49 protein-coding genes and 7 pseudogenes (1 of these 56 only partly in view) are annotated in these 57,671 nt (G+C 62.1%); 21 read left to right on the top strand and 35 right to left on the bottom strand.

Going from position 1 to position 57,671, the window contains the following annotated elements; all coding sequences use genetic code 11:
• The first annotated feature begins 1,231 nt into the window (after positions 1-1,231).
• The 7 genes from G7067_RS05230 to G7067_RS05200 all read left to right on the top strand — a co-directional run bounded on the left by G7067_RS05230 (position 1,232) and on the right by G7067_RS05200 (position 6,393).
• Positions 1,232-2,383, top strand: coding sequence for a hypothetical protein (locus tag G7067_RS05230; RefSeq protein ID WP_166322511.1), 1,152 nt, complete (start codon positions 1,232-1,234; stop codon positions 2,381-2,383).
• Positions 2,383-2,802 (top strand): hypothetical protein, encoded by a 420-nt coding sequence (locus tag G7067_RS05225; RefSeq protein WP_166322510.1) that lies wholly within the window; start codon positions 2,383-2,385, stop codon positions 2,800-2,802. The genes G7067_RS05230 and G7067_RS05225 overlap by 1 nt, the downstream gene beginning before the upstream one ends.
• Positions 2,803-2,852: 50 nt before the next feature.
• Complete coding sequence (locus tag G7067_RS05220; RefSeq protein ID WP_166322509.1) at positions 2,853-4,109, top strand: FtsK/SpoIIIE domain-containing protein; 1,257 nt, start codon at positions 2,853-2,855, stop codon at positions 4,107-4,109.
• Positions 4,110-4,492: 383 nt separating this feature from the next.
• Positions 4,493-4,735 (top strand): hypothetical protein, encoded by a 243-nt coding sequence (locus G7067_RS05215; protein WP_166322508.1) that lies wholly within the window; start codon positions 4,493-4,495, stop codon positions 4,733-4,735.
• A gap of 1 nt (position 4,736) precedes the next feature.
• On the top strand, positions 4,737-4,904 hold the full coding sequence (locus G7067_RS05210) for a hypothetical protein (RefSeq protein ID WP_166322506.1): 168 nt from the start codon (positions 4,737-4,739) through the stop codon (positions 4,902-4,904).
• A 28-nt stretch (positions 4,905-4,932) separates the two neighbouring features.
• On the top strand, positions 4,933-5,295 hold the full coding sequence (locus G7067_RS05205; protein WP_166322504.1) for a hypothetical protein: 363 nt from the start codon (positions 4,933-4,935) through the stop codon (positions 5,293-5,295).
• Positions 5,296-5,394: 99 nt separating this feature from the next.
• Positions 5,395-6,393, top strand: a complete 999-nt coding sequence (locus tag G7067_RS05200) for a GREB1-related protein (protein ID WP_166322502.1) — start codon at positions 5,395-5,397, stop codon at positions 6,391-6,393.
• Here G7067_RS05200 and G7067_RS05195 read toward each other — a convergent pair.
• The 4 genes from G7067_RS05195 to G7067_RS05180 all read right to left on the bottom strand — a co-directional run bounded on the left by G7067_RS05195 (position 6,361) and on the right by G7067_RS05180 (position 11,008).
• Positions 6,361-7,707: a hypothetical protein gene (locus tag G7067_RS05195; RefSeq protein WP_166322500.1), complete on the bottom strand. Its 1,347-nt coding sequence runs from the start codon at positions 7,705-7,707 to the stop codon at positions 6,361-6,363. The two genes, G7067_RS05200 and G7067_RS05195, sit on opposite strands and share 33 nt — an antisense overlap.
• Before the next feature lie 9 nt (positions 7,708-7,716).
• Positions 7,717-8,271 (bottom strand): hypothetical protein, encoded by a 555-nt coding sequence (locus G7067_RS05190; RefSeq protein WP_166322498.1) that lies wholly within the window; start codon positions 8,269-8,271, stop codon positions 7,717-7,719.
• A 452-nt stretch (positions 8,272-8,723) separates the two neighbouring features.
• On the bottom strand, positions 8,724-9,998 hold the full coding sequence (locus tag G7067_RS05185; protein ID WP_166322496.1) for a hemolysin family protein: 1,275 nt from the start codon (positions 9,996-9,998) through the stop codon (positions 8,724-8,726).
• Positions 9,995-11,008: a TerC family protein gene (locus G7067_RS05180; RefSeq protein ID WP_166322494.1), complete on the bottom strand. Its 1,014-nt coding sequence runs from the start codon at positions 11,006-11,008 to the stop codon at positions 9,995-9,997. The genes G7067_RS05185 and G7067_RS05180 overlap by 4 nt, the downstream gene beginning before the upstream one ends.
• 259 nt (positions 11,009-11,267) lie before the next feature.
• Here G7067_RS05180 and G7067_RS05175 point away from each other — a divergent pair.
• Positions 11,268-12,660: pseudogene (locus G7067_RS05175) on the top strand (MFS transporter).
• On the opposite strand, the gene G7067_RS05170 reads toward G7067_RS05175, so the two are convergent.
• Positions 12,657-13,526 (bottom strand): NmrA family NAD(P)-binding protein, encoded by an 870-nt coding sequence (locus tag G7067_RS05170; protein WP_166322492.1) that lies wholly within the window; start codon positions 13,524-13,526, stop codon positions 12,657-12,659. The pseudogene G7067_RS05175 and the gene G7067_RS05170 overlap by 4 nt on opposite strands.
• Before the next feature lie 52 nt (positions 13,527-13,578).
• On the opposite strand from G7067_RS05170, the gene G7067_RS05165 reads away from it, so the two are divergent.
• The 3 genes from G7067_RS05165 (at position 13,579) to G7067_RS14850 (ending at position 15,411) form a co-directional block, all read left to right on the top strand.
• Complete coding sequence (locus tag G7067_RS05165) at positions 13,579-14,031, top strand: MarR family winged helix-turn-helix transcriptional regulator (RefSeq protein ID WP_166322490.1); 453 nt, start codon at positions 13,579-13,581, stop codon at positions 14,029-14,031.
• A 166-nt stretch (positions 14,032-14,197) separates the two neighbouring features.
• Complete coding sequence (locus G7067_RS05160; protein WP_341872870.1) at positions 14,198-15,172, top strand: AI-2E family transporter; 975 nt, start codon at positions 14,198-14,200, stop codon at positions 15,170-15,172.
• Positions 15,151-15,411 (top strand): AI-2E family transporter, encoded by a 261-nt coding sequence (locus G7067_RS14850; RefSeq protein WP_341872869.1) that lies wholly within the window; start codon positions 15,151-15,153, stop codon positions 15,409-15,411. Before G7067_RS05160 ends, G7067_RS14850 begins: the two co-directional genes overlap by 22 nt.
• On the opposite strand, the gene G7067_RS05155 is transcribed toward G7067_RS14850, so the two are convergent.
• The 4 genes from G7067_RS05155 to G7067_RS05140 all read right to left on the bottom strand — a co-directional run bounded on the left by G7067_RS05155 (position 15,408) and on the right by G7067_RS05140 (position 19,527).
• A complete protein-coding gene (locus G7067_RS05155) occupies positions 15,408-17,006 on the bottom strand; it encodes a bifunctional 3'-5' exonuclease/DNA polymerase (RefSeq protein WP_166322488.1) in 1,599 nt (532 codons plus the stop codon). The genes G7067_RS14850 and G7067_RS05155 overlap by 4 nt on opposite strands.
• 156 nt (positions 17,007-17,162) lie before the next feature.
• A complete protein-coding gene (locus G7067_RS05150; RefSeq protein WP_244301276.1) occupies positions 17,163-17,906 on the bottom strand; it encodes an MOSC domain-containing protein in 744 nt (247 codons plus the stop codon).
• Positions 17,907-18,193: 287 nt separating this feature from the next.
• The gene (locus tag G7067_RS05145) at positions 18,194-18,769 is read right to left on the bottom strand and encodes a phosphorylase family protein (protein ID WP_166322486.1); all 576 of its coding nucleotides are present in this window, start codon (positions 18,767-18,769) and stop codon (positions 18,194-18,196) included.
• The gene (locus G7067_RS05140) at positions 18,766-19,527 is read right to left on the bottom strand and encodes a glucosamine-6-phosphate deaminase (RefSeq protein WP_166322484.1); all 762 of its coding nucleotides are present in this window, start codon (positions 19,525-19,527) and stop codon (positions 18,766-18,768) included. Before G7067_RS05140 ends, G7067_RS05145 begins: the two co-directional genes overlap by 4 nt.
• Before the next feature lie 384 nt (positions 19,528-19,911).
• Between G7067_RS05140 and G7067_RS05135 the strand changes: the two genes are divergently transcribed.
• The gene (locus G7067_RS05135; RefSeq protein ID WP_205881208.1) at positions 19,912-20,265 is read left to right on the top strand and encodes a hypothetical protein; all 354 of its coding nucleotides are present in this window, start codon (positions 19,912-19,914) and stop codon (positions 20,263-20,265) included.
• A 74-nt stretch (positions 20,266-20,339) separates the two neighbouring features.
• Complete coding sequence (locus tag G7067_RS05130) at positions 20,340-20,831, top strand: S-ribosylhomocysteine lyase (RefSeq protein WP_166322482.1); 492 nt, start codon at positions 20,340-20,342, stop codon at positions 20,829-20,831.
• 147 nt (positions 20,832-20,978) lie between these two features.
• Here the strand turns inward: G7067_RS05130 and G7067_RS05125 are convergent, their stop codons facing one another.
• Complete coding sequence (locus tag G7067_RS05125; RefSeq protein ID WP_244301275.1) at positions 20,979-22,310, bottom strand: amidohydrolase; 1,332 nt, start codon at positions 22,308-22,310, stop codon at positions 20,979-20,981.
• A gap of 36 nt (positions 22,311-22,346) precedes the next feature.
• Positions 22,347-23,132, bottom strand: coding sequence for an isoprenyl transferase (locus G7067_RS05120; protein ID WP_166322478.1), 786 nt, complete (start codon positions 23,130-23,132; stop codon positions 22,347-22,349).
• 111 nt (positions 23,133-23,243) lie between these two features.
• Between G7067_RS05120 and trhA the strand changes: the two genes are divergently transcribed.
• From trhA to G7067_RS05105, 3 genes are read left to right on the top strand one after another with little or no spacing between them, the layout of a single operon-like run.
• Positions 23,244-24,002: a PAQR family membrane homeostasis protein TrhA gene (gene trhA / locus G7067_RS05115; RefSeq protein WP_166322476.1), complete on the top strand. Its 759-nt coding sequence runs from the start codon at positions 23,244-23,246 to the stop codon at positions 24,000-24,002.
• 47 nt (positions 24,003-24,049) lie between these two features.
• A complete protein-coding gene (locus G7067_RS05110; RefSeq protein ID WP_166322474.1) occupies positions 24,050-24,280 on the top strand; it encodes a ribbon-helix-helix domain-containing protein in 231 nt (76 codons plus the stop codon).
• Positions 24,267-24,614, top strand: coding sequence for a type II toxin-antitoxin system PemK/MazF family toxin (locus tag G7067_RS05105; protein ID WP_166322472.1), 348 nt, complete (start codon positions 24,267-24,269; stop codon positions 24,612-24,614). The genes G7067_RS05110 and G7067_RS05105 overlap by 14 nt, the downstream gene beginning before the upstream one ends.
• On the opposite strand, the pseudogene recQ reads toward G7067_RS05105, so the two are convergent.
• The 3 genes and pseudogenes from recQ to mca form a co-directional block, all read right to left on the bottom strand.
• Positions 24,603-26,461: pseudogene (gene recQ, locus G7067_RS05100) on the bottom strand (DNA helicase RecQ). The gene G7067_RS05105 and the pseudogene recQ sit on opposite strands and share 12 nt — an antisense overlap.
• 5 nt (positions 26,462-26,466) lie before the next feature.
• Positions 26,467-26,739: a hypothetical protein gene (locus G7067_RS05095; RefSeq protein WP_166322470.1), complete on the bottom strand. Its 273-nt coding sequence runs from the start codon at positions 26,737-26,739 to the stop codon at positions 26,467-26,469.
• Entirely contained in the window at positions 26,736-27,608 is an 873-nt protein-coding gene (gene mca, locus G7067_RS05090) for a mycothiol conjugate amidase Mca (protein WP_205881207.1), read from the bottom strand. Before mca ends, G7067_RS05095 begins: the two co-directional genes overlap by 4 nt.
• Positions 27,609-27,693: 85 nt before the next feature.
• On the opposite strand from mca, the gene G7067_RS05085 reads away from it, so the two are divergent.
• Together G7067_RS05085 and greA are read left to right on the top strand one after the other, a co-directional pair.
• Positions 27,694-28,149, top strand: a complete 456-nt coding sequence (locus tag G7067_RS05085) for a DUF4307 domain-containing protein (protein WP_166322468.1) — start codon at positions 27,694-27,696, stop codon at positions 28,147-28,149.
• Between the two features lie 167 nt (positions 28,150-28,316).
• Positions 28,317-28,802 carry a transcription elongation factor GreA gene (gene greA / locus G7067_RS05080; RefSeq protein ID WP_166322466.1) on the top strand — a complete coding sequence of 162 codons (486 nt, stop codon included), beginning with the start codon at positions 28,317-28,319 and terminating at the stop codon, positions 28,800-28,802.
• 133 nt (positions 28,803-28,935) lie between these two features.
• Here the strand turns inward: greA and G7067_RS05075 are convergent, their stop codons facing one another.
• Positions 28,936-30,663, bottom strand: a complete 1,728-nt coding sequence (locus G7067_RS05075; protein WP_166322464.1) for an amidohydrolase — start codon at positions 30,661-30,663, stop codon at positions 28,936-28,938.
• Between the two features lie 148 nt (positions 30,664-30,811).
• Here G7067_RS05075 and G7067_RS05070 point away from each other — a divergent pair, with 148 nt between their 5' ends.
• Entirely contained in the window at positions 30,812-31,405 is a 594-nt protein-coding gene (locus tag G7067_RS05070) for a TetR/AcrR family transcriptional regulator (RefSeq protein WP_166322462.1), read from the top strand.
• A 185-nt stretch (positions 31,406-31,590) separates the two neighbouring features.
• Here the strand turns inward: G7067_RS05070 and ilvA are convergent.
• The 12 genes and pseudogenes from ilvA to truB all read right to left on the bottom strand — a co-directional run bounded on the left by ilvA (position 31,591) and on the right by truB (position 43,697).
• A pseudogene (gene ilvA / locus G7067_RS05065) lies at positions 31,591-32,834 on the bottom strand (threonine ammonia-lyase).
• Complete coding sequence (locus G7067_RS05060) at positions 32,831-34,042, bottom strand: AI-2E family transporter (protein ID WP_166322460.1); 1,212 nt, start codon at positions 34,040-34,042, stop codon at positions 32,831-32,833. Before G7067_RS05060 ends, ilvA begins: the two are co-directional and overlap by 4 nt.
• Before the next feature lie 58 nt (positions 34,043-34,100).
• Positions 34,101-35,504, bottom strand: coding sequence for an aldehyde dehydrogenase family protein (locus G7067_RS05055; protein WP_166322458.1), 1,404 nt, complete (start codon positions 35,502-35,504; stop codon positions 34,101-34,103).
• 4 nt (positions 35,505-35,508) lie between these two features.
• Positions 35,509-35,805, bottom strand: a complete 297-nt coding sequence (locus G7067_RS05050) for a hypothetical protein (RefSeq protein ID WP_166322456.1) — start codon at positions 35,803-35,805, stop codon at positions 35,509-35,511.
• A pseudogene (locus G7067_RS05045) lies at positions 35,802-37,123 on the bottom strand (inorganic phosphate transporter). Before G7067_RS05045 ends, G7067_RS05050 begins: the two are co-directional and overlap by 4 nt.
• A 444-nt stretch (positions 37,124-37,567) precedes the next feature.
• Positions 37,568-38,599, bottom strand: a complete 1,032-nt coding sequence (locus G7067_RS05040; RefSeq protein WP_166322454.1) for a 6-phosphofructokinase — start codon at positions 38,597-38,599, stop codon at positions 37,568-37,570.
• A gap of 34 nt (positions 38,600-38,633) precedes the next feature.
• On the bottom strand, positions 38,634-40,787 hold the full coding sequence (locus G7067_RS05035) for a DEAD/DEAH box helicase (RefSeq protein WP_166322452.1): 2,154 nt from the start codon (positions 40,785-40,787) through the stop codon (positions 38,634-38,636).
• Between the two features lie 162 nt (positions 40,788-40,949).
• Complete coding sequence (locus G7067_RS05030; protein WP_166322450.1) at positions 40,950-41,879, bottom strand: bifunctional riboflavin kinase/FAD synthetase; 930 nt, start codon at positions 41,877-41,879, stop codon at positions 40,950-40,952.
• Complete coding sequence (locus G7067_RS05025; RefSeq protein WP_425280695.1) at positions 41,879-42,352, bottom strand: hypothetical protein; 474 nt, start codon at positions 42,350-42,352, stop codon at positions 41,879-41,881. The genes G7067_RS05030 and G7067_RS05025 overlap by 1 nt, the downstream gene beginning before the upstream one ends.
• Before the next feature lie 36 nt (positions 42,353-42,388).
• Positions 42,389-42,535 (bottom strand): hypothetical protein, encoded by a 147-nt coding sequence (locus G7067_RS14160; protein ID WP_244301274.1) that lies wholly within the window; start codon positions 42,533-42,535, stop codon positions 42,389-42,391.
• Positions 42,526-42,744 (bottom strand): hypothetical protein, encoded by a 219-nt coding sequence (locus tag G7067_RS14155; RefSeq protein ID WP_244301273.1) that lies wholly within the window; start codon positions 42,742-42,744, stop codon positions 42,526-42,528. The genes G7067_RS14160 and G7067_RS14155 overlap by 10 nt, the downstream gene beginning before the upstream one ends.
• Entirely contained in the window at positions 42,741-43,697 is a 957-nt protein-coding gene (truB, locus tag G7067_RS05015) for a tRNA pseudouridine(55) synthase TruB (protein WP_166322448.1), read from the bottom strand. Before truB ends, G7067_RS14155 begins: the two co-directional genes overlap by 4 nt.
• 132 nt (positions 43,698-43,829) lie before the next feature.
• Between truB and G7067_RS05010 the strand changes: the two genes are divergently transcribed.
• Positions 43,830-44,768 (top strand): A/G-specific adenine glycosylase, encoded by a 939-nt coding sequence (locus G7067_RS05010; RefSeq protein WP_166322446.1) that lies wholly within the window; start codon positions 43,830-43,832, stop codon positions 44,766-44,768.
• 33 nt (positions 44,769-44,801) lie between these two features.
• Here G7067_RS05010 and rbfA read toward each other — a convergent pair whose 3' ends face one another.
• Positions 44,802-45,278: a 30S ribosome-binding factor RbfA gene (rbfA, locus tag G7067_RS05005; RefSeq protein WP_166322444.1), complete on the bottom strand. Its 477-nt coding sequence runs from the start codon at positions 45,276-45,278 to the stop codon at positions 44,802-44,804.
• A gap of 133 nt (positions 45,279-45,411) precedes the next feature.
• Between rbfA and G7067_RS15170 the strand changes: the two are divergent.
• Positions 45,412-46,014, top strand: a pseudogene (locus G7067_RS15170) (DUF805 domain-containing protein); the annotation flags it as partial.
• Positions 46,015-46,168: 154 nt separating this feature from the next.
• Here the strand turns inward: G7067_RS15170 and infB are convergent.
• From infB to G7067_RS04970, 7 genes and pseudogenes are all read right to left on the bottom strand, one after another.
• Positions 46,169-48,885, bottom strand: a pseudogene (gene infB / locus G7067_RS05000) (translation initiation factor IF-2).
• A gap of 76 nt (positions 48,886-48,961) precedes the next feature.
• Positions 48,962-49,219: a YlxR family protein gene (locus G7067_RS04995; protein WP_166322442.1), complete on the bottom strand. Its 258-nt coding sequence runs from the start codon at positions 49,217-49,219 to the stop codon at positions 48,962-48,964.
• Between the two features lie 516 nt (positions 49,220-49,735).
• Positions 49,736-50,730 (bottom strand): annotated as a pseudogene (gene nusA, locus G7067_RS04990) (transcription termination factor NusA).
• 122 nt (positions 50,731-50,852) lie between these two features.
• The gene (gene yiaA / locus G7067_RS04985) at positions 50,853-51,344 is read right to left on the bottom strand and encodes an inner membrane protein YiaA (RefSeq protein ID WP_166322440.1); all 492 of its coding nucleotides are present in this window, start codon (positions 51,342-51,344) and stop codon (positions 50,853-50,855) included.
• 103 nt (positions 51,345-51,447) lie between these two features.
• On the bottom strand, positions 51,448-56,145 hold the full coding sequence (locus G7067_RS04980) for an FtsK/SpoIIIE domain-containing protein (protein WP_244301272.1): 4,698 nt from the start codon (positions 56,143-56,145) through the stop codon (positions 51,448-51,450).
• Positions 56,146-56,159: 14 nt separating this feature from the next.
• Positions 56,160-56,690, bottom strand: a complete 531-nt coding sequence (locus G7067_RS04975; RefSeq protein ID WP_166322436.1) for a hypothetical protein — start codon at positions 56,688-56,690, stop codon at positions 56,160-56,162.
• A gap of 71 nt (positions 56,691-56,761) precedes the next feature.
• Positions 56,762-57,671: the 3' portion of an alpha/beta hydrolase gene (locus G7067_RS04970; RefSeq protein WP_166322434.1), read on the bottom strand. It continues 119 nt past the right edge of the window; 910 of the gene's 1,029 nt are visible here — the last part of the coding sequence; its start codon lies off the right edge, out of view; it ends in the stop codon at positions 56,762-56,764.

The raw sequence follows: 57,671 nt of genomic DNA, 5'->3' as shown, positions 1-57,671 counted from the left end.
TCGAGCTACTGACTTTGCCTCGCAGGCTTAGCCGTTGGAACAGGTATGCGCACACTCGTTCAGAACTCAAAAAGAAGAAACCACAAGGAGGAGGCGGGTTGGGAATGGACATGATGACATGGGTCTCCCATGAATAGCAGTTCACGAGCGTCTGATCTGTGAGCATGAACCGCCGCCCCTAGGTTCCAAATCCCGCATAGCAGGGCGACTATCCCGTCAAATTTGATGAACTGAGAAGGAATTCACTGCAAGTAGATGTTCTGTCGGGTATCAGCCCCATATATTCTCAGAGCGCCGGTTGCTTCGGCGAGCGACTTACTGCCCCGCTCTTCCCTCTGATCCTCACATAGACACAATCAGTAGACGGGGGCCACTCGACTCCGGGTCTTTCATACATCGGCTGGGCGCGTGGTCATCTCGAAGAGTTCACCAAAGACAGAGTCACTACAGACGCTACTAAAGCCCGCCGGCACGATTATTTCAGCATAAGATACTCCTTGTCCTGGTTGCCTGCTACAGCAACATTGGGAGCCATATCATAGGCAAAAAGCTAGCCCCGGAGAAAAGGAGTCCATCTCCGGGGCTATTCGCTTAGGTGGGCGATGTAGCAGTCAACCACCATGACCTGTTATATCAACGAACCCGTGAAACAGCACTGACCCCAGAAACAGCTCAAGCCCCGACCAATGGGAAGATCGGAGCCTGAACCTGAAAGGTAGGGTGCGGACGAAAACACCTATCGTCCATATCGTCACACTAATGCTGAGCTTCCGAGTCGGAACAGTGGTGTCACACTACCCGATGATCTCCAAGCCGAACTGTGGTGTCACATCGTCGCCGCGGAACTGGGGCCGCGGCGGGAGCGGAACTGAACCGCGATAGAGGTAGAACTGCTGAAGCCTAGAGGATGTCTAGAGATGCTAGAACTGTTGACCTTACTTGAAGCCAGGAACTCGCGCCGCGCGTGAATCCAATTAGGGAGGAGCAGGAGTGTTTATCTCTAGTTAAGAGAATAAACATCAATCGCGTGGTTGAGAGTTTTCAGCGGGCAAGAACTCAACACTAAATGTGGTGCAGCGAGAAACCCCCACTCACGTACCACCACTGGCACCAGGGTGAGCATCACCTTCTGCACCACGTCTCTGATATTAGCTACTGATCGAATCTGAATTTGGCACCACTTTGCCAAAGACAGCCGATCTCCACACAGCTAAGCAAGGAGAAATGAACCATGACATCCACACTCGAAGCCAGTTTCGTTCCAGACTTCATGGAAGAAGAGGAGTACGAAGCAGCCGAAGTACAACAGCCCACCATCAAACAGGAGCCACAACAAGAGGCGAGCGCCGACCTCGAAGCTATCGAATCTCAGCCCGCGAAGGATCACCGGAGCACCGTAAGCGGCAGGCGAATCACCGAAGGAAACGCTCGGCTGCTGGCTTTCGTAGCCAAGTTCCCCGGTGCTGACTCGGAGGCTTTCAGTGTAGTTTCGGCCCGCAACGACAAAGCTGTAGCCGGTCGAATCGTACTCCCTACAGTGAAGGGAACTAAGAAACGTCTACTCAAAATGGAACAACTCGGCGCAGTAGCACGGTACAGGGACACCAGCACAAGGACAGTTCACTACTCAGCTACACAGCAGGGAATCGATGCTCTTTGGTCCTTCGGCTACAGCGCAGAACACGCTGCAACTCTGAACAAGATCAGCAAGAGCAGAGCAGCCCACTACCGATACATCGCCCATGTTGCAGCACAGTTTGCCTCACCCCAGGGCTATTTCCGTGACTCACTGGGTATCGAGCCGGTTGCTCTCGAATGCCTTATCAGCGAGAACGAGATGCGTGCTCACTATGAACCAGTAAAGCAAAAGCTCAAGGAAGCAGCCAAAAGAGGTGAAAGCAAAGACTTTGGACGATGGAGGAAGAACGAGCTTGAAGCGTCTCTGACTGAAGCAAGTCAGGGCAAAATCCTCTGGTCGGACATCACCGAATCACGACCTGCCCTACTCACTCTCGGACAGCCACAACGGGCAGGAACTGAGACAAAGGCAGTCCATCAAGGCGACCTCGCAGTGATCCGAGACGCAGACCGGGATGGTGTGAAGGCACGAAATATCCTCGTGGAAGTCGAGCTTTCAAAGAAGAGCTGGGACGCCTACAACAGCATTCTCAAGACGCTGAAGATGGAGCTTGACCACGGCTTCATCTATGAGCGAGCCGTCTACTTCACCGTCGGTCCACAGGTCGAGAACTTGCTGAAGAAGGTTGACGCGAGGGGTGGCTACGGACTCTTCGAGTCAGGAAAGCTCATTGTGCTTCCGATCCTAGACAGAGACGGAACACCCATTCGATTCAACAACCGCATCAGCCTAGGAGGCATCTAATGTCTGAATTTATTGACCCGCTACTGTCCTGGTTTAAAGAAAACCTATATCTCATCTGCTTGGTGCTCGTCGCTACCGGAGCGTTGGGCTACTTAGCTATCAGGGTGATCGTCGTAGGCTTTGCCCGATGGCGCTACAACCGCTACAAAATCCACGGAGGCACAAGGAGACTACTCCGGCCTCGGAGCTGGTTCCAGCTTCAACCCCGCACTCTCTTCGAGGCGAGGAACGATCTACTGGCAAGCCCCGCGATCCGAGAGTTCTACGCCCCCGTAGAGCTTTACAAAGAGGAACGGGAGCCAGGCCGGATCTATGCCCGTGCCGCTTGGCTGAGTCCCTTCGCTTCCGCAGCCAGAGCATCCATTGCCCAGAACAAGGCCGCTATCAAGGGAAACACTTCAGAGTACGCAAGCAGGTAGCGGAAGCATCAAAGCGCATATTAGTACGCCCACTGCCGGAAAATGTACCGGTGGCAGGTGATCGGGATCTACACTTCGAGGTGGTGTTCGACCTCGCGAGGAAGAAGCGCACCCAGGTCAGTGAACTGAATGAGTACATTCTCTCTGCTGTGGAAGCCGAGATCATCGAAGCTTACGAGGGAGGAAGAACCAACAGCTCTGAGAGCTTCATCGTTCACATGGAGAAGCCGGAGAACATACTCACTTCTCAGATAGTGGACGGACGGGTGTTCTTCGAAGAGAACCCCGCCCATAAGTGGAGTGCATTCCCGATGGCGATGGATGAGATGGGTAACGTATGGAGTCTCCCAATCGCCCACACCCTCATATGGGGAATGACAGGATCGGGGAAGAGTAGCCCGCTTCAGTCCGCCATCATTCAGGCAATCCCCTACGTCGAAGCTGGGGAAGCTTTGCTCTTTGGAAGCGATCTCAAAGAAACTGAACTCCTACCTTGGGACTACAGCACGCTCTTCGAAGACATCGCTTTCACCGCGGATGACTCCATGGAACTCATCTCCATGCTCTACGAAAAGCTACTAGAACGAAACAAGATGAAACGGGCCTGGCTGAACTTCGGTGGAGACGGCCAGAAGGCGGATCTACAGCGGAGGCTCCCGGCAACCAAGCAAACACCGATGATGATCTTTGTCATTGACGAGCTTCTATCCCTGCTCCTTGAACTCTTCCAACGAGGAGCCGAAGGTAAAGCCGCTATGGCGACTCTCGCAAAGATTATGGCCCTGGGACGCGCGGTCGGTTTCTATGTGATCGCTGCAACCCAGAACGTGAAGCAAGAATTCCTCGGTGCCATGCGAGACAACTTCGTCAATGTGGTCGTGCTCAGGAATGCAGCTACCCCCAATATGAATGACATGATGCTCGGAGAAGGCTCCATAGAGCGAGGTTTCGATCCTCGCAAGATCGAAGAGAGCACCGAAGCCAACAACTACAAAACATCAGGCATCGGCTACGTGAAGGGTGAAACAGGTGATCCTAATCTAGTTCGCTTCGCATACTCTGATGATGACTATGTCTCATCATTCGTCCTTGCACATCCTGACGAGCAAAAGATGGCAACTCTACAATCGGGCCAGCTTGAACAGATGCTGGCTGCGGAAGTGAATGAGGGAGATGACATCAATGAAAAACTCGACCAGCTTTCACCTATCGAGCGAAACGACTTCCTTGAAGCATTGGAAGTATTCAACCTCAGCGACAGAGAGGACGATGGGAACTTCACCCTTGAAGAACTAAACAACCAGTAAACGGCGATGTGACACACAACTCTTGGGCGGTGGTTCGGCTTCGGCTGGATCACCGCCCTTTTGCATGTCGCTCAAGTGTGAACTTTCTTTCAGAACTGACACCTCGTGCATCATCACCCGAAAGCACACCCACTCAACAAAGGTTGCTCCCTAAGGAACTTTTGACGCGCTACACATGCGATCACATCGCGGCTGTAGGCTGCGCGCTCAGAACGCGATCTAAGCAAAAGGGCAGTGCACCAAAAAAGCATCTCCCAAGGGGCAGGAGCCAAGGAGCGGAGAAGTTGGACACGCCAAAGGGGTTCGAAGGAGTTGACAGACCTAGAGGTTGGTTCATTATTGATCCAACCAAACCAATACCACCACTCGAAAGGCTCACCAAAATGGCTTCCAACACTCAGACCCAGACTCCCGCTCCCAAGGCCGATGACTTCGACAACAAGGCAGTCACTCGCATGTTCGCACGGCTCCGCCACGAGGTCGGCGGACTCGTCCACGACGCAGGCCGAGCCAACCCCTTCTACGCCAAGAGCAAGACGGAGGCAATCGCCAAGCGAGATGCAGCAATCAAGGTACTCGAAGAACTCGCTGACCGCATCGACGTGCTCAAGAAGCAGGAAAACTAGCATGAAAACGTATCTACTCGAAGACGCGCGGCTCCTGATCGGAGAGCAATTCAAGGAAAGCTTCGAAGCCGCACTCAGAGACACCGAGGCAGAAGGCAACGAAGTCTACGCCGTGATGCTCACCGAGACAGGCGCACCGATCCAATACTCAGTACGAGCAAAGCTCTAGCTTCTCTCAAAGTGAGGATAAGATCAAAATGGTTCAGACCAGCACTGTAGGAACAAAACCCGCGATTGACCTGACCGAACAGGAAGCGGCCAATTTAGCAACTCTGGCCGAGTCCCTGCTAGGAGCACAACCTAACAATGACCTTCTTACCCTTCTCCTCGATAAGGGAAAGTTCATCCTCGAACAGGCCAGAAAGCCTGAAACTGAAGATAAGCCTTCTGTCTTCGGCAAAGGCTGGCAGTCAGGCTATATCCGTTTCCTCATGGAAAATCTACTCATGGACACTCTTCTCGAACCAGGCTACGAAGACAACGATGTAGATATGAACTCTCGTCTACTCGCTGAGGCTGCAAGAGAATATACCTCAAAGCCCAATAGCAATCCGGCGTAAGCCGAGTCGGCCCTGGCCGCCTCGCCAGGTGTACAACGAAGAATTCCCCCGGAATCTTTGGTCCGGGGGCTTCATCATTTCACCAGATAGGCTGTGGGTATGGATACCGTCTATATCCCGTCTTACAACCGCTCAAAAACTATTTCTACCCACAAGCATTTCCAACGCTGCGGAATGAAGAACTGGTTTTACGTTGTCGAGCCACATGACTACGCCGACTACGTGAAGGCACTTGCTGAAGACGGCATCGAAGATCCAGAGCGGCATCTACTTATGTTCGATGTAGACATCTATAAGACGCCGTACCACGAGTACAACAACCCCAAGGGGTTCAAATATGAGGATGAGCACGGCTGGAAAGATGGACTAACCACTGGCCCCGGCCCAGCAAGGAATGCTCTCATCGACTTTGCTCGCGAACGAGGTGAAGACGCTGCTTGGATGCTCGATGACGATCTTGTTGGGTTTGGCGTAGATGCCTTCTACTTCCAAAGGGGCGTCTACGCTCACCAAGAAGAACGAATTAACATCGTAGAGGTCTTCGAACTCTACGAGCGCTTGTTGGACAAGTACGAGAACATCGGCCTCGCAGAGTTTGAAAAGTTTGGCATGTCCCTCAATCACAAGAAAAACAGGCACTTTTCGCTCAGCAAGACATACACCTGCATCAGGATCAACACCACGATAGACATACCCTGGCGAGCACGTTGGAATGATGACGTGGTTTATTCGCTGGACTATCTCTGGCGAGGATACGTGAACCTGAGCAGTAAGATCATTGCTTACCAGACGCCTGACACCCAGAGCCAAGATGGTGGAATGACCCAAGAGTTCCAAGCAGAAGAAGACGAAATCTTCGAGGTTATGGCGCTTAGAAACGCCCCCTCCTTCGAAGAGATCAAGAGAAGCAAATACCAGGGTACGCTAGCAAAGGCGAGAGTGCCAGAAGCCCTATTCCCTGCTGTTGCAGAGGCAGTCTGGAAGTATAATCGCCCGCACCACGAGATTTACTACGAAAGGATCCCCAGGGAGTTGATCCTCAAGGATGGCGCGAACCTCGATGATCTAATGCTGTTCGCTGCAATTCCAAAGAGCTAACCGTTCCATTTGGTTCCTGCGGGCATCGTCACCTGGATCACCTGGCCCACGCCGGGGAACTACCGGGTTTTGATCGACGTAATGACGTAGCTTCTGATTAAAGGACGCCGCCGACTCGGAGCCGTAGAGCGATGAGGAATCCTCTGAAGCGAGTCCGAAATGGTCCCTAGCAAAGACCTGAAACTGGCTCAAAGACATGAGAAAAGGATCTTCGGCCTGTTCCGGACTCTGTTTCGCCTGAACCTGGATTATTGGCTCAACGATCTCAAAGCGATAGCGCGGCAGGCTTGCATGTATCCAGTACCCTTCGGCGTCCGTATGCCATTCGGCCACTTTTCCCCGCTTCGCCGCAGCCGCTTCCTTCTCAGCACCTGCCCGCTGCGCTTCTGCTTCATCCTTGAGATGCTTCTCCAGCTTCTTTACAATGTCACCGGTTTCTCCCCGCGCAATCATCTCCTGCCGCACTTCGAGAATTCTTTCCCTTAGAGCCTCTATGAAGAGTAGCTGAGCAGGATCGAACTTCGTATTACCGCCGTACTGCTTCTGAGCCAAAGGCCCGAGACGATCCAGCGTAGCTTGGGAGCAAGTGAGTAACACAGTCTTAGGTGCTTCGTGGAATCCGAACTGCCGAAAGAACTCGCGTTCTCTCGGAGTGGAGGATTCCAAGAGGCTCTGAACTTCGCCTTTCTTCCACAGCTTGGCCCCCCACGCCTCAGCATGTCGATGCGTGACTTGCCAGCCTGCATCTACGGGAGCATCTCTCAGGATCACTGCGGGGATTGTCTCATGGCCATCCATCTCAGAAAGTGCCCAGCAAAAGGCCAAGCCGTCGATCACTCTGTAGTCCTCGTCGAGCACCACAAGAACCTCACTCAAGCCACGATTGAGGATCCACTGGCGGGCGGTCTCTTTGTTGTGCTGGATGTTCTGCCGAAGTACGGCGCCTGAATCGACAAAGAGTCTCAGCTCATACCATGCACGAAGCAGACCTTCGAGCGAGAGACCATCTGGTAGGTCAAGCTCTGACTGTGCGCCCCGCTCCAAGCCCGCCTTGAGTTGCTGAAGCGTTGGATCGAGCTGCTCCCATGACCAGCCATGCGGCAAGGCATCATCAAGGTTTTGAAGAGGCACTCTTATCTGAGAAAGCGGGAACAGCTGGTTGAAATCAAAGCTCCCATGATTAGAGCTCTCATCGCGCAACGAGGCGAGACCGCCGATCATGGCAAGCGCACCTACAGCATCACAGCCGCCGCTGCGATGTACCCTTTCGATGCCGTCGAGGATTTCTTCGAGTTGGTCCGAGTTCATGGCCAAGATGCGAGCCTATTTCTTCTTGAACTTGGCTGCTGTCTCTAGCCTATTACGATCCTGAATCAAACGAAGCTCATCAAGCACATGAGCGGGCAGATCATCAGAATGCTTTTCTATGAGGTCCTTGACAGGAGTGGGCGTCAACTTGGAGGTGTAGAACTCGACCACGCCCAGTTTCTTGTTCTTTTGATCGTAAACCGCACCTGCGGCTATGTCTTCGGGAGTAACATCTGACAGCACCGAGAGAAGCGCGTTTTTCAGGGCAGAACGAGTCTTTTTCAACTTTTCTTTTGCAGCTTCAAAGGTCTCGCACTCATCCTCGAATACCTGCTTGGAGTCCAACTTCTCAAGCCTGACGGACTCTACCAACTGGAGAGCTTCGATGCTGGTAAAGGCTTCGATCCATTCCCTCAGGGTCTTGTTATTACTGGGTTTAGAGCGATCAACCTTCTTACCGACGAATCGATCGAAGAGTTCGATTTCAGTAAGCAACTCGGATCCTGTCGCTTCCTCACCTTCCTGGACTTCCTGAGACAGGTCGATCACTCGATAGATAGCTCCAGCCATGGTTACACTCCTCCTACTATTGCATATTTCCAGTAAAGCTAAGCCTATCCCCAACCATTGAGGGAACCGCTAAGGGTGCATCTGGCTACACGCAGGTGACGATCTCAGGCGACTACAGCGTCGGGACGATAAACGACATGACCCCTGAAACAAAGTCGCTCAGATCGCGAGCTACGAACGCTCATTCGCGCTGAGTTGACATTGTAAGTTGACTCTAAAAATTCATTTCACTGAAAAATCGCATAAAGTCAACGCTAAATTACGATCACATTCATGACCCACCGTCACCGCCACAGAAACCCCCGCGAGATCCCTGTCAAACACTGGGACCGCGGGGGTTTTCGCGTGTCGCGGGAACGACGTTTGCCCCTATTGTGCCCACGAGCTCTATCGGTCAGTTCTGGATATCCGCGCGGAAGCAGAAGCGCCCAGCGTGTGCGAAGAAGTCTGGCTCAGCCCGCCTCGGTCCTTGCAACCTGCAACCCGGAGATGCGCCGTCGATCCATCGCAGTGACGGTAATGGTCGCGCCCGGCACCTCAATCCGGTCACCCACCTGAGCCAAACGTCCAAGCTGCTCGGTCACGAATCCTGCGATCGTGTCTGAAGTACCCCGTTTGAGTCGTAAGCCGGTGACTTCCATGAATTCCTGGAGATTAAGCCTGCCATCGATGATGCCCGCCGAGTCTTCGCGCACCTCAGCGGCATCGTATTCGTCAAAAATCTCCCCGACGACCTCCTCGATCAGGTCCTCAAGCGTGACGATGCCGTCAGTACCGCCGTACTCGTCAACGACCACGGCGATGTGAGTTCCTTCTGCCCGCATACGGGTGAGCGTCGGCAGGACGCGCGCAGTCGAAGGGAAGTAAGAGATCGGTCGCCTCACCGCCGACAGCGCCTGTTCAGGATCGTGAGTGAACGCGTCAAGGACGTCGCGCACGTGCACAAACCCGATAATGTCGTCAATGCTTTTCTGAACAACAGGGTAGCGTGAGTAGGGGCGCTCGCGCATCTGAGCAACAACTTCGCTCACCATCACAGATTCGTCGAGGGCCACAACCTCTGGCCGTGGACGCATGACCTCACTGATCTGTCGCTCTCGCAACGAAAGAACATCGTCGAGAATGCGTCGCTCGTCTTCGGGAAGCCCCTCGTGCGTGGCAACGATATCGCGTACCTCGTCGTCACTCAGGGCTTCTGCGACCTTGTTTGGGTCGCCACCGAGCAAGCGTACGGTCGCGTTGGTAGAGACCGACAAGAGCCAGATCACAGGCCGCATGGTGGTCGCGAAGCCACTGAGTACCGGAGCCACGGCATAGGCAAACTGTGCGTTGCGTTGGATCGCGAGACGCTTGGGTGCCAGCTCGCCAAACACCAACGACAGATACGCGATGATCAGCGTAAGCAGGATCGTCGCGATGGTCAGCGCGAGGGCCTGCGTCATCCCCCACGACACGAACAACGGGGTCAGCACCGGCGCAAGAGAGGTGGCGCCAAACGCGGCGGATGCGAACCCGGCGACAGTGACACCAATCTGCACCGCGGAGAGAAAGGTGTTGGGGTTGCGCGCCAAACTCGCGACTTTCTGCCCCCGAGTCCCACGCGAGGCCAGCGCATTGATTTGGCTCTCACGCAGCGTCACCAGCGCCATCTCGGTAGCCGCGAAGACACCTCCCACCAGAATAAAAACAATAACGAGAGCGACACTCCACGCCAGATCCTCGTTCATCGGTCGTCGCCCGTATCCGTCGCAGCGTCAACGGGCCGAACATCGCGCGCATCGCGACGCGTCTTCGCAAGGCTCGCCACCGTGGCAACCGCGATCGTGACGACGATAAACACCAGCGACAGCCAGATCGGGATCTCGGGGATCAGCTTGAACGGATCGCCACCGTTGATAAACGGCAGCTCGTTCTTGTGCAGCGCGTGGATCAGCAGTTTGACGCCGATGAAGGCCAGAATGACCGCGAGCCCCTGGGCGAGATAGACCAGTCGCTCCAGAAGCCCACCGATGAGGAAGAACAGCTGGCGCAGCCCCATCAGGGCAAAGGCGTTCGCGGTGAAGACGATGTAGGCCTCCTGGGTGAGGCCGTAGATTGCCGGGATCGAGTCGACAGCGAAGATCAGATCCACGAAGCCGATCGCAACGATCACAAGGAACATCGGGGTGACGAACCGGCGGCCGTCGATACGGGCGAAAAGCTTGTCACCGTTGTATTCTTCGCTGACCGGCACTACGCGGCGCACGAGCCGCATGAAGCGCCCGTCAGCCGGATTGGAATCACCGTGGGTGAACGCTTGCCGGTATGCGAGAAACAGGAGCAGTGCCCCAAAGAGGTAGAACACCCAGGAGAAGTTCGAGATCAGCGTAGCGCCCACGGCAATGAAGATACCGCGCATGATGAGCGCGATAACGATCCCGATCATCAGCACCTTCTGCTGATAGATCTTGGGCACGGCGAACGCCGACATCACGATCAAGAACACAAAGAGGTTGTCAACCGAGAGCGCCTTCTCGGTGAGGTAGCCGGCGAAGTACTCGCCGCCGTAGGTCCATCCGCTGACGATCCCGACACCGACACCGAAGATTAGCGCGAGCCCGATATAGAAAACTGACCAGCGCGCAGATTCACCGATGGTCGGTGCGTGAGGCGTGCGCACGTGTGCAAAGAATTCGTACACGAAGAACACGATCGTCACCGCGATGGTGATGATCCAGATGAGGGGTGTGACGTCCATGAGTACTCCATTGGGGTTGGCGAGACAGGGTCTGCGTCAAGGTCTCCCCCATCCTCGCATGCGAGGACCGGCGGCCCGGAACAAAAGCGTTCGTAATGACGAGCCGTCCGTGTCGGAGTACTCCCCTTGGACTTCGCCAGCTTACCGAGGAAAGGCAGTGGCTTGCTGTGAAGAACCTGCGGGGCCGAGCGCTCCAAGCGGGTAAGCAGAGAGGCGGATCCGCGCGGCAGGACCGCCGCGGTCCCCGTACACTTCTTGCATGTCCGATGCCGTCGAAGATCCCCACTTCACCGCGCAGCAGCGCCTCGTTGTGACGATCGCGATCCTCGCATCTTTCGTCACCTCGCTCGATGCGTCAGTCACCAATGTCGCGCTTCCCCACATCGCGGCAGAGCTCGGCGGGGGCCTCACAACTCAGCAATGGGTGGTGGACGGCTACCTGGTCACGCTCAGCGCGCTGATGCTGTTGGCAGGATCAATCGCCGACGCGTACGGACGGATATTCATCATGCGCATCGGGCTTGTGGGGTTCGGGATCGCCTCCATCGCGGTCGGGATCGCCCTCACCCCGGAGATGATGATCGCGGCGCGGGCACTGCAGGGCGCGGCGGGGGCATTCCTGCTGCCGAGTTCGCTGGCGCTCATCACCTCGCGGATTTCCGGCGCGGCTCAGGGTCGGGCGATCGGCGTCTGGACGGCAGCAACCACCGGCGCAATGATCCTCGGGCCGCTGCTCGGCGGGTTGTTCACGGACTACCTGTCGTGGCGGCTCGTGTTTCTCATCAACATCTTCCCGGTGGCGTTCACGCTGTGGATGCTCGTGCGTCTGCGCAGCACGAAGGAGCGACAGCCCGGCGTGCGCATCGATTGGGGTGGCGGCGCCGCGGCAGCGCTCGGCCTGGGGCTGTTCGTGTGGGCCCTCATCGAGGAGCCCACACGCGGCTGGTCGAATCCGGCGATCTGGATCCCGCTCACCGCGGGCGTCGCCCTCTTCGCCGGCTTCCTGTGGTGGCAAACCCGCGCGGCCGCGCCGATCCTGCCCCTCGGACTCTTCAGGGTGCGCAACTTCTGGACCGGCAATCTTGCGACCCTGTTCATCTACGCTGCGCTCGCACTGAACGGGTTCGTCGTGGGGTGTATCTGCAAAACCCCGACGGCCCCGCGCTGACGGCGACGTTTGCCGGTCTCGCGAGCCTGCCCATCACGATCCTGATGGTGCTGCTGAGTTCGAAGGCGGGCGAGCTCGCCGGACGCTTCGGGCCGCGTGTGTTCATGACCGTGGGACCGCTGCTGCTTGGCACGGGGCGCTGCTGCTCCTTACGGTCGGCCAGCCGTTCTCGTACTGGTGGCAGGTATTGCCGTCCATGATCGTCATGGGACTCGGCCTATCGATCATGGTCGCCCCGCTCACCGCGGCCATCCTGGGGGCAATTGGACCCGAGCGGAGCGGAATCGCCTCGGCCGTCAACAACGCCGTGTCGCGCGTCGCTGGCCTGATCGTGATCGCCCTACTCGCGAGTATTGTCGGCGGCAGCCTCGATCTCGGAGGCTTTCATTCGGCAGCGATCGTCACCGGCACGCTGTTTTTCGCCGGCGCGGTGGCCTCGTTCCTCGGCATCAGAAACCCACCCCGCATTGAGGCTGGTCTTTAGGCCACCCACGCGGCGCGCTCGCGATGCGCGAACTCGGCGAAGCTGACCGGATCCCGCCCCAGCACCTCGTGCACCGTGTCGGTGAGCCCGTCAGCCATGCCGAGGCGGGCGGTGGTGTAGATCGCGGCCGTCACAAACACCATTCCCCAGGGCATGTCGAGGTGGCGGCGCGCGTGACCCAGATAGCGCAGCAGGCCAGGCTTTTCGTAGCGGATCGGGCGGCCGAGTTCGCGGCTCAGGATCTCGGCAATGCGCGCGTAGCTCAGCGCTTCGTCGCCCGTCACGGTGAGGGCCCGATTCCGAAACCCGGGTGGATCCAGCAGCGCCGCCGCGGCTACGGCCCCGACGTCTTCCGTATCTACGAATGCCGTCGCCCCGCGCCCCGCGGGCACCGTGATCGCGTCGCGATCCCGAACGTCGCTGACGTGCGTGGTGGAGAGATTCTGGTGGAAGAACGAGGCACGAACGAAGGTCCAGTCAATGCCTGCGCCCCGCAGCCAGGCCTCGATGGCGGCGTGGGGCACCACCCGGTTTTTCTCGGCCCCCTGCAGTGACAGGAAAACAATCTGCCGCGTTCCCGCAGATGTCGCATACTCAAGCGCCGGGATCATCTCTTTCTTTGGTTTGCCAAGATGGGGTGGCCGCATCAGGAACATACGGTCCACGCCCGCAAACGCGGCGGGCCAGCTTGCGGGATCGGTGAAGTCGAGCGCCACCGCCTCAACTCGCTGGCCGAACACCCGCCTCACCGACTCCACGCTCCGCCCGGCAGCCCGCACTGGCCTTCCGGCCTCGAGCAGCCTCTCGACCACTGCCCGCCCGACATTTCCGGTTGCGCCGGTAACCAGAATTACGTCGTTCGCCATTATGTCTCCTTCATGCGACCGCGATCCGCGAATATAGTTGTATAGTACACCTATGACCGCAATCGCCGAATCAGCCTCATGGGAAAGCATCGACGCTTCCCTTATCCGCATGCGTCGCCTGCTCGAAGTACCGCAGGCGGTGGGCGACGGCGTCGACCTCTCGTCAATGCTGGTCGTCGACACAATCGCTCGCCGCGGGAGGGCAGGCAAGCAGACGCGGATCATCGATATCGCAGCTCAACTCTCGGTCACCCCCTCAACCGCCAGCCGCTTGGTGGCCCGGGCCGAATCTGCCGGCCTCGTGGAACGCTCCCCCAGCCCGGCGGATCCGCGCAGCGTGATCCTGAGCCTGACCAGCGCGGGCGAAGAACTCAACGCCGCCGCCGTGCGATTCAGGCTCGCATCCCTTCAAGATGCCCTCCCCAACTGGGACGCGACGACCCTCGAAACCTTCGCCCGGCTCCTCGACGAGTTCTCGCGCGCAACGACCCCATCGTCGAGTTAGCGCCACCTACCAACTCCCGAGAGCCCACCAAAACAACGAGCGCCCACCTGCCCCGCATGCAGGTTTGGTGGACACTCGCCAGAGTGGTGGACACTCAGCCAGAATCCCGCGCGTCCAATACACTTCAAGCATCCACGTCAAGCGAAGGAAAGCGTAGGGTGGCGACATGAGCAGAGCACGCGACACCGCAGGTGAAGTGGATCAGGCCGCACCTGCCCCTAAGAAGCGCGGCAAGCAGAATCAAGCGCACCAGGGCCAAAACCCGGGCCAGGGCCGTGGCAGAACCAGGATCAACCCCTTCACCTTCGGACTACTCGGTGCGCTGGGCGTGCTGGTGGCGCTCCTCATCGGCTCCATCATTGGGCAGCTCGCCACAGTGCTCGTCTACGTTGGTGTCGCGCTTTTTCTCTCCCTCGGCCTCGACCCCATCGTTTCTTTCATCGAGCGCAAACTCCCCCGGCCTGCGGCTGTCGCCTCCGTCGTTGTGCTCGTGCTGCTCGCCTTCGGAGGAGTAGTGTGGGCCGTCGTGCCGATCCTGATCGACCAGATCACTAAGCTCGTCGGCAGCGCTCCGGACATGGTCAAGGACATTGTGGCGAGCGATTTCTACAAGCAGCTCACTGACCAATTCGGCTCAAACTTCCAAGATGCCGCGCAGGGCATACTGACGTTCCTGCAGGATCCGAGCAACCTCGGCCAGATTGGCGGCGGCCTCGTCGCGGTTGGCGCAGGGATCGCCGGCGGGATCACGGGCATCACCATCGTGCTCATCCTGACGTTGTACTTCATGGCCTCCATTCGTGGCATGAAACGCCTGGCGGCCCGCTTCGTACCCGCCTACCAGCGCCCGCGTTTCACCGAGCTCCTCGAGGACGTCTCCAGCGCGGTCGGACGCTACGTCATCGGGCAGGTCGGTCTGGCGCTCACCAACGGTGTGCTCAGCCTGATTTTCCTCAGCATTATCGGCGCCCCGATGCCCGCCTTGCTCGCGCTCTTCGCGTTCATCGGCTCGATGATCCCCCTGGTCGGCACGCTCTCGGCCTCCATCATCATCTCGCTCCTTTGCCTCTTCGAATCCCCACCACGGCGCTCATCGCCGCGATCTACTACCTCATCTACATGCAGATCGAGGCCTACGTGATCAGCCCGCGGATTATGAGCAAGGCCGTCGCGGTGCCCGGCGCGATCGTAGTGATCGCCGCAGTTGGCGGCGGTGCGCTGGGCGGGATCCTCGGCGCACTCGTCGCGATCCCGGTCGCCGCAAGCGTCATCATCATCGTGCAGAAAGTGGTGTTCCCTGCTCAGGATCAGAAGACCACGCCGCCAGATGCCGCCCCGAGTCTCGAACGGACTGTCGCCAGCGAGGACCAGGTCTCTTAGTCCTTCACAGATCGTTCAGCAATCTTCAGATCGAGCGGGAAGTCGACGGGCGCGGATCCAAACAGGCGCCGTCCCGCGGTCACGGCCGCGGCCTCAACCGCGGCAGCCACCTCGGTCGCGCATTCCTGGGGCGTGTGCACGATGATTTCGTCGTGCAGGAAGAACACCAGGTGCGGCGCGCGCTCGAAAACTGGACCGGAGGCGGGGGCGGGGACCCCGGCGGGTTCAAACTTCGCCAATTGCAGCCGCAGCTCGGCAATCCAGGAGAGCGCCCACTCTGCCGCGGTGCCCTGCACCACAAAGTTGCGCGTGAACCTGCCAAATTCGCGTGCCGCGCGCCTGGCCTGATCCTCGTCCCGCGAGGTTGCTCCGGGCATACTGGCTCGCGCTTGGAGCTCGCGCCACGCGTTGTCCGGCTCCGGCGAAGATCGCCCCAGCCGGGTAGAGACCACCCCGCCCTGCTCTCCAAGGGCCGCAGCGTGATCCACAAGCGCCATCGCCGCGGGATAGCTCCGCCGCAACCGCGGCACCAACCGCCCACTGTCACCCGTCGTGGCACCGTACATCGCGCCGAGGACCGCAATCTTTGCCTCATCCCGGCTCTGCACCGCGCCACTGTCCACCACCCCGGCGTACAGATCCTTCGCCGCCCCCGCAGCGGCCATCGCCCGATCCCCCGACATCGCCGCAAGCACGCGAGGCTCAAGCTGGGCAACGTCGGCCGTGACAAGCGTCCAGCCGGGATCCGCCCTCAGTGCAGGACGCAGCTGCCGCGGCAACTGCAGCGCACCGCCCCCGCTCGACGCCCATCGCCCCGTCACCACACCTCCGGGAACGTATACGGGCCGGTACCGGCCCTCGCGCACCCATTCGTCGATCCAAGCCCAGCCGTTGGCGGTGTGGAGGCGCGACAGCTTCTTATAGTGCAGCAGCGGGGCGATTGCCGGGTGTTCGTGCTCGGCGAGTTCCCAGCGCGAGGTCGACTTGACATCGATTCCGGCCGCCCGTAGCGCGCGCAGCAGCTTGGGGGCGGAATCGAGGCTAGCCCGCGGATCACCCAGAGCGGCACGCACCTCCTCAGCGACCGCGAGCATACGCGAGGGTTTCTCGCCTCTCGCGGGCCGCGGGCCAAGCTCCTCTTCAAGCAGCCGGTCATGCTCGGCAGCATCCCAGGGCACTCCCGCAGCCTCCATCTCGGCCGCAGCGAGCGCTCCCGCAGATTCGGCGGCAAGCAGGAACCGCAGCTTCCCCGGATCTTTCGCGGCCGCGAGCGCCGTCTGCTGCCGCTCAAATTCTTCGAGCGCAGGATCCAGGTCGTGGGGCACGGATCGACTGCCGCCCGATACCGTCTCGGCGTCGAAGAGCGTGGGTGCGGTTGCAATTGCGGGAACCACAGACTCTGCCTCCCACTGGATTGCCGCTGCCAGTGCGCGGCGATCCGGCACCAGGATCGAGCGCTGCAGGATCGCGTGACTCAGCCTGAGATCGTGGCAGCGCATCACCCGCACCCCCGCAGCCAGCAGTTGCGGCAGCCATGCGGCCGTGTCGCTCCACACCCAGCGGGGCCTAACGCCGCTTCTTGCTCCCTGATCCACGCTGTCAGTGTGTCGGCCGGGATCGTCACGGTGTCGCCGCGCTCACCATTCGCAGTGATTGGGGCGGCTTGGATCTGCTCGCCGGCTCTGCCAAGCACCCACCAGCGCGCGGACCCGGGATCCTGCGGGGTACCGGCATTTCGCACGGCATCAGTCTCAGGCACGGATCACGGCACCCGCGGAAACCTCATCCCCGACGCGGATCGTTCCCCCTTGCCCAAAGTCTGCAGGCAGCAGTAGCCGCCCAAGTGTCGGTTGCTGCTGCCCGATGTCTCGCGTGAGCGTAGTGAGCACGGGAGCATCGCGCTCACCGGTGTCCGGGTTTGCGTGAGTCGCGAGGCAGCGGACGATCGGCCCCTCCGTATGGAACTCGACGTCACCGATCCTCAAGCGCCCCTGCCAGGCGAGTTCGTCCCAAGCGTCGACGCCCGCGATCACAATGTTGGATCTGAATCGCCGAGCATCAATCGGCATACCCATCGAAAGCTCAAGATCTTTGACGCTCTCCTGGCTGTGCACGGACACGTAGCCCCGGGCCCGGTCCTGGAAGCGCGAGGTCGCGCCGTCGCCGACCAAGACGAGCGGCAGCCTGCCCGGGCCGCGGAGTCGAGCACCCTCGGGTGTGCTCAACACGAAACTGGTAACGGCTTCTGTGAGGGCAGCGCGACCTTGCTCGTCAAGGCCCGCCTCGACCAGCTTTTCACCCGCGCGGGTAATCCTCACGCGTTGTGTCTGCTGATCAAAGCTCAGCTGCAACGCGGCAAGCGAGGGGAAGTCCTGGAGCGAAAGGCCCTTCGCCTTCGGCCAGTGTTCGAGACCGTCACGGAAATCAGGTGTTGCCGCGCGAGCGAAACGAAACGCGAGCACCCGATCGCCCGCGATCCTGCCGTCGGGTTGCACGGTGAGCGCGTCGACCGGCTCGGGCGTGAACCCCTTGACGGGTAGCGGTAGAGGGCTGCGACGTGGGCCATGCCTCTATCATTGCGCATGCGCCCGAGCGTATCCGTGCTCGCGCCCGATCCCGATCCCCTGCCCGCGCCCCCTACCCGATCCCCCTCGCACGAACACATTCACCCGTGCTGTGTGCGCAGATTATTCTTATGGGCACGGATAACCACAACTTGCGCACACGGCGCCGAGTTAGCTGGCGCAGGATCCGGGCTCAGGATCCTGGCTCAGGATCCGAGTCACACCAGGCGCGTGTCCCAGAATTCGCGCAACTGCTCGCTCTTGCGGAACACGATCGTGTCCCATTCCTCGGCCGTCGTGGAGCTATCGGCGAAGTCAGAGGGTATCTTGAAGATCTGCAGCGGCACTCCGAACCTTTCGCAGACACTCGCAAACGCGTAGGCCTCCATGTCGACAAGATCCGCGCCAAGCTTTTGAATGTGCGCGCGCTGGGCGTCGTCTTGCACAAACACATCACCGGTCGCGATCGTCGCGGTGGATCCTGGCAGCAGCATCTCTCCGCCAGGATGCAGCTCGGGCGAGGGCAACGAAAAATCGTGCTGCACCACTCGGGCAATCTGGTACACAGTGTCGAGATCTGGGCGATCCGCTCCGTCGCCCACGATCCCCGCCGTGCCAAGCACCACGACACGCTCCACAGCTGCGCTCCCGGCGCCTGTGGCGAGCGCGGCAGCAAGCGATACCGCAGCGTTGATCTTGCCCACTCCTGTCACAAGATGGTCAACCTCAGCAAACGCCGTGGCCTCGTCGCGGTGCGCAAACACCAGCAGAGTCTTCGGTGGGGTGGAGTTCACAGTCTGTCTCGATCCAGTTCAGCGGCAGCGGCCTCGTCGAGAAACCAGCGCACGCGCGGGTGGCGACGGAGCAAGCTCGCGGGTACGTCAAGTGTCTCAGGGCCCTGGATCGCGGCGGCAACTGCAGCGGCCTTCGCGCCGCCGGTTGCGATCACGAGCAGCTCGCGTGCCTCAAAGATGGTGCCAAGCCCCTGGGTAATCGCGTATTCGGGTACTTCATCCACAGAGTCAAAGAAGCGGGCGTTGTCGCTGCGAGTCTCTGCGGTGAGCGTGACGCCGCGGGTGCGGGAGTCAGGATCAGATCCCGGCTCGTTAAATGCGAGGTGGCCGTTGCGACCGATCCCAAGGATCTGCACGCCGATCCCGCCGGCCGCACGAATCGCCTCTTCGTATTCTGCGCCCGCAGCGGCGGTCTCGGAAAAGCTCGCAGCCTGCGGCACGCGCACCTGAGAAGGTACGAGCCCCGCGAGACCAATCGCCTCGCGTGCAACAACTGCGTGAAAGCTTTCTGGGTGGGAAGGATCAATACCGATGTATTCGTCGAGAGCGAATCCGCGAACTCTGCTCTGGTCCAGCCCTTCCGCGCGTGCCATCTCACCCCAGGCTGAATAGGCTGCGACGGGCGAGGATCCCGTGGCAAGCCCAACAACCGCTTCGGGATCGCGGCGGATCTCAGCCACCATCAGCTCCGCGACGGCGACGCCGAGTTCCTCGCTGCCGCCAAAGACTTCGACGGCGCTGACTAACTCGTTGTTCATCTGGGATCCTTTCGGAGCTTCAGTTTCAGTGTGGATGGCCGGAGCTGGACGATGGATGACCCTGCCTACAGACAAGATCGCGAAGCCGGAATGACTAGCCAACCGCACTCAATACTGCCACGCTCTGCGCCAGACTTTTGCATTCCGACTCGATTTCACGTATGCTGATCAGTTGAGTTCGCTTTTAGCCAGCGTGATCGCTCCCGTGCGTTGATGTAGACGTCGCGTTGATATTGACGCAAACGGGCCACTCTTACTCCGCAAGGTTGCTACAGAACTCAACACTGCAGGCTTGAATGAAGGATCACGAGATCCTACAGTCGCCTCGCCAGTTATTCAGTGTGCGCATACGGCGTACAGCATCAAACGCCCAGAATTAGGGCAATGGGCAGCTCACTGCACGCAATGTGGGAGCCGCCAAGTGCACAAGAGTGCACGAGGAAGGACCATCATGAACACCAACAGCATCACACACTTCGAGCGCCAGCCGCTCCGTACCCCTACCACTCGCTTGGCGACGGCGCCGGCACGCACATCCCAACTTGGGCGCAGCACCGTTCGGTGTACCGCAGCTCGGGACGCACGCTCTACATCGTCGAAACGGACCGCATCTCGGATGCGCAGCTCGACCTGAAGCGCCTTGCCCGCGCTGGCTGGGACGTGCGTGTCGAGGAGCCCGCCAAGGGATCCCTCGCACGCATCGCACTGACCCGCCGCGATCTCGCCCAGGCCGCCTAGCCAGCGCGCACGGCCCTCGCCCAGTGCGACAACCGGTTAAGCGGGCAATACCGCCACCCGGCTACACTGGGCACATGAGCGACGTCGAACTTGCCGAGGTTGAGAGTTTCTCCCTGGATCACACCCGCGTGCTGGCGCCCTATGTTCGGCTGATCGGGGTCTCGCACGGGCCCCGTGGCGATGCCATCTCCAACTACGATATTCGCCTCGTGCAACCGAACGCGGGAGAGATCCCAACGGCTGGGCTGCACACGATCGAGCACACCATCGCCGCGCTCCTGCGCACCCGATTCGAGGGATTGATCGATATCTCTCCCTTCGGCTGCCGCACGGGGTTCCACCTCATCGCGTGGGGCGAACCGACGCCGCTCGAGGTCGCTTCGGCGATCAAAAGTTCACTCGAGGACCTGGTGGAACGCGTCACCTGGGAGGACGTGCCCGGCACCGACGACCGCAGCTGCGGCAACTACCGCGACCACAGCTTGCACTCTGCAAAGGAGTGGTCAAAGCAGGTTCTCGCGCAGGGTATTAGCCTCGACGCTTTCGACCGCTCCAGGATCGCGTAGCGCCCGCCTGGACCGCTTCTGCATCGACGAGAAGCCAGTATTCCGACGAGAATGCACTCTGCCGACGCACGCGAGGTGGTTTCTCGTCGAGATACTGGCTTCTCGTCGAGATACTGACTCCTCAACCTAACGCCGCGCGCAAACGCCTCACGCAGAAGCCTCGCGCAGGCGAGCCCGGGCGGCCCGGGCACGATCCCGGATCGCCGCCGCATCAAGCGTCAGATGCGCCCCGTCGGCATACACGTGCCTGCCGCCAATAAACACGTGACGCACATCAGCACCCGTGGCCCCGAACACCGCGTGCGACCGAATCGACTCGGCTTCAAGCGGAGTCGCAGAGGCCCCAGTAATATCAAGCGCGATCACGTCAGCGAGGCACCCGACCGAGAGCGCGCCAGCCTCCGGGAACCCAATCGCCGCGGATCCCCCGGCCGTCGCAATCTCAAGCACATCGGCACCGGGCACCACCGCGGCATCCTGACGCACCCCGCGCGGCAGCAATGCAGCGAGCTTGATCTCCTCAAACAGGTCGAGAGAGTTGTTGCTCGCGGCCGAATCAGTGCCGAGCGCAAGCCGCACGCCCGCGGCCATCAGCTCCGGGAGGCGCGCGATTCCGTTGCCCAGTTTGAGATTCGACACCGGGTTGTGGCTGATCGAAGCACCGGCACGCGCGAACAGTTCGATCTCGCTATCGCTCAGGTGGACACAGTGCGCCGCGTGAACCTCGGCCTCAAAAAAACCTAACGAATCAAGGTAGTCGCCCGGCATGGCGCCGTGGGCCGCAAGAATTCCCTCGACCTCGCCGCTCGACTCCGAGACATGGGTGTGGATCGGGATCCCAAACCGTACCGCGCGTTCGGCGATCTCTCTCAAGAACGCGGGCGGGCAGGTGTAGGGGGTGTGCGGGCCGTAGGCGATCCTGATCTGAGGATCACTCGCGTACCGTGCGGCGAGCGCCTCAGTCTCCGCTATCGCTTCCGCACCATTCCACGGCGACACCCGAGGAAACGCGACCGCTTCAGGAGCGGAGACCGCGAGCGCCGCAAGCACGCGCATGCCCGCATCACGCACCAGTTCGAGGAGCGCGCTATCCCAGTGGTACATGTCGGCGAACGCGGTCGTGCCGGTCTCGATCATTTCAAGCATCGCCAGCTGCAGCCCCACCTCGACGTCCTCGTGCGTGAGGTGCCGTTCAAGCCCCTGCACCGTCTCGAGCCATGGCATCAGAGCCTCATCGTCAGAGACGCCTCGCATCAGCGTCATAGCTGAGTGGGTGTGACCGTTCACGAGCCCGGGCATGAGCAGGTGCCCGGCGAGATCGTGCGTCACCATCGAACCGGCGCGAGCCGGACCCGCATACGTGATTCGGCCACCTCCACGGCGGCCGTCATCAGTACAGCTCTCAAAAGCAAGCTCGGCGTTCTTCACCACACCAGCGGGCACCAGCATCATGTCCGCGCGCAGTACGATCTCGGTCATCACGTCTCCCATGTCTTGTGGCGACCCGAGCCTATCTCAACCGCCCAGGCGCCGCTGTCTGCTCGAATAGTCGCGAAGCGCGCGCAAGAAATCGACCTCTCGCAGATCCGGGTAGAGCGCCTCCACGAAATAGAACTCCGAGTGCGCCGACTGCCAAATCATGAAGTCTGACAGCCGCTGCTCTCCCGAAGTGCGGATCATGAGGTCAGGATCAGCCTGTCCCCTCGTCCACAGATTCTCGCCAATGGTCTCCGGGGTGAGCTTCTCGGCGAGCGTATCTATCGTGCCGCCCGCGGCCTGATGCTCGGCGATCACACTGCGCACGGCCGCGGTGATCTCACTGCGCCCGCCGTAGCCGACGGCGAGATTAATGTGCAGTCCGGTGTGGTCCCGCGTGACAGACTCGGCTTCGGCGAGCGCCTCGGTCAGTTCGGGCGACAAGCCCTCGCAGGCGCCCACGTGTTTCACCCGCCAGCGCGGATTCTCCGAGAGCAGCTTCGCGAGCTCCGCGATGATGCCGAAGAGATCCTCAAGCTCCGTGCGATCCCGCGCCTGCAGATTGTCGGCGGAGAGCAGGTACAGCGTCACCACACCCACGCCTGCCTCTTCGCACCAGCCAAGAAACTCCGGGATCTTGCGCGCACCCGCGCGGTGTCCGAAGGCCGCGCGCTCCTGCAGCCGCTGCTTCGCCCAGCGGCGGTTACCATCAACGATCACCGCGATGTGATGCGGCACACTCTCGCGATCAATTTCTCGCCACAGCCGACGCTGATACAACCGGTACAGCAGACCGGTGCGCTCGGGTTTTGGCGGGTGACTCACCCTGAGAGTCTAGCGCCCGGGGCACCAAGAAACCTGGCCCACTGTGCCATAGCGCTGGACAGGAGCTACACATATGCCTCGGCGGATCTGTAGAGACCATACACTCAATGCATGACCTCGCCAGGCACCTCAGAGCCAAGCGGAGGCGCTTTCCCCGAGCCCGACGCCATTTCGCTGCCACTGCTCGAGGGCTCGCTCGAGCACACCGCGGAAAGCCCAACCCCAGCCGAGGTGAAACCCTTGTGGCGCGGCTGGATCCACGCGGGCACGTTCCCGATCGCAGTCGCCGCGGGCATCGTGCTGATCGCCCTCGGCGTCGGACCCGTTGCCAAATGGGCAGCGGTCGCCTACATGCTATCGAGCATGCTGCTGTTCGGGATCTCCGCCGTCTACCACCGTTTCAACTGGAGCCCACCAGTGAAGCAGGTGTTCCGTCGCCTCGATCACGCCAACATCTTCATTCTGATCGCGGGCACATACACGCCGCTCGCACTCCTTGCGCTGCCGCTTGCGACCGGGATCCCGCTGCTCATCGTGGTGTGGGCTGGGGCATTGCTCGGGATCGGGTTCCGCGTGTTCTGGATCGGCGCCCCGCGCTGGCTGTACGTGCCCCTGTACCTGCTGCTCGGCTGGGCGGCGGTCATGTATCTCGGCCAGATGTATCAGGCGAACCCGGCAACGATGGTGCTGGTGATCGTGGGCGGGCTGCTCTATTCGGTTGGCTCCGTCGTATACGCGTTCAAGCGACCGAACCCGGTGCCCGGCGTGTTTGGGTTCCACGAGATTTTCCACACGCTCACGGTGCTCGCATTCCTCTGCCACTGGACCGCGGCGCTGCTCGTCGCTCTGGATCCAGTGTACCTGCGCTAGCTTCGGGATCCCTCGACGAGTCAATGCTACTGAGGTAGCATTGAGGTATGAAGATCAGCGTCAGCCTCAAGCAGGAAGAACTTGCAACCCTCGACAGGTTCGTCGCAGAAACCGGCCTGCCCTCCCGCTCAGCTGGGCTGCAACACGCCATCCGGCTACTGAACGGGCCAAAGCTCGAACTTGCATATGCCACTGCATGGAACGAGTGGAGCAACAGCGAAGAGAACGATTTGTGGGATCAGTCCGTATCCGACGGGCTCTCAGATGCAGCGCGGTGAAATACGGTTCGTCAATTTCGAGCCCGCACTCGGCAGCGAAGCGAACAAGCGCCGCCCGGCAGTAATTGTCAGCAACGACCACGCCAATTTAGTCGCAGAGCGGCTCGGGCGAGGAGTACTCACGGTAGTTCCAATCACGAGTAACGCCGCACGCGTGTTTCCATTCCACGTATTACTGAGCGCGGAAGACACCGGCCTTGATCGAGATTCAAAGGCTCAGGCCGAGCAGCTGCGGTCCCTGTCAATAGACCGGATCGGCGAAGTCATCGGGCATGTCCCCATCGCCAAGATGCGCGAAGTTGACGAGGCAATACGCCTCCATCTAGGTCTGTAGCACCCCGAGCACGGCGGCACCGTAGCGTTCGAGTTTGACCTCACCGATGCCGGAGATCGCAAGCAACGCCTCATCGTCACCGGGCAGATGCACTGCCAGGGCGGCGAGCGTCGCATCGCTGAACACGACGTAGCCAGGAACCCCCTGACGCTTGGCTTCTTCGGCGCGCCAGGATCGCAGCCGCTCAAACACTTCGGCCTGCTCAGCGGTCAGCTCGGCCGCGGCGGCAGAACGCTTCGCGCCGGATCCTGCGCCAGATCCTGCCGCACCCCGCACCGCACGCCCGCCTCGCGCGGCCCGCACCACGACCTCTTCGCGCATGTGCACTTCGGCCTCACCGCGCAGCACCGGCTTCGCGGCCGCGGTTGGCACGAGCACACCCCATTCACCATGCGCCTCGAGCATGCCCACGGCGAGGAGGTGTCGCACAAGTCCGCGCCACTGCGCGATCGACCATTCGGTGCCGATCCCCCAGGTCGAGAGTTCGTCGAGTCGCATCTGGGTCACGCGCTCGGAAGTGACTCCGCGCAGCACGTCAATGTGTTGACCGGCGGCGTAGGTGCGGGATCGTTCGCGCTGCGTGCGGATCACCGTGGAGAGCAGCATCTGCGCCGGGATCGTCGCGTCCCACAGCTTCGGCGGGTTGAGACAGACATCGCAGTTGCCGCACGGCTGCGCGCCCGTCTCCCCGAAGTAGCGCAGCAGAAACACCCGCCGGCACTCCACCCCTCGCACAGGGCGAGCATCTGGTCGAGGTGCCGGGTCTGGTTCGCCCGCGTCGCCCCGTCGCCGTCTCCGCGCTCGATGAGCTGCCGCTGCTGCACGACGTCCGCGAGCCCGTAAGCGAGCCAGGCCTCCGAAGCGAGGCCGTCGCGGCCCGCGCGGCCGGTCTCCTGGTAGTACCCTTCGACCGACTTGGGTAGGTCGATGTGGGCCACGAAGCGGACGTCGGGCTTGTCGATCCCCATCCCGAACGCGATCGTCGCTACCACCACGACGCCATCTTCACGCAGGAACCGCGTCTGGGCGTCGAGACGCACCTCCGCGGGCAGTCCCGCGTGGTATGCGACCACATCGACGCCCGCGTCGCGCAGGGCCTGCGCGGTCTGTTCCACCCGTTTCCGACTCAAGGCGTACACAATTCCGGCTTCACCCGCGTGCTCGCGCGTGACGAAGTCAATGAGCTGAGCCCGAGCATTCTGCTTCGGCTCAATGCGGTAGCGAATATTCGGCCGATCGAAGCTCGCAACAAAATGGCGCGCATTCCCCAGATGCAGACGCTCGGTGATCTCGCGGTGCGTCTCGGGGGTGGCGGTGGCGGTGAGCGCGATTCTCGGCACATCAGGCCAGTGCTCGGCGAGCGCGCCCAGGCGCAGATAGTCGGGCCTGAAGTCGTGCCCCCACTGCGACACACAGTGCGCCTCGTCGATGGCGAAGAGCGCGATCCTGCCCCGGTTCAACAGCTCGACGGTGCCCGGCGCAGCGAGGCGTTCAGGGGCGAGATACAGCAGTTCCAGTTCCCCCGCGGCGTAGGCCCGCTCAACTTCGCTGCGCTCTTCAAAACTCATCGACGAGTTCAGTGCCGCGGCGTTCACTCCGGCGAGGCGGAGCGCCGCGACCTGATCGTGCATCAACGCGACAAGGGGCGACAGCACGATCCCGGTCCCCTCACGCACGAGCGAGGGGATCTGGAAGCACATCGATTTGCCGCCGCCGGTGGGCATCAGCACCACCGCGTCGCCGCCCCCGATCACGTGGCGAATGACCGCTTCCTGTTCGCCACGGAAACTGTCATAGCCGAAGACCTCAGCCAGTACCCGGCCCGGATCCTCGCCCCAAGAAGTCATGTGGCTCAGTCGCGCGGCGCGCCCGGGGCAGAATCTTGCGCCGGATCCTGCGTCTCGCCTGAATCATCGCCACCGGAGAGCTCCGCCGCGATCTCTTCCCGCACCTCAGCACGGTAGGCGTTGCGGCGAAGCCGCGCAACCAGGTTGAACCCCAGCGCAATGATGGCGACCGCCACGAGACCGGTGAAGGCGAAGCCTTCCCAGCCGGGCGTCACCTTCGTCGGGTCGAACGCGGCCTCGTCTTCGGCAAACTTTGCCACTACAGCCCATAGATTCACGCGTTTTCCTCCTCAGTAATGCCCTGAAACAGGTCAGCCTCGAACTCGCTGGTGGCGACTCGCGAGGCTGCCAGTCGGTAATCCTCGAACGGCCAGGCTTGCCGCTGCAACTCGTTAGGCCAGAAAAAGAACGAACTGTCGGGCGAGACCTGGCTGGCGTGTGCCCGCAGCGCTTCGTCACGCTGTTCAAAGAAGCGGCCGACATCGATCTTGGCTGTGCCGCGGTTGGGACGACGCGACATCCACTCGCGCATCTCCTCAAACTGCGCGACGAGCGGAGACTCGGGATCATTGTCAAGCAGCCACTGGTACACCGTCTCCATACGCTCCGAGTTGAAGATCTCCTCGTAGTACATCTTCTTGATGGCCCACGGCTCGCCCGCGTCGGGATAGCTCTCGGCGTCGCCAGAGACGTCCCAAGCGATCTTGCTGATCTCGTGACAGCGGATGTGATCGGGGTGGGGGTAACCACCCTGCTCGTTGTAGGTAATCATGACGTGGGGCTTAAACTCGCGCACGAGACGCACCAGAGCCTCGGCAGAAACCTCGGCGGGAATGTCGGCGAAGGATCCACGCGGCACGGGATCCCCCTCATCTGGGAGCCCCGAGTCTTGATAACCGAGCCAACGGTGCTCGAAGCCAATGATGTCGCGGGCGCGATTCATCTCGTCACGCCGCAGCCCCGCGAGGTCGCGGCGGCTCTTCGGATCACGCGCGACCAGTTCATTGAGAACGTCTCCGCGCTCACCCCCCGTGCAACTCACGATGAGCACTTCGGCCCCCTGATCGAGGTAGTGGGCATACGTCGCTGCACCCTTGCTCGACTCGTCGTCGGGGTGCGCGTGCACAGCGATCAACCTGAGCGTCATCCGCGTCCTTTCACAAGTGCCTCCCGGACGATCCCGATACGCTGGCACAGGCCACTAGTTTAGCCATCCCGCATCGGAGGTTCCCGTGTCGCAGGCCGACTCATCATCATCGTCAGCTGCCGCGCCTACAGAAAACGATGCTCCCGCTGCAGCGCAGTCGCTTGAAGACCGTTACAACACGGGCCGCAAGCGCAGCTTTGATCGGCGATTCGCGTGGAGCGCCGCAGGGGTGCTCGTGCTGGCGGGCATCAGCTTTTTGTTTTTCAGTGGCTGGCAAGACACGAACCAAGTCGCCGCCCAAGATATCGGCTTTACCCGCACTGGGGACCTCAGCGTCGTCATGAAGTTCGAGGTCACCGGCCCTGAGCAAACCCCCGTGGCGTGCGCGGTCGAGGCACTCAATACCGCAAAGGGCACAGCGGGTTGGACCGTCGTTGAAGTTCCCGTCTCTGATGAGCGCACCCACGTCGTGAGCGTTCCGATGAATACGACGACTGAGGCGACCGCGGTCTCCGTGAGAGACTGCTGGGTCGTCAAGTAGGGCGCTGCTTCGGCTTGACGAAGGCTTCAAGGCGGCACGTGCGCGGCGATCCTGAGCCCGCGCTGGTATTCTGGATCGTGCGCCCCGACACCGTTGGGGCGTTGCCCTTATCTCCGTTCAACCTTTAGCGCGATTCTTCGCGCGCACGCCGAAACGAGGATCACCCCATGTCGACGCCCACGCAGACCTGGCTCACCCAAGATGCCTACGACCGACTCAAGGGAGAACTGGACGAGCTCGCAGGCGCGGGCCGCAAAGACATCGCCGCCCGCATCGAAGCGGCACGCGAAGAGGGCGATCTGAAGGAAAACGGCGGCTATCACGCGGCGAAAGACGAGCAGGGCAAGATGGAGGCGCGCATCCGCGACCTCGAAGAACTGCTCAAGCACGCCGTAATCGGTGAGGTTCCGGAGGCGCATGGTGTTGTCGAGGTGGGCACCGTCATCACCGCAGAACTCTTCGGTGACGAAGAGCGCTTCCTGCTCGGCAGCCGTGAGCTCGCTGACGGATCAGGCCTCGACGTCTACAGCGCGGAGAGCCCGCTCGGCGCCGCGATCCTGGGCCTCAAAGTCGGAGAGAAGGCGAGCTATCTCGCCCCCAACGGCAACGAGATCGCGGTCAAGATCCTCGCTGTCGACACCTACTCACGCTAGGCGCCGGAACAGATAAAAACGGCGGGATCCTGGCAGCCGGCGAGTGACCACCTTACCCGCGAGCGACCACCATACCGACGCGCGGGTCAGGTGGTCACTCGCTGCTTAGGTGGTCACTCACCAAATCTGCGGGTCAGTGGGAGTGGGGATCCGCAGCGGGCTCGGCGCAGGAGTGGGTGGCTGTGCCAGCAGCACCGGCAGGATCCTGCGCCTGCACGTTTGTGGCGGCGGCCGTGCCACCGAGTTCGCCGCGGGCATCGTGGATCGGCGTGCCCCCGACAACCGTGAGATCGGCGCGCTGCTCCAGAATCTGGGCGGGTTCCATATCGTAGAGATCACCCGACCACACGACAAGATCCGCGAGATACCCCACCCGCAGCATGCCGAGCGAGCCCTCTTGATGGAACGCCTCGGCACCGCCCTTCGTATAGGCCTGCAGAGTGCGGTCAAGGTCGAGTCGCTCGTCCACGGTCCAGGCGTCCTGCCCGTCGAGGCGGGCACGGGTCATCGCGCTATAGATGCCGACGAGCGGATCCATCTCGCCCACCTGCCAGTCGCTCGAGAACGTCACCCGCGCACCCGACTCGATCATCGAACGGAACCGCCAGGCGCGATCCCAGCGGGCCTCGCCCACGTTGTCCATCCAGGCGCCAGCGACGAGGTCGGGGGACGCGTGCCGCGGCTGCATCGCAGCGACCACACCGAGCTCTCGGAAACGCGGCAGATCCTCCGGGGCTAGACATTCAACGTGCACGATGCCGTGACGCGCATCCCGCGCTCCATTCGCACGCAGAGCAGCCTCGATGGAGTCGAGCGTGAGCTTGATCCCCCAGTCGCCAATCGCGTGGGTGTGCACCTGGTAACCGAGCCGGTCGAGCTCGATAAACAGCTTCGTGAACTCGGTCGGTTCGAGGCTCGTGTGGCCGCGGTTGCCGGGGCGATTCGCGTAGTCTTCGAGCATCGCGGCCGTGTGCGGTTCAATCACGTCGTCGGCGTAGAGCTTCACGGGCCCAAGCCTGAATCGCTCGTGCTGGGGAGTCTCGCGGATCGCCTCGGTGATGCGGGCGCGGAAATCCCCGTCGGCCCCCACCGCATGATAGATCGCGGCGATCGTGCGCGAGGTGAGCTTGCCTTCGCGCTCGGCGCGGGCAAAGAGGTCGAGTTCGGCAAGCGGCACCTGCGGCTCGACGACGGTGGTGATGCCGACGCTTGCGGCCATCTCCAGGCTGTTCGTAATCTTGCGGTAGCGGCGATCCGGTGAGTACATGGGGATGTCCCGCTGCAGTTCCTCAAGTCCGCTGATGGTCATCGCGCGCGTGTAGAAATCGGTGACCCAGCCGGTCGGATCACCAGTCGCGGGATCAATCTCAGGGTTACCCCAGGCGATACTGCCGCCGTTCAGGATCCCGAGCTTCGCCATCGCGGGCCGATTCAGCCAGACCGAGTGCTGGTCATAGGTGGTGATGAACACCGGCTTGTCAGTGACGCCGACCAGGTCGTCTGCGCGGGGGCGGCGGCCCTCGACGACGGAGTAGAGCGCGTTCTCCGCGCAGACCCAGTCGAGCTCAGGGTGCGTCTCGGCGAACTCGGCGATGCGGGCGCGCACGACGTCGAGGCTTTGCACCTGGTCGAGGCTGACCGCGAGATCGTCAAAACCCAGCAGCAGGTGGTTGTGGGTGTCGGCGACACCCGGCGTCAGCAACCTACCCTCGAGATGTACGGTGCGGCGGGCTGAAGGAGCTTCTTCCACCGACCCGACGTAAGTGATGAGATCGCCGGTCACACCGAGCGCTTCCGCCCACGGTTGCGCAGGGTCAAAGGTGCGGATCCGTCCGCCGGTGTAGAGGGTGTCGACCGCCATGTCTGCTCCTGAGTTTGGGGTGGGTGGTTCGGCCTTCGCCGTAACCACTGTCGAGTTTTTTTACTCAAGAGTAAATTAATTTACTCATTTGTCAAATAACTGTTTGGTGACGCCCCTGATCCGGCTCGCGCCTGGCATACTGGCTGGTATGGCCCGTCCGAGCACACAGAAGCAGCGCCGCCTCGAAGTGATCGATGCGGCGCTCGAAGCCGCAGCCGAACACGGGCTGCGCAACCTCTCACTTACCGACGTTGCGAACCAGGCCGGCGTTACCCGCGGGGCACTGCTCTACTACTACGCGGATCTTGAAGCGATCCTGGTCGAGGCCCACTCCGCGGGTATGGCGAGAGTCGGTGCTGAACGGGCAGCCCTCGTCGCCAAGCACACCGGGGCGCCCGCGAAGCTAAACGCCGCGATCGAAGCGGGGCTGCCAAGCGGACCCGATGACGCACTCATGCGGCTGCTCTACGAGTTTGACGTGCTCGCGGGCAAGTCCCCCCTGCACGATCAACTCGTGCAGCAACTCTACGGTGAACAGCTCGCGCTCTTCCGCCAAATCCTCGAGGAGGGTGTCGAAAGCGGCGAGTTCTTGCTCACCGGGCCGATTGAAGACATTGCAATGAATTTTGTTGCCCTCGAGGATGCCTACGGCCTACACATCGTGGCGGGCGGCAGCATCACGGTCAAGGACGCGCTGCGCGCGATTCGGCTCTATGCCGGGCAGAGCGGGGCGAAGCTGTAGGGGCACGTTGTCTTGCGCGCCCGGCCGCCACAGGTACGCCAAAAACCACAACTACATCAACTTTCTCAAATTATCGATGTAGCTGTGGTTTTTGATGTAGTTACGGCGCCCATCGAGTCGGAACAAAGGGGACCGTTCCTTGGTTTCGACTCGGCAAGCCTCGCTCAACCGGCGTTACGCGAGAGCTAGTACCGCTCCCCCACCCGCACCGTGTAGCCGGCATCGCGGAGGGCCTGGGTGACGGCCTCGCCGTGATCCTGACCCCGCGTTTCGATGTGCAGCTCAAGCTCCACCTCACTGATGGGCAGCTCGGTTGCATGGCGCGTGTGGATGACCTCAACGACGTTCGCGTTGTGTTCCGCGACGATACTCGCGGTACGCACGAGCTGACCCGGGATATCAGGGAGCAGGATCCGCAGCTTCAGATAGCGGGCGGCGGCGGCGAGGCCGTGGCCGATCACACGCTGCAGCAGCAGCGGGTCAATGTTGCCGCCCGAGAGGATCGTGGCGGTCACCCCCGTCGCCTTGATCTTGCCTGCCAGCATCGCCGCGACCCCCGCGGCGCCTGCGGGCTCAACCACCAGCTTCGCCCGCTCGAGCAACAGCACGATCGCGCGCGCGATGTCGTCGTCGCTGACCGTCACCACTTCGTCAACGTATTCGCGGATAATGTCGAAGTTCAGTTCCCCGGGGCGCGCAACCGCGATCCCGTCCGCAATCGTCGGCCGGGTCTTGATCGTGACAAGCTCCCCCAGCGCGAGCGATTCGGGGTAGGCTGCGGCGTTCTCTGCCTGCACCCCGATGATCCGCATCTGGCGCCCCTCGCGCGCGGCAATCTGCTTCGCGACGGCAGCGACCCCGGCAATCAGCCCACCACCACCGATCGGCACCACAATGGTCTCGATCTCGGGGCGGCCTCGAACATTTCGAGCGCAACAGTTCCCTGTCCCTCGATCACGGCCATATCGTCAAACGGCGGCACAAAGTGCGCACCCGTTTCGCGCACAAACTCCTGCGCTGCGGTGTTTGTCTCGTTGAAGGTGTCGCCAACAAGCACCACCTCGGCCCCGTAGTTCTTGGTCGCCTGCAGCTTCGGCAGCGCCACGCCGAGCGGGGTGAAGATGGTCGCCTTGATCCCGAGCTCGCGAGCCGCAAAGGCAACTCCCTGTGCGTGGTTGCCGGCCGAAGCGGCAACCACGCCGCGGGCCTTCTGTTCGTCACTCAACCGCGAGAGGTGGTTGTAGGCGCCCCGCAGCTTGTAGGCACCCGTGCGCTGCAGGTTCTCACATTTAAGGTAGACCTGCGGCACGCCCAATACGTCTGCCAAGAACCGTGAAGATTCGAGCGGGGTGCGCTGCGTCACCCGGTGGACCGTAGAGAGGGCCTGCTCGAAAGCATCCAGGGTGGGGGCGGTGGCAGTCTGCGTCATGAGAAACCTTCCTTGCGCTTCATGCGAGACACGTTGCGGGCTCGATGTCGCGCCTCGTGTTGGGTCTTTTCTCGCCGGTGGTACAGGGCCACCGGGTTGGTACTCGCATCCCACTCTTTATGAACCAGAGTGTTCACGATCGCATTGGCGGAGGCCACAAGCGGCACCGCAAACAACGCGCCGGGGATCCCCGCGACGAGCACCCCCGTCGACACGGCGAGCACCACGCCGAGCGGGTGCACGCGCACAGCACTTCCCATCACGAGCGGCTGCAGCACGTGGCCTTCAATCTGGTTGACTAGGATCACGACACCAAGCATGATGAGCGCATTGACTGGCCCGTTGTACACAAGCGCAATGAACGACGCGAGCAACCCGGTCGAAATCGCTCCCAAAAACGGAATGAAAGAACCAAGGAACACAAGAATCGCGATCGGGATCGGGAGCGGAACCTGCAGCAGGGCGGCACCAACCCCGATCCCCACGGCGTCGACGAACGCAACAAAAATCTGCACGCGCACGTACTGCCCGACCGAAACCCAGCCTGCACGGCCTGCCGAATCGATCGGAGCATGGGCTCTTGCGGGCAAGAACCCGACCACCCAGAACCAAATCCGCTTCCCGTCGATAAGCATGAAAATCAGCGAAAAGATGGTGAGCAGCAGCCCAGTAACCACTTGGCCGGCCGTTGTCGCCACGCCGAGCGCTCCGCTCCAGATTGCGCCTTGGTTACCCTCAATCGCCTTCGTAAGCTGGGCGAAAAACTCGTCGATCTGCCCCGCGGAGATTCCGAGCTGGTTACCTTCAACCCAGTGCAGCAACTCCCACCAGACGTCTTCCGAACGCCTCGCGAGATCATCAAAGCCACTCCGCAGCTGAGTCACAATCAGAGTGACCAGGATCCAAACTGCCGCCACAAAAAGCGCGAGCGCGATCACCACACCCAGCCAGCGCGGCGCACCACGGCGCTCGATCCACCGCACGACAGGGGCGAGCAAGGCAGTGAGCAGGATCGCGATCAGGAGCGGGATCACAATAATGCGCACCTGCACGATAAGCCACAGAACACCCGCGAAGGCAAGTGCGATCAGGATCAGGCGCCACGACCAAGCCGCCGCGACCCGCACCCCAAACGGAATCTCGTTCGCAGCGCTCACCGCAGGTGCATCCTGCGTAACCGCGCCGGGGTCGCTCTGTTGCTCTTCCACGTCACAATCCTACCGAGCGACATATGCATAAGCGCTGCCAAAGCGATGACGCGTCGAGCTATAGCACTCGCCGAAGCCACCGACGCGCCAGCGTGTCTTTGGCGGCGGTGTAGGGCGGCATGATCGTCGCGGCAAGGGTGTCGGGCACGAGCGGCTTCGACAGCACCGGCTTCTCGTGACTGAACACCAGAAAGGAACGCTCACCGTGATAGGCACCCATACCGCTCGCCCCGACCCCACCAAAAGGGAGCTCGGGGGCGACCAGCTGCAACACGGGCACGCCAAAGCTCAGCGCACCGGAGCTCGTCTCGCGCTCCCAACGGCGGCGGGTGTCCCCATCGTCTGAGAATACGTAGGCGGCGAGGGGCTTATCGCGTTCGGCGACAAATCCGATCGCGTCTCCGAGATCCTGCACCTCAATCAGCGGAAGGATCGGCCCGAAGATTTCCTCCCGCATCACGCTCGAGTCCCGTCCCACACCCGTGAGCAGCGTGGGCTCGATGAAGCGGCTTGCGGAGTCGTGGCGGCCACCGGCGACAACAACGCCGTCATCCAGGTAGCCGACGAGCCGCGAGAACTGCGCATCGTCAACAATGCGTCCGTAGTCGGGGTTGCGGTCGGTGGCGGTACCGTAGAGATCACGGATCGCATCTTCGAGAAGTGGCGCAAGCTCGCGCAGCACTTTCGCAGTGCCGAGCACGTAGTCGGGCGCGACGCAGGTTTGACCCGCATTGATGAACTTCCCCCACGCGATCCTGCGGGCAGTTTCTGCTAGCGGCACCGTGTCGTCGACGTAGGCGGGAGACTTTCCGCCGAGCTCGAGGGTAATCGGAGTGAGGTGTTCGGCGGCCGCCCGCGCAATGATCCGGCCGACGCGGCCGCTACCGGTATAGAAGATGTGATCGAACCGCTCCTCGAGAAGCGCGGTCGTCTCGGGCACCGCGCCCTCGATCACAGCTACGGCGCGCGGATCGAGCGCATCCGCGAGGGTGCGGCCGATCAGCGCGGACGTGGCGGGCGCCAGTTCGCTCGGCTTCACCACGGCGGCGTTGCCTGCGGCGAGGGCGCCGATCAGGGGCGAGAGCGCGAGCATCAGTGGGTAATTCCAGGGGGCAATGACCAGAACAACGCCCAGCGGCTCGGGAATGATACGTGCGGACGCGGGAAGCACCGCGAGCGGCACACTCACCCTGCGGGGCCGCATCCACTTCGAGAGGTGCGCGAGCGCGTGGTCAATTTCGGAGATCAGGAAGCCGATCTCCGTCAGCTGCGATTCTGTTCCAGATTTGCCAAGATCGTCGAAGAGCGCTCGTTCGAAGTCGGCGCCACGATCCTGTAGCAACTTACGCAACCTGAGCAATTGTTCCCGCCGCCAGGCTTCGGGGCGAGTAACACCGCGGTTGTAACTGTGGCGCAGCCCCTGAACAATGCCGGGGATCCGAGTGATCGACGTCGCTCTCATATCACTACCTGTGGAGCGCGGGCACGATCATATAGATCCCCACGAGGACCGCGACGACGGAGAGCCCGAAACAGGTGTATGCGGAAAGTGTCGCCCACCGCGGGCGGCCGCCCGTCTCCACGTCGTCGTCCTCGTCATCACGTGAGGGGCCGTTCGGTTCCACGGTGCCGTCGGCGCGGCGCTGCGGAGGCATGGGGGTCGCAAGGAAGCGGATCCCGAGCGAGTACAACCCCACCACAAACACTGATGCAGCAAGGGAGGTCCCGAATACGACCAGAAAGGCCACCCAATCGACGTTCACCGGTCACCTTCCTTCTGTTTTTCGGCTGCCCGTTCGACTGCCCGTTCAGCCTCGCGGAGGAGACGCTCAGCTTCAAGCGCAGCCACATCGGATCGGACGGCAGACTGTGCCACAGCGGTAAGAGGAGGTACGGTGCCTGTCTCCGTGGGGACCGGCTTGACCTTGCGCCTGCGGATTCGAACAGCGTAGCCAGATTCCGCGACATCGGGCACGGCGATCGCGTTCGAGGCATCAACTTTGTTTCGGCTTGATCGCCAGAAAATGAAGAGGATGAAACCGGCACCAAGAATCGCGTCGATGACCACACCAACCATCCCGAGATGGGCGATAAATGCGGCTATCGCGCCAACCACAGCGGCGGCGGGAAGCGTGAAGAACCAGCCAGACGCGATACGGCCGACGGTGCGCCAGCGCACGCTCGATCCGCGACGCCCAAGCCCCGACCCAATCACCGAGCCAGACGCGACCTGCGTGGTCGAAAGAGCGAAACCGAGGTGCGTGGAGGCGAGGATCGTCGCGGCGGTGCTCGTCTCGGCAGCAAAGCCCTGGGCCGGTTTCACCTGGGTGAGCCCGGCACCAAGCGTACGAATGATCCTCCAGCCACCCGAGTAGGTGCCGATGGCGATCGCGAGCGCGCAGCTGACGATCACCCACAGCGCCGGGCCTGTGCCAGGATCCTGAAGGTTCGCCGCGACGAGAGTAAGGGTGATAACGCCCATCGTCTTCTGCGCATCGTTCGTGCCGTGCGCGAGCGCGATCAACGACGAGGATGCGATCTGGGCGTAGCGGAATCGGCCGCGACCGTCTTTCTTACCGTCGTGCCGGCGCGTGATCGCGTAGGCCACCTTCGTCGCGGTAAACGCGACGACACCAGCAGTGAGGGGGCCGCAAGCGCGGGAATGATGATCTTCGATAGAAAAACTCCGCCGTTGATCGCAGAGAAGCCTGCACCGACAATCGCGGCTCCGATCAGGCCACCGAAGAGGGCGTGCGAAGAGCTGGAGGGCAGCCCATACAGCCAGGTCAGCAGGTTCCAGACGATCGCGCCGATCAGCCCCGCGAAAATCATCTCGGGGGTGATGAGCACCCCGCCATTGCCTTCGTTGATGAGGCCGCCGGAGATGGTCTTCGCGACCTCCGTCGAGAGGAAAGCTCCCACGAGGTTCAATACGGCAGCGAGCAGCACCGCGGTTTTCGGCTTGAGCGCACCCGTCGCGATGGGGGTTGCCATCGCGTTGGCCGTGTCATGGAAACCATTAGTGAAGTCGAAAAAGAGAGCCAGCACGATGACCAGCAGCACGATGATGGTGAGTTCCACCCGGCGTCTTTCGTTTGGAGACAGAGGTCATTTTGACACGTACGGAATCGCCGCCAGAACTTCACCGAGTGTTCGGATTCGTGCCGTTGACATGCGCGTCATACTCATGGTTTCACCTCGCCTTGAACAGGTCAAGCTGAGGATGCGTGTTGCTCTCGAATCGCTCAAAATCAGCCAAAATTTTCTGTCCTCCCCCACCTTTCGCTACCCCCACGGGGCCGAGAGTGCGCCGTGTGCGCGAATTGTTGTTACGCGCGCGCATAAGAACAGATTGCGCACACGCGAAGGAAGATCGCGTGGGGGCGGGACCAGGGCGCGGGACCGGGACCAGGGCGCGGGAGGGGCGGGACCAGGGCGCGGGACCGAGACCGAGGACCAGGGCGCAGGGCGCAGGGCGCAGGGCGGGACCAGGGCGCAGGGCGGGACCAGGGCGCAGGGCGCAGACTACCCGAAGTTGAGGCGGGCTTCGGCGTAGCGGTCGGCAGGGACGGTCTTCAGTCGGCCGACCGCGTCCGCAAGTGGGACCATCGTGATTTGGTCCCCCTGGAGGGCCGCCATAGTGCCCCAGGATTCGGCAAGGGCGGCGTCTGCGGCGGCGATACCGGTGCGGGTTGCGAGCACCCGGTCAAACGCCGTCGGGGATCCGCCGCGCTGGACGTGGCCAAGCACGGTCGCCCGGGTTTCGATCCCGGTCTCCGCCTCGATCAGCGGCGCGAGCACCTCTGCCACCCCGCCCAGCCTTGGGCGCCCGAAGCCGTCGAGCCCCTCGCGCGTGACCGCGGCACCGTCGAGTCTGAACCCCTCCGCGACGACCACGAGCGAGGATCGTCCGCGATCGCGCACACTCGTCACCCACTCGCACACCTGCTCGAGGGTTTCGGGAAACTCCGGGAGTAGTGAAACCTGCGCACCTCCCGCCATCCCCGCATGCAGGGCGATCCAGCCGGCATCCCGGCCCATCACCTCGAGCACCATGCAACGACGGTGCGAATCCCCGGTCGTGCGCAGACGGTCAATCGCCTCAGCCGCAATCGACACCGCGGTGTCGAAGCCGAAGGTGTAGTCGGTGGCGCTCAGATCGTTGTCGATCGTTTTGGGGAGACCGATGGTAGGAACCCCGTGGTCGCTCAGGATGCTCGCGACGGTCTGCGTGCCATTGCCGCCGATCAGGAGGAAACCGTCGAGGCCGTAGGCGTCGTAGCGTGCACGGAAGTCGGAGAGATCGATCTCTTCGCCCGGGCGCCCAGCAAACGGTGGTACCCGGCTCGTGCCGAGGATCACACCGCCGAGAGGCGAGAGCCCGCGCACGGCAGGCCGGTCGAGAGCTATCCAGTCACCCTCGTGAAAGCCGCGCCAGCCGTCCATGAAGCCGATCATCTCGAAACCGTGCACGTCAACCGCACGCAGCACGGCACCGCGGATCGCGGCGTTCATGCCCGGGCTATCGCCTCCGGAACACAACACTCCGAGTTTCATAGCCTCCCCATTCTCCGTCGACTGGATGCCAAGACTATCGGTCGGAGTGCGCCTCCACAGCTTTTCGCAGCACATGCATCAGCGATTCGAGCTGCACGGAGTCCGCATCCTCGTCCTTCGCCTCGGCACCATCAAGCGCGCGAGCCGCAAGCCCGGCTTTGCCGTCGATGAGTTCGGCGATCTTCGCGTCGATCGTCTGGGCAGCAACAATACGCCACGCGGTCACCGGCTCGTCCTGGCCAATCCGGTGTACCCGGTCGATGGCCTGGGTCTGCTCGGCATCAGTCCAGCTGAGCTCCGCGAGCACCACGTTCGAGGAGGCCTGCAGATTCACGCCCACGCCCGCTGCGGTAAGCGAGCACACCGCAACCGAGACTCCCGGGTCGTTGTTGAAGGCGTCGATTTGCTCCTGCCGGAACGCCGCGGTCTGATCGCCGCGGATCGAAACGGTCTTCAGGCCGCGCTCCGCGAGGAGCGCCTCCGCCTGATCCATGACGTCGATGTGCTTCGCAAAGAACACCACCTTGCCAACCGAGTGAGCAAGCTGCGCGGTATAGTCGGCCGCGAGCCCGGCCTTCGCCTGTCCGATCTGTCGCACCATTGTGAAGACGTTCATGCCGTCTGCCGATGCGTTCGATTCCTCAAGCTCCTGCATGCACACCATGCGGATGATGGCGGCGTCACTGAGCTTCTCGCCAAGCTTGCCCCGCTTGACCACCGAGTAGCGATCAAAGAGTTTCTTGGCGAGCTGCGCCTCGGCCTCGCGGATCCCGCGCCCCAGTTCGTCATCAAGCTCGACCGGCAGGTCGACAACCCGCTTCGCGGGCAGGTCAGCCGCAACGTCGATCTTGCGACGACGCACGATGCCCATGTCGATGACGCTCTGACGTGCATCCGGGTAGAAGGCGGGATCGGCCGGGGTCCAGCCGTTGTTCTCCAGTTTTGCCATCAGCTCTGCGCCCGGCTTCTCACCGTCGGTCCAACCGAGGAACCGCCAAATCGCGCGGAAGTCGTCGATGTCGTTGATCAACGGTGTACCGGTCAGCGCGATCATCAGCGGCGACACCCCTGGTGTGCGCCCCCGGATGCTTTCGGCGATAGCAAGCACGTTACGAGAGCGCTGCGACTGGGTGTTCTTGATCATGTGCGCCTCGTCGACGACCATGCCCCTGAACCCGAACCGTGAGATCCAGCTCAGGTGGCGATCCAGGATGTCGTAGTTGACGACGAAGACATCCGCGAACGGATCCACGTCAGCGCCGTCGCCGTGAATCACCGTAACGCGGCGCTGGGGTGTCCAGCGCTCAACCTCACGTGCCCAGTTCATCTTGACCACGTTCGGCACCACAACGAGCAGCGGGTAGTCTCCGGACACACTTGCGGCGAGCACCGACTGTGCCGTCTTGCCGAGGCCCGGCTCGTCAGCGAGCAAGAAACTACGGTGACCGTCGCGCACGCTCGCGAGGAAGCGAGCCTGGTGCGGCATCAGCTCCTGGCCCGCGGGCGAGAGGCGATCCGGCACGGGAGCCTCTGGAAGCTTCATGCAGGCGGATCCGCCACCACCCTGCTCAAACGACTTCAGAAGCGGCTGGAGCAGCTCCCAGTTCGCGAGACGCACGACTGGCGTCGGTGATTTCGGTGCGGAAAGATCCGGGGCAAGAAAAGGACTCGCGAGCCGCCTGGCCTCGATGCCGGCGGGCTCCACCTGTCGTTCAGCAAGCTCCGGCGGCACATAGGTCCGCGCGGTCTCGGGAGCGGCTTTTGCCTCTTCAGGAACCTCGATCCCGGCCTGCATCAGCATCTTGCGCTTGAGGAGGCGCGTGGCTTCCGTGATCGGAGCGGCCGGCTCGAGCAGTGTGATCAGACTCGTGTCGCGCGCCGCGGTCTTCGCGAGGATCGAAGCGACCCCGTCGAGGCGCTTCAGCGTCTCAGCCCGCTCCGCATCGCTCACGTCCTCGGCGGTCTTCACCCTCGCACGCTCCTCGCGCATCAGCAGCGCGATGACGTGGAACTTGGTGCGGTTCGCGGGCGTCGCCTTGCCGCGCTGGGCGGAGGCCTCGACCTCGCGTACGGCGCGCGCGAGCAGCGGGATGATGCCCTCGTTGTGGGTGTGCTTGCGTCGCCCGTTTGAACGCGTCGACGCGCTGCTCTGCGGTGCAGCCTTGCGTGTGGCAGTGGTGCTTGCCAATGGATCTCCTGATCAGCGTGGTGCGTTCCCGGATGCCGGGGCGCAGGCCGTTCACCGGTTCGTAATCTGACACTCGGGGTCTGACACCATGCCCAGCATGGGACTCCAGAAGTGCTCGCGAATCGCGGCCTTGCGACTAGCTTAGCACCTCACAGCACGCACTTAGGCTGTGAGCGCTCGCGTCTTTTCAACATCAGCATGCATCTGGGCAATCAGTGCCTCAAGCGATGCGAAGCGTTCGGTCGAGCGGAGGCGGTGAGCGAAACGCACCTCGATCTCTGACCCGTAAATGTCCGCATCAAAATCAAGAATGAAGGCCTCTACCCGTGACTGTTCATCAGGGGTAAAGGTCGGGTTGTTTCCGATCGAGATCGCAGCCGGGCGTGACACCCCGTCGAGCCACACGAAGCCCGCGTACACGCCGTCAGCGGGAACAAGTCCCTCGATCCTGCCGCCAAGGTTCGCCGTGGGAAACCCAAGATCCCGCCCGCGGGCGTCTCCGTGCACCACCTCGCCGCGCACCACCACCGGGCCACCCAGCATCCGCGCCGCCGCCTCGACTTCTCCGGCAAGAATGGCCTCGCGGATCCGCGTCGACGAGATCCGCCCCCGCTCATCATCGACGACACCGTCAACAACCTCAACCGTGAACCCGAGATTCGCACCCAACTCGCGCAGTAGCTCGGCGTCACCCAGCCCGCGATGGCCGAACCTAAAATCGGATCCCAGGATCACATGTCCAGCGTGTAGCTGTTCGATCAGCACGCGCTGCACAAACTCCTCGGCGGGAATCTGCGAAAACTCCGCGTCAAACTCGACCATCACGCAGGTGTTCACCCCCGCCTCTGCGAGTGTGGCAAGACGCTGTTCCCGGCTCATGAGGGGCTTCGGGCAAATGTCGGGGCGCAAGTAACTCAGCGGGTTATTCGCGAAGGTAAACACGACGGCCTCTGTGCCCGATTCGCGGGCGGTCGCAAGTAAGCGGTTCAGGATCGCGCGGTGACCCAGGTGCACGCCGTCAAATTTGCCGATCGCTACCGTGCTCGATTGCTGATTGGCGGGGATCGCAGCAAGCGATTCGAATATCCGCATCACGCCGCAGCCTCTGGGGATGGGGCGTGCGTAGTGGATGCCGCCCGTTCGGTACTGCTGCTTCGACGCAACCAAATGAGGCCCAGGATCGGCAGCACCAGCGGAATGAAGAGGTACCCGATCCCGAATGTGGACCACACCGAGGGGTGTGCAAACAGCTGCGGCATCACGAGGCTCAGCGTACCGACGACGAGTACGCCGCTCAGCTCAAAAATCAGCGCCGCCCAGGCGACCACGCGCCACGCCCCGCGCCGCTTAATTAGCGCGATGGTGGCGACGATATAGACGAGTCCAGCGACCGCAGAGAGTGTGTAGGCCAGCGGCGCCTCGTCGAACTTCCGAATGATCTGAAACACCGAGCGGAACGTTGCGGCGAGCGCAAGCACCACGTACACCGTGATGAGCACGCGGCCCAGGCCACTCACACGGTCTGGGCTCACGGAGCCCGCATCTCGGAGTTCGTCTTTTGACACGCCCACCAGCCTACCGCGCTCGCGATTGGGTGTGGCTCACCCCCAAATGACGAGCATGCGATACATCATGACCGCGACCGAGAAGTGTACGACGGCGAGCACCAGGTTTGCCCACCGAGTCCGATCGACGAGCGCCCAGAATCCCGCACCGAGCGGCAACGCGAGCGCGACAATCAGGTACATCCAGAACTCGAGCGGATCCCCGCGGCGTGATTACCCGCGAACGGCGCAACGATTCCCACGATAACCTGCGCGATGAGCAGCAGCGCGACGAGCAGCGTGGCACCCATCGTGTAGTCGTTGGGGGCGAGCTTTCGGGCTGCGGCGACAAGACACAGGATCGCAGCGGCCAGTGCAATCGCGATAACGGCGATCCCAAACCAGGCGATCATGCGCTCACCTCGGTATCCGGGGTCGGAAAGTTGGTGACGACGCGGGTGCGCCCCTCCTTCACTTTGAGGAGTCCAACGAGCCGCCCGCTCGGGGCAAGAGCGGCGGCGAGCGGAGCGTCGAACGCGGGATCAACCTCGATACGCTTGCCGTGCCCGATGTCGATCGCCTGCTGCGCCGTAAGCTGCAGCACCGGGAAGAGCGTGGCGGCGACCTCGGCAGGCGACAGCAGCGGCCCAGCCTCGCCCGAGATCAGGGCTTCCATACTCGAGGCTTCAGCAGCCAAGAACGGTCCGACGGCTTCGCGGCGGAGCTCAGTCAAGTGCCCGCCGACACCGAGCGCCGCGCCGAGATCCCGAGCCAGGGCGCGAATGTAGGTGCCGGTGGAGCAGCGCACGGTTGCGTCGATGTCGATCACGGCGAGCCCGTCGGCCTCGCGAGCCTCACGGGCCGCGCCGGTCTCGAACGAGTGAATGGTGACTGGCCGCTTCTTGAGCTCGACCTGTTCGCCCGCACGCACCCGATCGTAGGCGCGCTGCCCGTCAACCTTAATGGCGCTCACGGCGCTCGGAGCCTGCTCGATATCGCCGGTGAGCTCGGAGACGGCGCGGACAATGCGTGCGGGATCGGCAGCGAGCGCAGCAATCAACTCGGCGGGTGCCGCGCTGATCCGGTCCCCCTCCCGGTCATCGGTGACGGTCGCGACACCCAGCCGGATCGTCGCCGTATAGGTCTTGTCGAGCCCGACCAGGTGGGTGAGCAGCCGGGTCGCCGGGCCAGCCCCGAGCACAAGCAGCCCCGTCGCCATCGGATCGAGGGTACCGGCGTGACCAACCTTACGGGTGCCGAGCGCGCGCCGAGCCTTCGCGACCACGTCGTGACTTGTCCAGTCGGAGGCCTTGTCGATCAGCAGGATCCCGCCCTGCGGGGGCAGCGGTGTTGGCTCGTTCGTCACCCCTCGATCCTATCGCCGAGACTGCCTTTCACCGCCGACCCTGCGGTTCCTGACCGCCAGTTCGATGGTGAAAGGCAGGCTCGGCAGTTTTGGCGGCAGGCTCAGCGGGGCAGCACCGCCTAAACTAGAGCGATGCGCTCAGACACTCCTGCCTGCATTTCAGATCGGGATCGCGTCGCTTCTGAGCTGAACGCGTGGTTTGTGCGGGAGGCTCGGGATCTGCCCTGGCGCGCGCCGGGCACATCAGCCTGGGCAGTACTCGTGTCGGAGTTTATGCTGCAGCAAACCCAGGTTGAGCGTGTGATTCCGCGCTGGATCGCGTGGCTTGAGCGCTGGCCAACCCCGGCAGCGCTCGCGGCCAACGAGCCCGGCGAAGCGGTGCGGGCGTGGGATCGCCTCGGCTACCCGCGCCGCGCGCTCTGGCTGCACCGGGCTGCGACCGAGATTGTTGGTCTTCACGGCGGCGAAGTGCCCCGCGACGTTGACGCGCTCCTCGCGCTCACCGGGGTCGGACCCTACACCGCCCGCGCGATCGCAGCCTTCGCGTACGGCGAGCGGCACCCCGTGGTCGATACCAATACCCGCCGCGTGCTCGCGAGGCTCGTTCACGGAGTAGCGCTGGCCGGAATGCCGAAGGATTCGGATCTCGAGGACATGGAGGCGCTACTTCCCGAGGATCGCGCCTCGGCCGCGGTGTTCAACGCCGCCGCAATGGAGCTGGGAGCCATCGTGTGCACCGCTAGGACGCCGCGCTGCGGTTTCTGCCCGGTAGCTCAGTGGTGTGAGTGGCGAGGATCCGGATACCCCGCGAACGCTCCCACGAAGCGGCCGCGCCAGGCGGCCTTCGAGGGCTCGGATCGGCAAGCCAGGGGCAGGATCATGGCGCTGCTGCGGCGGTCATCCGATGCGGTAAGCCGCGAGGCGGCGCTCGCGGCAGCGGCCGGGGACGAAGGTCACGGGAAGGCGCGGCGCAGATCGGCGCAGGATCCCACTCAGCCTCAGCGCGCCTTCGACTCGTTGATCGCAGACGGCCTGATCGTCGAGTTCGAGGGGCGCGTCAAACTGCCGTAGGGCGGTGCAGCGGTCACCTGCGGGGGTGCCTCGCTAGTCGCGATCCTCGTCGCTGCGCAGCTCGCCCGCGGTGAGGCCGTCCTCGTCTTCAAAGTCACGGGGCTTGACGTAGGGATCCGCGTCGCCCGCATATTTTGCCTGCGCCGCGAGCGCCTGAGCAGCCTCATCCCGCTGCTTCGCCTCGGCGAGCAGATCACTCATGTGCTGCGCGGTCTCGGGAAGTTCATCGTGTATGAACTCAAGCGTCGGGGTGAGCCTGATGCCGAGTTGCTTGCCGACCTCGCTCCGGAGCATGCCGGTCGCGGCCTTCAACGCCGCGGCAGAGTCAGCCTGCTCCTCCTCGGTGCCGTAGACCGTATAAAAGACGCTCGCGTGCTGCAGATCACCCGTGACCCGCACATCGGTGATCGTCACAAACCCGAGGCGCGGATCCCGCAAGCCCTTTTCAAGCCTCCTCGCAATGATTTGCTGGATTCGCTCGGAAACCTTGCCCGCACGTGGATTACTCATGGGTCCAGCTTACCGCCGACGGATGTTTGTACACTCTCAGGCATTGCATCATCTCGAGGTCTCTGTGTTGGCTTAGAATCATGCCAGCGCCACGTCCCAATGCGGCGCCACCCGAAAGCAGAAAGCAGCAATCGTGACGAACCCGCCGATTCCCGAGGATCCCCAGCAGCCAGGCACCCCGTCGGTGCCACCGCAGAATCACCCGCAGCAGCCCGCGTCCCAATACGCGGGCTCGCAACAGCAGTACGGCGCACCACAGGCGCCGCCACTTATCACACCCCAGGTGGCCTACTACCCGGCCTCAGTCGGCGCGCCCGGGCCGGGCGAACCCTACAATGGCGCCACCAGTCCCGAAGATCTCAGCCGACCCCTGTACGGCGCGACTTTCCCTCAGGCGGTCCGGCGCTTCTTTAAGAATTACGCGAATTTCAGCGGGCGCGCATCGCGCAGCGAGTACTGGTGGACCTACCTCTTCCTGAGTCTGCTCTCGATCATTCCCGCGGTCCTTCTCTTCATCGCGGCGATCGTGCTTGCCGTAAGCGCACCAAGCGGCGGTTCGGGCTCCCCTTCCATACCCGCTAACGATGCGGGCATGGGGACGGGAGTGTTCTTGCTGTTCACCGCAGGCGCGGTCTTTCTCGTCTTGATACTTGGCACCATCGTCCCCTACCTCGCAATCAGCTGGCGCCGACTGCACGACGCCAACTTTGCGGGTCCGATGTATTTCCTGTCGCTCATTCCTTCCGTCGGCCCCATCGTGCTCCTGGTCTTCATGATCCTCTCCTCGAACCCCGAGGGCGTCGCTTCGACCGCAACTAACACTCGCAGCACACAGGGAGGGCCCGGGCAGAATCACCGCCCGGGCCCTCCCTGCTTTGGATCACACTCCGCTAGTCGCGGGTCTTCTCCACCATCTCGGTCGTCTCGATCTCGTCGCCGATCTGAATGTCGTTGTACTTGCCGAGACCAATACCGGCCTCGAAGTCAACCTTCACCTCGGTCACGTCGTCCTTGAAACGACGCAGCGAATCGATCGCGAGGCCATCGGCGATAACGACACCCTCGCGGATGACGCGCGCCTTGGCGTTGCGGGTAATAACACCGCTGCGCACGACCACACCGGCGATGTTGCCGAACTTGGAGGAGCGGAACACCTCGCGGATCTCCGCCACACCCGACTGCTTCTCCTCAAACTCGGGCTTGAGCATGCCCTTGAGCGAAGCCTCGATGTCATCGAGAGCGTTGTAAATGACGTTGTAGAAGCGGATGTCGATACCCTCGCGCGCAGCGCGCTCGCGGGCCTTGACGTCGGGGCGCACGTTGAAGCCGATAACGATCGCGTTGTCGATCGTGGCGAGATCCACGTCGCTCTCCGTGATCGCACCCACACCGCGGTGCAGGATCCGCAGCTGCACGGAATCGTCGATCTCGATCTTCATGAGCGACTCTTCAAGCGCCTCAACAGCACCCGACACGTCACCCTTGATGATGAGGTTGAGCGACTCAACCTTGCCGTCTTCAAGCGCCTTCGTGAACTCTTCAAGGCTGATACGCTTGCGGGCCTTCGCGAGCAGAGCGTTGCGCTCGGCAGCTTCACGCTTCTCGGCGATCTGGCGGGCCGTGCGATCCTCGCTCGTGACAAGGAAGGTGTCGCCAGCACGCGGCACGGTCGACAGACCCTGCACCTGCACAGGCCGTGACGGGAGTGCTTCGAGCACCGGATCACCGTTCTCGTCACTCATTGCGCGAACGCGACCATACGCCGTGCCCGCAACAATCGCGTCACCGACGCGCAGCGTACCCGACTGGATGAGCACGGTTGCAACCGCACCGCGACCCTTGTCAAGGCGCGCCTCAATGGCGACGCCGCGAGCGTCCTTATCGGGGTTCGCACGCATGTCGAGACCCGCGTCAGCGGTGAGCAGCACGGCGTCAAGCAGCTCGGTAATACCGACGTTGTTCTTCGCAGAAACATCGACGAACATGACGTCGCCGCCGTACTCTTCAGAAACGAGGCCGAATTCGGTGAGCTGCTGGCGAACCTTTGCGGGGTTTGCGCCCTCTTTATCGATCTTGTTGACCGCGACAACAATCGGCACGTTCGCCGACTGCGCGTGGTTCAAGGCCTCGATTGTCTGCGGCATGATGCCGTCGTCAGCCGCAACCACGAGGATCGCGATATCGGTGACCTGCGCACCACGGGCACGCATGGCGGTAAAGGCTTCGTGACCCGGGGTATCAATCACGGTCAGCGCGCGATCGGCGCCCTCGTGCTCAGTGTGTACCTGGTATGCACCGATGTGCTGGGTGATGCCGCCAGCCTCACCGCCGCCCACGTTCGCCTTGCGGATCGCGTCAAGCAGTCGGGTCTTACCGTGATCGACGTGACCCATGACAGTCACCACCGGCGGGCGCGGCTGCAAGACGTCGTCGCCCTCTTCCTCGAGCTCAGCATCGATATCGATGTCGAAGCCCTCAAGAAGCTCGCGATCCTCGTCCTCCGGCGAAACAACCTGGATCTTGTAGCCCAGTTCCTCACCGAGAATCTGGAAGGTCGCCTCGTCAAGCGACTCCGTCGCCGTCGCCATCTCACCGAGGTGGAACAGCACGGTAACGAGGTTCGATGCGCTCGTATCAATCTTGTCTGCGAAGTCAGAGAGCGAGGCTCCACGGCGCAGACGGATCATCGTGGATCCGTCGCCCCGGGGAACGCTCACACCGCCAAGTGACGGCGCCTCCCGCATTTCAAATTCTGCCCGCTTCGCCCTTTTCGACTTACGTGCCTTGCTCTTTGAGCCGCCACGACCAAAGGCACCCGCGGTGCCTGCGCCACGACCTCCGCGGCCACGGCCAGCAAAGCCACCACCTGGACGGGGTGCGCCGAAGCCACCTGCGCCGGGAGCGCCGCCACCGGCACCCGGGGCGCCGCCTGGGCGATTGAAACCGCCACCGCCACCGCCGGGACGAGCACCCGGACGGCCGGGTCCGCCTGGGCGTCCGCCACCGGCAGCTCCACCCTGGGGGCGCGCCGTGGGGCGCGGAATGTTGCCGGGAGAGGGGCGACCGGCGCCGCCGGGACGACCCATGCCCTGATTCGGAGCAAAAGGATTGTTGCCAGGACGGGCGGGCGAGGAATGCCCATCCCCTGACTCGAAGCAAAGGGATTATTGCCGGGGCGCGGGCCACCGGGCTTCGGCGCGCCAGCCTTTGCCGACTTATCTGCGGCGGGCTTCTCTCCGACCGGAGCGTCTGCGGCAGGCTGCTCGGGGGCAGCGGGCTGCGACTCACGATCGGGCTGGGGCTTCGCCTCGGGCGCGGGCTCAGGATCCTTTGCCTTTGCTGGCGGCTTCGGGCCGGGCACAGGGCCAGCGGCTTTCTTCGCAGCGGGCTTCGCAGGGGCGCTCTTCTTCGCAGCAGGCGCTTCTTCGTCCTTCGACTTTGTGACGCCTTCTGCCTCGAGAGCAGCCTTGACTTTGCGTGCCACCGGTGGGGCAACGCTGGATGAGGACGCCTTAACGAACTCACCCATATCTTTCAGCTTGGCCAGAACGACCTTGCTATCTACACCGATCTCCGCAGCGATCTCGTGTACGCGTGGGTTAGCCACTTTTCTCCTGTCTGGGTTCACGCCCCAGACAGGCGAGAACCAAAATTAACGGACGGGTCTCATTTTGAGCCGCTCATTAGATATCCATAAGTGTTTTCAGCCTGTTCTCTATAGGGCCAGCGTCGAGCTTCCCCGACACCCGCAGCGCACGCGAAAAGGCTTCACGAGACACCGCTTGATTCAGACAACGAGCCGTGAGATGAACCCAGGCTCCTCTTCCATGAAGTACCGCCCGATCGTCACACACAAGTTGACCACCGCTCGAAACCACCCGGAGTAAGTCATCGCGCGACGCACGCTTGCGACACGCGACACACGTCCGAACCGGAACCATCTTACCAGCTTCCTTCTTTCACTCTTGCGCTCTCTCAGGGTTGGGGTTTGCTTCGTCATCCCGCGCAGCCACCCCGTCATCCCGCGCAGCCACCCCGTCATCCTGCGCGCAGTCGCAGGATCCTCGTTGTCGAAACCCGCACCTTCCGGGAAGGTTTGCTCATGGAAGGCGAGGATCCTGCGACTACGGGCTAAAGCCCTCCGCGCAGGATGACGGGGAGGATTCAATCATTCATGATGTGGCGCGGTGGCGCCACCGTCGATCACGCGGAAACGCGATGCGTTTCCTTTCAAGTGATCAACGCCGGTTGAATAGCTGTGCTTTCTGAGCTCGCTCCCGCTCGCCACCGGAGCGCGGAAATGCTCTCGCATTTCCCTGACGCGCTCCGGCGCAAAGATCAAGACACCAGCCTGATTCAATCATTCATGATTGAATCAGGCTGGATGTCGATTATCCGGACATCCTTCACGGCGCTAGTGAGCGCCATTCAGGATGCGCGAAGATTGATATTCAGACTCAATCATTCATGATTGAGTCTGGTTGAATATCAATCTTCGCGCCCGTTAGCTTCGCGGCGAGGCGGGCGTTCTGGCCCTCTTTGCCGATCGCGAGCGAAAGCTGAAAATCGGGCACCAGCGCGCGCACCTGCTTGAGCGATTCGTTCAGCATGAACACATCCGTGACCTTCGCAGGCGAGAGCGCATTCGCTACAAACTTCGGCAGCTCCGGCGAATAATCGACGATGTCGATCTTCTCTTCACCGAGCTCACTCATGACCGCACGCACGCGGCTGCCCATTTCACCGATGCAGGTGCCCTTCGCGTTGATGCCGGCCTGCTTGGCACGCACCGCAACTTTGCTGCGGTGGCCTGCCTCGCGCGCGAGCGAGACGATCTCAACGAGACCCTCGACCAGCTCGGGCACTTCACGCTCGAAAAGCTTCCGCACGAGTCCCGGATGCGTGCGCGACACAACAACCTGGGGCCCCTTGAGCCCCTTCGAGACGCTGGTCACATACACGCGCATGCGAGTGCCGTGTGGGTACTTCTCGCCCGCAATCTGTTCCTCGGGGGCAGGATCGCCTCGAGATCACCGAGGTCGATGTGCACCATGCGCGGATTCGGCCCCTGCTGCACGACGCCCGAAACGATCTGACCCTCTTTGTCTTTGAAAGCTCCGAGCACCGCATCATCGCTGAGATCACGCAAGCGCTGGTTGATGACCTGCTTCGCGGCACTCGACGCGACACGACCGAACTCGTCGGTGGTGATGAAGGCCTCGCCAATAACGGCACCATCGTCGTCAAGCTCGGGAACAAGCACTGAGATCTCCCCCGACTTGCGATCGAGGGTGACACGCACCTGCTGCTCGCTCGGGACCGGGATGCCCTGGTTTTCTGCGTGCCGTAGATAGGCGGACTGAATCGCCTGTTCGATGATCTCGGCGAGCTCCTCGAAGGGGATTTCCTTCTCGCGCTCAAGCCCACGCAACATAGCAAGATCGATCTTCACGACTGCCTCCTCGTATTGAAATGTCTATTCAAATGTGTGGCCAAATTGGCCAAATGACAAGAGTACCCCAGCGAGCCGAGCTTTCCCACTGAGAAGAATGGGGCCGTGGGCTTAGGGCCCGTCTACTGCTGTGACTGCGGCTGCGGCAGGAAACTGTGAACGGGTTCGCCGGAGTGGGCAGGCGATTCCTCGGACCCATCCTCCGTTTTGAAACGGGCGAGATCGCGCACGTTCTTCTGCACGGCAACGGACGCAAAAAGGCTCATCGCGAAGCTAACGCCATAGAAGCCCTTTTCGCTCAAGACCAGACTTCCGGCGTTCCAGAGCCCGATCGCCAGCAGGCTCAACGACGCGATGAGAGCGAACCAGGCGATCCCGTAGTAGAGGTTCGTAACGGGGAGCCCATCCGAACGATCCCTCACGGTCTTCTGCAGCGAGACCGCCGCAAACAAACCGAAGAGCAGCAGTGTCAGATAGTAGCCCTTCTCGTTGAGTTCCATACCCGCGTTGAACAGTCCGATGAGGTAGGTACCCATGCCAAGCAGCAGAGCGAACCACGATGCACCAATAAAGGCCGGGGTGGGTTTCGATGCGTTTTCATTCGATTCATTCATGTCAAACTCCCTTGTTTACGATCCTCAATGACTCAACAATCCGCGTATCTTCGCGGCTCACTGATCACTATGCCAGGCCAGCATGTCTATCTGAGAATATGAATCACCCGAGCCTGGCCAAAGGTTCCCGATCGCGCATATATGCATCTTCGGGGATCGGCGAAAAGCCTCCCGACGGCATCGCCACGTGTGCGGGAGTGGCCTTTCCGCTCTGCACCATGAAGCCCCTCCCAGGCGGGAAGTCAGCACGCTTGACGCGGCCAAGGTACTCACGGAAGGGGGTCTGTGACTCACCGTCGTCGGGTTGCAGCGAGAGGCCCCAGGCTGGCTGCTTCAGTGCGGTGAACAGATCCCACACGCCGCTCCCGGTTCCCTGCTCAAATTCAAAGAGCACGAGCACGTCGGCTTTCCGTGCAGTCTTCGCGAGCGCCACAAGTGTGGGGAGCGCGGCTGTGCCCTCCGCATCGGATGGACGCTCCACAACGATCACTCCGCGCGCACCCGGGCTCGGGAACTCAAGCGGCTCGGGGTCACTCTCCCCTGCGGGCGCGCCCACCGGCAGAGCGCTCCCGCCAATCAGTCCTCCCCCGATCAGGCCTCCCGTGAGTCCGCCGCTCTTGGCGACCGGCTTACCGCCCAGAGCAACCACAAGTTGCTCTGCGAGTGTGCGCACTTCATCTTCGCCGGTGGCGGTTCGATCCCAGACCCCGCGCGAGCGCAGCCCTTCCGCATTGAACGTGAGCAGCACCCGTTCGCAGTCCTCGCCCTGCCCGGATACCCACCGGGCCACCGCTTCCGCACACGCAAGCACCGCCGTTGACTGACCCGATCCCGGTGGGCCCGAAACGACGCCGAGCCCGCTCGTCGGGAGGGTCAGAGGCGCAAATGTCTGCGTGTTGATCCCGAACACTGGAGCACCACCGGCGGACACCGGCAGTTCCGAGAGCGGCACCACCTCGGGAGCGTTCCGGATCTCCGTAGCTGGCGTGACCCCTTCGTGCTGCAACCGCGCGGCGAGAGCTTCCAGCGCCTTCGCCTGTTCAGAGAGTTCCGGGTTGCCACCGAGAATCGCGATCTGAATTTCGTCAGCATCTCCCGCGAGCAGGGCCCGCCCGGGAGGAGCCTCTTCGAGCGCATCACCCTTCACGCCGAGGTGACCGTAGTCGTGCACGTTCGCGAGCCGCAACACATACTGTTTCTGCAGGCTCGAAGTCATCGAGGAGGGGATCCCGGCGGCCCTATCGCTCGTCAGCACGACGTGCACGCCGACCGAACGCCCCGTCATCATGATGTCACTGAGCATCTGAAACGGTGAGCTGTGACCGCCAAACCCTTCCGTAGCTTGGCGAAACGCCCCGAAGCCGTCAAGCATCAGCACCACGCGGGGCGCGGTTGCGCTGCCCCCACTCCGCCGGTAGTGCGAGAGGCTTCCCGCACGCGCCGCCGCGAACCGTGGTCCGCGCTCAGCAATGAGATCGAGCAGGTGCTGCAGCACGCGCGTCGTGAGCTCAATGTCTGACAGCGGCGCGATGGCGCCCGCCGTGGGCAGCGCAGCGAGCACGTCAAGTGCTCCGCCTCCACCATCAATCCCGTAAATCTCTACCGGATGCTTCACAGCGCCAGAGCTGAGGGAAGCAGCGACCGTGATGAGCGCGCTTGTCTTCCCTGTGCCACCGGCCCCGATGAAGGCGACATTTCCCGAGTCCTCAAGATCCAGAATCGTGACGCGCTGGCTTTGCGAGGCGGGTTCGTCCCGCAGCCCGAAGACCACGGCATCGCTGCTCGCTTCACCGGATACAGGGGTGGTCTCAAGCTCGGCCAGATCAAGCACCGCGGGCAGCGCATCGAGCCAGGGTCTTCGAGGCTGAGCCAGTCGCGCCTGCTGGGCCGCGGCAACGATCCCGTCTCGCAGCCGTTCAATGTCTCGCAGCGGTTTCATCGATGAAACTCCCGAACGCTGAGGCTCAGGAGGAATGTTCCACGGCGCAGATTCAGAGAACTCAAGCGACGCGATCTCAACTTCGGGATCCCGAGACTCTGTGCCGAGCCTGCCGCCCAGGTATCCGGTTTGGAAGTGCCCCATCTTGCCCGGTCCCACTTTAATCGCTCCGCGGCCGGGTGTTTCCGCATCAAAGAACGCCGCATCCTTCACCCCGATGACGTCACTGCTGTCAGATTCGTCGGCCATGCGCAACGCTACGCGCAGATTCGTGTTTGCGCGCAGGTTGTCCTTAATCACGCCGGCCGGCCGCTGCGTTGCCATGATGAGGTGCAAGCCCAGTGACCTGCCGCGCTGCGCCACATCAATCACGCCGTCAACAAATTCGGGCACTTCGCCCGCAAGCGCCGCAAACTCATCGATGACGATCAGGAGCACAGGTGGGGCTGCGGGATCGGAGCGCCGCTCCATCGTGATGAGGTCCTTTGCGCCGTGCTGCGCGAGCAGTTCTTCGCGGTAGTGCAACTCGGCGCGCAACGAGGTCAGGGCGCGGCGCACGAGATGGGGACTCAGGTCAGTGACGAGACCGACCGTGTGCGGCAGGTCGACACACTCGGCGAACGCAGCACCGCCCTTGTAGTCGACGAGCAGGAAGGTGAGCCGGTCGGGGCTGAGCTGGGAGGCGAGGCTCATGATCCAGGTCTGCAAAAATTCGGATTTGCCGGCGCCGGTGGTGCCGCCGACGAGTGCGTGTGGGCCGTGCGCGCGAATGTCGATGACCGCCGGATCGGTGGGGCCTTGCCCGACAACCGCTGCGAGTTTGAGTTCTTGTCGTTCGGTCCCCCGCTGCCACTGTGCGGTGAGGGATCCCGTGCTCGCCCAGCTCTGCAGAATCGGTGCCGGGCCGCCCAGAATATCGACGGGACTCAGGTCGCGCAGATTGACCGCTTTCGGCAGGTCGCTTTCGTCAAGGATCCTGTCACTCGCGTCCGCCACCGATGACAGCCTGCGCGCGAGATCGGTGGCGACGGCCTGTTCGAGATACTCAAGATACGACAGATTAACGACGGTGCCGCTGCGCACAAAACTGACGCGGCCCTGCGCCTGCGAGACCTCGAGAAAGGTGCGGCAGGCGGCGGGAAGCTCTGCGGGGGTGCGCGTTACCCACAGCAGGTGGATCCCAGCATCGGGGCCGGATTCTGCGAGCGCGATGAGCCGCGACTTGTCAACCTGGCCGTCGTCGAGCACCAGCACCAGCACTGCCGGGATGACCGGCAGACGATTCACCGCCTCGCCGTGTTCGGCATCGTTGCGGGTGTCGGTTTCAAGGTGGGAACGCAGCGTGGCGCCCGCGCCGATCTGGGCCTTTCGTGTTTCCAGGAGCCCTTCGAGAGCCATGATGAGTCGGGTCGAGCCTGCGGGATCCTCGGCAAGCTGCCAGCTCGGGATCGGACTGTTGACGGCGTCAACGTGTGGCAGCCATTTCAGCCACGACCAGGATGCAGCGTGTGCGGGCCCCGCGAAACATGCGAGCGACAGTTCGGCCGGCGAGTGCAGGCCAACAAGCTGCATGATGAGTGATCGGGCGGCGCCTTCTGCCCAGTGCAGATCGCCTGCGACTCCGATGGATCCGCAGCGGTCGAATCGTTCAAGCACGGGCACCGGCTCGGCCTCGGAGAACTCTTGTTCGATCCTTCGCAGCCTGTCCCACTGCTCTTTCGCTGATTCTCCCCGTGATGGCAATTTCACTTCGGTGCGGCTCGGCAGCGCTCCGTTACCGAAGCGGATTTCGAGGAAGGATCGATGTTCGGGTCGGCGGGTCCAGAGCAGGCTACCTCGTTCGGCGATCGCTGCGGCGACTTCGGTGAGGGTGGGGGTTTCGGCGCTTCGGACGGCGATTTCTTGCTGCCGCAGTTCAATGAGCTCGCTCCGCTCGGCGTCGATGGTTTCTTGAAACGTCTCCGTTTCCTTACGCAGTTTCCGCTTGCCGCCGATGGTGTTGTCGATCCAGGATCCGATCATCATCATGGGTGAGAAGGCGACCATCATGAGGCTCATGGGCGAACGTGTGATGGCAAACATGGCCCCGCCCATCAGCATGGGGGCAAGCATCGCGAGCATGGGGATCCGGCTCGGCTTTGCGGGGGCGGGTGGGGCGGGCAACTCTCGTTCGGTGGCAGGGAATCGCGGATCGACGCGCGGCGCGCGCATGTGCATGATCTGGTGCGTCAAGTGCGGAACGGGACTGGGAGGTGGCCCTGGCCTGTATGCGAGTTCAACGTCACCGAGGCGCAGTATCGCGGGGCCCGTCAGCTGAGCCTCGCTGACCTGGCGCCCGTCTACGCTGAGCCCGTTCGCGGATCCGAGATCGAGAATCTTGACGGCGCCGTTGTGTGCTGAGTTGTTGTCGGCGACGATATCGATCATTGCGTGGCGCCGCGATACACTCGCGTCACTAAGGTGAATACGGTTTGAGCGATCACGGCCGATCGAGTTATGGCCCGGGATCAGACTGTAAATCACGCCGGCGTGCGCGCCGGATCGCACTTCGATGTAGCCGGCGACACTGATCATGCGTTCTTCGTGGCCGCGGGCGCCGAACTCAAGCACGGGCGTGACGATCCACCCGGATCGTAGTCCGGACGCGCCGAGCGGCACGGCAGGGTCGAGGAGGTACGTGGGTCCGCCCTCTGCGGACCGCCCGCGCAGGGTGACGGGAGCGCGCCTGCTCGCCGCGGTTTCTTGGAGCCGCGGCTCGTCTCCTGCCCCGGCTCGTATGAGTGTTCGTGCCGTGTCACCGACGGATGCCGTGACGTCACAAGAGAGCGTGACATCGCGGGTTCCGCCCTGCGGCACTGCCACACTGACACGAAGTTTCATTGCTCTGTTTCGGGCGGGGTCTCTCCTTCAGGAGTCCCCTTCAGATTCGGTGGATTCGCGGGTCGTTGCGGATACAGATTGCTCGTCGAGCACGCGGTATGCACGTCCAGCGCAACAAAGTTATCCCCAGCATTGAACGCCAGATAGGCTCCGTCTTCGCGATCCGCTCGGAAGTATTCCATCGGCGTCTGAGTGCTTCCAGGCGGCACAATGTAGCTCACCGTCCACCCTTGATCGGTCCAGAATGTGCGCAACCGCTCTGCGGCCTCAGCCCAGTCCGCTACTTCACGGTTTCCGAGTCTGATTTCATATCTACCAGGCTGAACTCCCTTCTGGTTCGGACGACATGACTGCACACGAAGGTTCGCGAGAATGGCTTCTCTATTCGTTTCCCAGAGATTCTCTGGCTTGTACTTCCACCATCCTTCTTCTTGGCCTACGACCTGCATCGCCTGCGTAAGCTCGCTTTCAAGCCACGCGAGCTGCTCCTCCGCAGACGAGTTATTCGCGACATCTGAATCCGACACAACCGGCACCGAACTACACCCCCCCAAGATCAACAAAGACGAACACATCAAAAGGATTAGGCATTTTCGAATCACATTGCCCCCAGTTCGTGTGCCACTTGCATGGCAACTTGCCACACCGGCGTGGAGGTCACGTTCAGCTCGCCAACCACCAAATCAGCAGCACCCATCGTCACTGCGGCAGAGTTCCACAGTGCCTGCGTTCCTTCGTCCATGTACCCACCACCATCTGCGGCGAGTAGAGGGTGGCCAGTCGTAGGACTAAACTCCCCTGCCCCATCGGAGGAAAACTGGTGCGCGCCGTCAATAGTCGGCCACTTCAAAGCAACCTCGGGATTCGGCTGCAACCTGCCTGAAAGACTCGAACCTATTCGAGCTACATAATCTTTCGACGCCATGGTGGTGTAGATCGCAGGGGATCCATCTGGCGCAGATTCCACTTTGAGGTCGGAAAAGTCTTTGATTTTTTGACCATCAAGCCCAGCCGAAGCAAGCATTGTGAAGGATTGCACCTTATGAGTTACGAGAGTGAGTGCATTTGCCATTGTTGTGGTGCCGTAGGAGTGCGCAAGCGCAGCGAGGTTCGGCAGGGGCACATTCGCGGCACGTGTAGCAAACACGCCGTCAATCTCCAGCGCCAGGCGCTCCGCACCCGTGCGCGCGGAGAAAGGCATCAGAACTGTCACAAGGTCTGGCGTATCGTACTCAAGATAGACGATCACTGCGTTGCCTTCTATGTCTCGCCCCGATCGTTCGAGAAGAGTGACCTGCTCAGCGTACAGATTCTTGCTCGCTGTGTCCCAACCGGGGAGTGCGGCATCAGCATTACTGAACATCCCCGCTGACTCCACAGTCAAGTTTTGTGCGGCGTCGAGGTCTCCATACCCCATCGCCACCATCGGCACGGGGCCCTCCAAGTTGAGTGCGACGACCGACACTGGCGGTTCGCCGTCGTCTGCGTTCACCGCCTGCATCACTTCG

The sequence above is a fragment of the Leucobacter insecticola genome (assembly GCF_011382965.1).
Classification (GTDB): Bacteria; Actinomycetota; Actinomycetes; order Actinomycetales; family Microbacteriaceae; genus Leucobacter; species Leucobacter insecticola.
Note: the sequence above shows the minus strand (reverse complement) of the source record. Positions and strands in the feature narration are given on the sequence as shown.

Bases quoted from the DNA above. Each gene is read 5' to 3' on its own strand.
- G7067_RS05230 (WP_166322511.1), top strand. From the start codon at position 1,232: ATGACATCCACACTCGAAGCCAGTTTCGTTCCAGACTTCATGGAAGAA.
- G7067_RS05225 (WP_166322510.1), top strand. From the start codon at position 2,383: ATGTCTGAATTTATTGACCCGCTACTGTCCTGGTTTAAAGAAAACCTA.
- G7067_RS05215 (WP_166322508.1), top strand. From the start codon at position 4,493: ATGGCTTCCAACACTCAGACCCAGACTCCCGCTCCCAAGGCCGATGAC.
- G7067_RS05210 (WP_166322506.1), top strand. From the start codon at position 4,737: ATGAAAACGTATCTACTCGAAGACGCGCGGCTCCTGATCGGAGAGCAA.
- G7067_RS05205 (WP_166322504.1), top strand. From the start codon at position 4,933: ATGGTTCAGACCAGCACTGTAGGAACAAAACCCGCGATTGACCTGACC.
- G7067_RS05200 (WP_166322502.1), top strand. From the start codon at position 5,395: ATGGATACCGTCTATATCCCGTCTTACAACCGCTCAAAAACTATTTCT.
- G7067_RS05190 (WP_166322498.1), bottom strand. From the start codon at position 8,271: ATGGCTGGAGCTATCTATCGAGTGATCGACCTGTCTCAGGAAGTCCAG.
- G7067_RS05185 (WP_166322496.1), bottom strand. From the start codon at position 9,998: ATGAACGAGGATCTGGCGTGGAGTGTCGCTCTCGTTATTGTTTTTATT.
- G7067_RS05180 (WP_166322494.1), bottom strand. From the start codon at position 11,008: ATGGACGTCACACCCCTCATCTGGATCATCACCATCGCGGTGACGATC.
- G7067_RS05170 (WP_166322492.1), bottom strand. From the start codon at position 13,526: ATGGCGAACGACGTAATTCTGGTTACCGGCGCAACCGGAAATGTCGGG.
- G7067_RS05165 (WP_166322490.1), top strand. From the start codon at position 13,579: ATGACCGCAATCGCCGAATCAGCCTCATGGGAAAGCATCGACGCTTCC.
- G7067_RS05160 (WP_341872870.1), top strand. From the start codon at position 14,198: ATGAGCAGAGCACGCGACACCGCAGGTGAAGTGGATCAGGCCGCACCT.
- G7067_RS14850 (WP_341872869.1), top strand. From the start codon at position 15,151: ATGCAGATCGAGGCCTACGTGATCAGCCCGCGGATTATGAGCAAGGCC.
- G7067_RS05140 (WP_166322484.1), bottom strand. From the start codon at position 19,527: ATGAACAACGAGTTAGTCAGCGCCGTCGAAGTCTTTGGCGGCAGCGAG.
- G7067_RS05135 (WP_205881208.1), top strand. From the start codon at position 19,912: ATGGGCAGCTCACTGCACGCAATGTGGGAGCCGCCAAGTGCACAAGAG.
- G7067_RS05130 (WP_166322482.1), top strand. From the start codon at position 20,340: ATGAGCGACGTCGAACTTGCCGAGGTTGAGAGTTTCTCCCTGGATCAC.
- G7067_RS05125 (WP_244301275.1), bottom strand. From the start codon at position 22,310: ATGACCGAGATCGTACTGCGCGCGGACATGATGCTGGTGCCCGCTGGT.
- trhA (WP_166322476.1), top strand. From the start codon at position 23,244: ATGACCTCGCCAGGCACCTCAGAGCCAAGCGGAGGCGCTTTCCCCGAG.
- G7067_RS05110 (WP_166322474.1), top strand. From the start codon at position 24,050: ATGAAGATCAGCGTCAGCCTCAAGCAGGAAGAACTTGCAACCCTCGAC.
- G7067_RS05105 (WP_166322472.1), top strand. From the start codon at position 24,267: ATGCAGCGCGGTGAAATACGGTTCGTCAATTTCGAGCCCGCACTCGGC.
- mca (WP_205881207.1), bottom strand. From the start codon at position 27,608: ATGACGCTCAGGTTGATCGCTGTGCACGCGCACCCCGACGACGAGTCG.
- greA (WP_166322466.1), top strand. From the start codon at position 28,317: ATGTCGACGCCCACGCAGACCTGGCTCACCCAAGATGCCTACGACCGA.
- G7067_RS05075 (WP_166322464.1), bottom strand. From the start codon at position 30,663: ATGGCGGTCGACACCCTCTACACCGGCGGACGGATCCGCACCTTTGAC.
- G7067_RS05070 (WP_166322462.1), top strand. From the start codon at position 30,812: ATGGCCCGTCCGAGCACACAGAAGCAGCGCCGCCTCGAAGTGATCGAT.
- G7067_RS05055 (WP_166322458.1), bottom strand. From the start codon at position 35,504: ATGAGAGCGACGTCGATCACTCGGATCCCCGGCATTGTTCAGGGGCTG.
- G7067_RS05040 (WP_166322454.1), bottom strand. From the start codon at position 38,599: ATGAAACTCGGAGTGTTGTGTTCCGGAGGCGATAGCCCGGGCATGAAC.
- G7067_RS05030 (WP_166322450.1), bottom strand. From the start codon at position 41,879: ATGCGGATATTCGAATCGCTTGCTGCGATCCCCGCCAATCAGCAATCG.
- G7067_RS14160 (WP_244301274.1), bottom strand. From the start codon at position 42,535: ATGTACCTGATTGTCGCGCTCGCGTTGCCGCTCGGTGCGGGATTCTGG.
- G7067_RS14155 (WP_244301273.1), bottom strand. From the start codon at position 42,744: ATGATCGCCTGGTTTGGGATCGCCGTTATCGCGATTGCACTGGCCGCT.
- G7067_RS05010 (WP_166322446.1), top strand. From the start codon at position 43,830: ATGCGCTCAGACACTCCTGCCTGCATTTCAGATCGGGATCGCGTCGCT.
- rbfA (WP_166322444.1), bottom strand. From the start codon at position 45,278: ATGAGTAATCCACGTGCGGGCAAGGTTTCCGAGCGAATCCAGCAAATC.
- G7067_RS04995 (WP_166322442.1), bottom strand. From the start codon at position 49,219: ATGGTTCCGGTTCGGACGTGTGTCGCGTGTCGCAAGCGTGCGTCGCGC.
- yiaA (WP_166322440.1), bottom strand. From the start codon at position 51,344: ATGAATGAATCGAATGAAAACGCATCGAAACCCACCCCGGCCTTTATT.